Here is a 57671-nt window from a genome sequence, read left to right as displayed (position 1 = left end):
AAAATCTTCTTTCGCCATCTGTAACTCCGAAATACGGTCGGGCCGTTCCCACACTCATGCGCGTCTGGAACGGCCCGATTTTTTTCTTTACAGGGCGTCGTTCAAGACGACCTCTGCGGTCGTCTTACTTGTCTTTTTTGTTGTCATCGACTTCTTCGAAGTCGGCATCAACAACGCCGTCATCAGCCTGTGCTGCGGCATCTGCCTGCTGGGCATCGCCTTCGCCGGCTTCTGCCTGCTGGGCCTGATACATGGCTTCTCCAAGTTTCATCGCCGCCTGCTGCAGCTCGTTGACCTTTGCGGTGATCGCTTCGGCATCTTCACCCTCTTTGGCTTCTTTCAAAGCCGACAGAGCGTTTTCGATTTCCGATTTAGTCGCATCATCAACCTTGTCGCCATGCTCGGTCAGGTTTTTATCGGTCGAGTGAATAACCGCTTCGGCCTGATTACGGGCTTCAACAAGTGCTTTGCGCTGCTTATCAGACTCGGCATTGCTTTCCGCGTCTTTGACCATTTTTTCGATTTCGTCATCGCCAAGACCACCAGATGCCTGAATACGGATCTGCTGTTCCTTGTTGGTCGCCTTGTCTTTGGCCGACACGTTGACGATACCGTTGGCATCAATGTCAAAGGTCACTTCAATCTGCGGAACGCCACGCGGTGCCGGCGGGATACCCACCAGATCAAACTGGCCAAGCATCTTGTTATCCGCTGCCATTTCACGTTCGCCCTGGAAAACGCGGATGGTCACGGCCGTCTGATTGTCTTCAGCGGTCGAGAAAGTCTGCGACTTACGGGTCGGGATCGTGGTGTTGCGGTCGATCAGGCGGGTAAAGACACCACCAAGGGTTTCGATACCAAGCGACAGCGGGGTCACGTCAAGCAGAAGAACGTCTTTGACGTCACCCTGCAAAACACCGCCCTGAATGGCCGCACCAAGTGCAACAACTTCGTCCGGGTTCACACCTTTGTGCGGATCACGGCCAAAGAACTCTTTCACGCGTTCCTGAACTTTTGGCATACGGGTCATGCCGCCAACCAGGATCACGTCATCGATTTCACCTGCGGTAATGCCGGCATCTTTCAATGCTGCTTTACACGGGGTCATGGTGCGTTCGATCAGATCGCCAACAAGACCTTCAAGCTTCGCACGCGAAAGCTTGATGTTCAGGTGTTTCGGGCCGGATGCATCTGCGGTGATGAACGGCAGGTTGACATCGGTCTGCATCGACGAGGAAAGCTCGATCTTGGCTTTCTCGGCGGCTTCTTTCAGACGCTGCAGAGCCAGCCGGTCTTTGCGAAGATCAATCTGCTGTTCTTTTTTGAACTCGTCGGCAAGGTAATCGATGATGTTTTTATCGAAGTCTTCACCACCAAGGAAGGTATCGCCATTGGTCGATTTAACTTCAAATACACCGTCGCCAATTTCAAGAACCGACACGTCAAAAGTACCACCACCAAGGTCATAAACGACCACGGTGCCAGCTTCTTTCTTGTCCAGACCATAGGCCAGAGCAGCCGCAGTCGGTTCGTTGATGATACGTTTGACTTCAAGACCCGCAATCTTGCCGGCATCTTTGGTTGCCTGGCGCTGGGAGTCGTTGAAATATGCCGGAACGGTAATCACGGCTTCGGTTACCGGCTCACCCAGATGGGCTTCGGCGGTTTCTTTCATTTTCTGAAGAACCATGGCTGCGATCTGGCTCGGAGCCATTTTCTCGCCATTGACTTCAACCCATGCATCGCCGTTCTCGCCCGATACGATTTTGTACGGCACCAGATCTTTGTCTTTTTCGACTTCCGGGTCACCGTAGCGACGACCGATCAGACGTTTAATGGCAAACAGGGTGTTTTCCGGGTTGGTAACAGCCTGACGTTTCGCCGGCTGACCAACAAGACGCTCACCGTCATCGGTGAATGCGACCATTGATGGTGTCGTACGGGCACCTTCACTGTTTTCAATCACGCGGCCTTCTTTGCCATCCATGACTGCAACACAGGAGTTCGTGGTGCCAAGATCGATACCAATAATTTTGCCCATAGTAAGTTCCTCTTTTAGCGGCCGGTCCGTCCCGCAGCCTCCAAACTGAAGCGCCGCGCAGGACCTCCTGGGACCAATGGTTGTAATACACGTAAATTTTCTGGGGTCTCTTCGTTACCCCGCGCACCTATATATGAAAGTCCCCACAAAGTCGCAAGCGGTCAAAGTGGGGAATCATGGGTGTTTTTGGGTTTCAAACGGTGATTTTTATCCAATGACGGGCAATTTGACCGCTTCTGACATGCCAATCTGGCGAACCGCGCCTGTTTTCAACGCCCAAAATTCAGCTTTTCAAATCTGTCATATCCGGGTTGCGAATCCCTCAACCCGTCAGGGTTAAATCGGAAAATCCGCCGGATTGCAGCGGGTTTGACGTAAAACGCGCTCAAGCTTTGCCGCCAGATCGGTCTTTTCATCTGCGCCCAAAAACCCCGCGATTTCGAGATTTTTGCCATGTGTTTGCAAAAAAAGACTGCATTGGTCATCCTCGCCGCGCTGCAAAACAACGCGCAGCCAATAAGGCTGAAAATCAAATTGCTGCCGATCCCCACGAACCGAGATTCGCGTTACCCGAAGGTTTTCGGCGCGAAGTTCGATGCGTTCTTCCTGACGGGCGGATCGGAAACTGAAATAAAATGCCAGTGACAGCAAAATAACATCAACACCCAGAAACCCGATCACCGGCCAAGCCCCGACAGACCAGAATATCAAGCCGATTGTCGCGGTGATCCCGGCGACCAACAGCACAATGTTGCGTGCCGCCCGGCGCGACAAAGACCGGGGCGGAAACAAGGCCACCCGAAAAATCGGTTGTGTACTGCGCGGGACTGTTGGCAAAAACCGTCACCTTTTGCTGTGATGGTCTGATTTTGCGCCCGGCTTTGGGGTGACTGCAATCAAAATTCGATTTTCGGGCATCTGCGGTTTATATAATGTCATCTCAGGAGATCGGATCAGGGATGCGGCAGATTTGACACATGCCCGTCCCCAAATTGACCGCAAAAGCGGCACATTGAAAAGAGTTTGCTATCCATGGCCCGCCCGATGAACAAAGCCGCCATCGAAGAATTTTTTCAACGTCTCTCGGATGCTGATCCAGAGCCCAAAGGCGAACTGGATTACACCAATCCCTATACGCTATTGGTCGCTGTTGCCCTGTCGGCACAGGCCACGGATATCGGGGTTAATAAGGCAACCAAAAAGCTGTTTCAGATCGTTGAAACCCCGCAAGACATGCTTGATCTCGGCGAAGAAGCCCTGATTGGCCATATCAAAACGATTGGCCTGTATCGCGGCAAGGCCAAGAACGTTATGGCGGCGGCCAAAATTCTTGTCGAAAAACATGGCGGCGTGGTGCCCAACGATCAGGACGCCCTTGAAGAGCTTCCCGGTGTCGGTCGCAAGACTGCCAATGTCGTGCGCAATATTGCGTGGGGCGAACATACGATGGCGGTTGATACGCATATCTTTCGCATGGGAAATCGCACCGGCATGGCCAATGGTACAACCGTTCTGGCCGTGGAAAAGGGACTCCTCAAAAAGGTGCCTTCGCGCTTTATGACCCATGCGCATCACTGGCTAATCTTGCATGGGCGCTATATTTGCAAGGCCCGTAAACCACGTTGTGGCGACTGCATCGTCAATGATCTGTGCAATTTCAAAGACAAAACGCCCGCCGAAGCATGATCGGCAGGCGTTTTTAAATCATCAGACAATTCGTTTTATCGTCAGAAGACCAGATCAAACGTTGCCGGTGCGGGGGCAACAACCTTTGCCCCGTCCGGTCCAATTTGCATGATCGCATAGCCACGTTCCGACTGGCCATCAACCGTAAGCCGGAAAATGCCATCCACCCCGACAAAACCATTTGGATTGGTCAGTGCATCGCGTGACATCTGGTTTTCATCGCGCGCCATCAGGGCGGCCAAGGCCGTGCTGTCATAGGCCAAGCTTGAAATGCGTGGCGGTTGATTGCCAAAGGTCCGTTCAAACCGGCTGGCAAACAGCTCCCAGTTTTCCGGATTCGGTGCGGCAAAAATCCCGCCTTTAAGGGCCGGTTCGCTAAACAGACCCGGATCGTTCCAGCCAAAGGTGCCAATGAACTGCACAACCGACGGATCAATATCGAAATACGCCAAAAGCGCAGATACCTGACGCAAATCACCGCCAGTCGCAGGCAAGATCAATGCATCAAAATCAAGCTCGCCAAAGGTGTCGACACCTTCAAGCCGACGAAGGGCACGTTTGGACCCTGCACTGCCATTGGCTTCGAGTTGCGCTTTGTGCGCACGCAGATTGGCGCGACGCGCATCATAATTGGCAAAATCGCGAATGGTCTGCTGCAGGCTTTCTGAACCCGGCTGATAAAACGCCACCCGGCCAAGTGACCCACCAACCCGCGAAACCACCGTATTTAATGCCGCCGAGATCTGACGACCATAGTCATTTTGCGGCAACAGGGCAGCAAAGCGGAACCGGCCCTGACTGGTGGCATAGCCAACCGCACGGGCAATCTGATCTTCGGGGATCAGGCCATTGACCCAAACACCACTTTCGGCAACCCGGCGGTTATTGGAAAAGGCGACAACAGGGACATTGGCCGATTTGGCAACTTCGCTTGCACCGCTGACCGATTCGGCAAAGAGCGGACCAAGGATCATCTTTGCCCCTGCATCAACCGCCTGACGGGCAGCATCTTGCCCGCCCTGATAGGTGCCCGACGTATCAATCGGCATCAGGACGAAATCATCACCGGCAATGTCAAACATCGCCAATTCAGCCGCCTGACGCATTGCCTTGCCCAAATCGGCATGCTGTCCTGATAATGGAAGCAACAAGGCAACCCGTTTTTCATAAATGGCGGCATCGTCATTATAAAGGGTCGGGAGCTGCGCCCCTTCGCCTTCTGGCAAGGCAGCATCGCTTGGCCACGGGTTGGCGTCCGGAATCAATCCCTGATCCGGTGCGCTCATCGGGTCAACGGTGTTGGAGTTGGTTGTTTCAACCGGCGCCTCACGTTGCGTACCAAACAGGTCCGTGATACTCGTGGTCGCATTACATGCGGTCAGCCCGATAGAGAGGACAAACACAGATGCCGTCCGGCGTGCGACCCGGCCCAAAGCCGAAAACCCATCCAGATTCTGCAACGCCTGACGCGGCAGCGCCTCTTTTAGCATCCGTTTCTGCAACGGATGACGTTTCGGACAACCCAATCTCACCTCCCGATAAGTCATTTCGCTCGCAGGGTAATGCGGGCGAGGATGCAAGTAAACATGATCAAAGCCAATTACCACTTTCATCTGGTCTTTATCTTGTTGCTACTCCAATCGGAAATTTGGGCGACATTACGTTCAGAGCGCTGGAAATCCTGAAACGTGCCGATATTATTTTATGTGAAGACACCCGGACATCGGGAAAATTGCTCTCACGTTACGGGGTTAAGACCAAACGGGTCGCCTATCACGAACATAACGCCGCCAAGATGCGCCCGGAAATCATGGACCGCCTTGGCAAGGGTCAGGGACTCGCATTGATCTCCGATGCCGGAACACCCTTGATCAATGATCCGGGCTATAAACTGGTGCGCGACTGCAAGGCCGAAGGCTTTAACGTGACCGCAGCCCCGGGGGCCGCGTCACCGATTGTTGCGCTTATCCTTTCGGGCCTGCCCAGCGATCATTTCTTTTATGCCGGATTCTTGCCGCCCAAAACCATGGCACGGAAAAAGGAACTGGCACGCTTTGCCCCGATCCCCGGCAGCCTGATTTTCCTTGAAAGCCCCAAGCGCCTTGCGGCCAGCTTGGTCGATATGGCCGAAATGCTGGGCGGAACACGCGAAGCTGCCGTTACCCGCGAACTGACCAAAATGTTTGAAGAAGTTCGCAATGGCACCCTTGATGAACTCAGCGCACATTATGCCGAGGCTGGTGCGCCCAAGGGCGAAGTTGTTGTCGTTGTCGGACCCGCGAATGAGGCCGACAATGAACCCAGCCCCGAAGATATTGATGCGCGGCTTTCGGACCTGATCAAGACCCATCGGACCAAGGATGCCGCCGATATCCTTGCCAAGGAAACCGGGTTTAAGAAGCGCGACCTTTATAACCGCGCACTTGAACTGGCCAAACCGGATCAGGAATAAACATGCCGCGATCCCGCCCGCCAAGTGATGACAGATCAAATCGCAAACGGGCGGAAAAGGCCGGACGCCGGGCAGAAACAATCTGTGCGATGTGGTTGCATCTTAAAGGGTATCGCATTCTGGCAACCCGCTATCAAAGTCCGGCGGGGGAAATCGACATCATTGCCAAGCGTGGTGCCGTGATTGCCGCGATTGAAGTAAAGAATCGTTCTGATCGCGCCACCGCCTTGCATTCAGTTCGCCCGAAACAACAAAACCGCATTGCCCGCGCACTTGAAATTTATGCCGGACGCATCGGCCATCAGGGCGATTTGCGGCTTGATCTTATGATTGTCGGGAAATGGGGCCGGATCGAGCACCTTATCAATGCTTGGCAAAGTACCTAGCCCTCACCGGTTTACCGTCCCCACGCGCGCTTCGTATCCTTTTGCAGAGCCTTACGGATGCATCTTGGCAGGAAGTTTTGCATAAAAATGCATTTTTGCTGATAAACTGCCTTGGATTTTAAAACTCCTTAACCCCCAGCCGCGATGATGAAGATACGAAACCGGGGGAATTGGGACGAGACATTCGCATATGTCGTCAAGATCAGACATCGAACGGCACCACAGCACCAAAAGCTGCCGTCAAAACAACCGCGCATATAGCATATGTCGCACTCTGGTACTGGCCGGGATTTGTGTCCTGCCACTTTCGGGATGCACATCCTTTGTGATCGGTGCCGGTGCAACAGCAGGTGTTGCGGCGCTTCAGGAGCGCGGGTTTAATGGTGCGGTCAGTGATTCCGCCATAACCGCCGAAATCTGGCAGAAATTTCTCGCCCAAGATGAGAAACTGTTTCTTGATATTGAAATTGAAGTCGTCGAAGGCGAGGTCTTGCTTGCCGGGCAGGTTGAATCTACTGCTGACGAACTTGAAGCTGTAAGACTGAGCTGGCAGGTCGATGGTGTTCGCAGCGTGCATAATGAAATGAGTGTCGGCTCTGGCCTGTCGCTGATGGATAATGCCGGTGATCTTGTCATCACCACCAAGATCAAGGCCGCTTTGATGTTTGATGGCGATATATTTGCGATCAATTTCAGCATCGAGACCGTAAACGGCACTGTGCATTTGATGGGCATCGCCCAGAATGAGCGGGAACGGGACCGCGTAATCGCACATGCCCGCGAGACCAGTTATGTCAAACGGGTGGTTAGTCATATCCGCCTGAAAGACGATGCAAACCGGCAAGGAGCCTGAACCATTAGTACTGTAAGCCACATAACCGCACCGACCGATCCGGATCGTCAATGGCTTGTCGACTATTGCAAGGGTCTCAAGCCTGATGCCAGTGCTGCCGAAGCCGCATTGCATTTTGCCTGGCTTAATCAATCCGATGGCAGTCAAAAACGCGACATCGCGCCTTACTTGGCCCATCTTGATGATCTGGCCGATCAGCTGCGCCGTGAACTTGCGGATGCAACACTCCAGCCAGATTTATCCAGCCTTTCAAATGCCGATAGTCTTCCGGTTGATGACAAAGAGGCCGAACCAACCATCGAACAGGTTGTCAAAGCCCTCCAGACTGTCATTGCCGAGCGGAACGGGTTTCAGGGCGATGCTGAAAACTACGACGATATTTCAAATGCCGATCTGCTACAGGTGATTGAACGCAAACGTGGCCTGCCCGTTGCTTTGGGACTGCTTTATATCCACGCCGCCCAGCGATGCGGGATTATGATCACGGGAATTGATTTTCCCGGCCATTTCCTGTTGCGGGTTCAGGCCAACGGCAAACGCCGCATGATTGATCCGTTCCACGGCGGCATTACACTTGGCCCGGCGGAATTACGCGAACTGTTAAAGTCGTTCAGCGGTCTGGATGCCGAACTTGAACCCCGGCATTATCGTCCCTCGACCGACATTGATATTTTGTTACGACTTCAAAACAACATCAAGGTTCGTGCCCTTCGCGCCGGGGAATTGACCTTGGCGACCCGTGTTATTGAACACAGTTTGCTTATTGCCCCGGAGCATGACGGGCTTTGGCATCAGCTTGGTGCGCTCTATGCCCGCCTTGATCAGGACGACAAGGCCCTTGGGGCGTTTGAGCAGTTCGTTCAACGCTGTGAAGACCCCCTTCATCGCGCCCGGATCGAGGCCGTGATCGAAGAATTACGTGAACGGCTTGATCAGAACGCCACAAATCCGAAGGCCGTTTCTGACGACGCCCAAACCGCCAAACAATCCAAAGATAAAAGCACGGATCACGGTCCCGACGACAACGCACCGATCCCTCTTTATCCCGATTTGATGACCTGATTCGACAAGATCATCTGCCGATATTGCCCGACATTCACCCTGGAAGACCAAACCTTTGCGCAAGGTGGCCCAACAGCGCGCCCTCCCTGGAATTAGCTATTTTCGCTATTTTAGGATAATCAATTGCATCTATATTTCCATTAATAGATTTACTTAATTATCTTTAATATAAAACAAACCAGTCTGTTTGGTTTCTGACAGATGTCGAAAATGGGCAATTTACCCCTTCAAAATCATCTATTAAGTCTTGTTTCGGGTTTTTTGACTGGATTCTGTCGCATCTTCTCGCTCAACCATCAGAGAAAACTAAACAACGCTCAAACCCTTGATCTACGCGGGTTTGACGTCATCCCTGAATCGATAAGCCCTCGTCACCGACATCAAAATGCCGGAGAGGGTGAAAATGAAACCGGAGTCAGATCGAATTTTGCCCGGATGCGATCCAAAAAACATCTTTTGTAGTTTTTTGTGATCTTAACGACAGGTTAAACAACCGGGCACGAAACGGTCGCGACACTTGCACCGTCATCTGCAATGCATATACTCCGCGCCAGTCAGTTTTTAACGCCCGATCATCTACACTTGTCTGATCGGCCCGTCAGAACGGCTTACCGGACTTTAATGGTACCGTTCGAACCGAACAAACCGCAGGAATGAATTTACATGAACGACACCACAGTCGACGTCGTTGGTATCGGCAACGCCATTGTTGATGTCCTTGCTCATTGCAAGGAAGAAGACCTTACGCGTCTGAACCTTGTTAAGAACGCGATGACCCTGATTGATGCAGACGCAGCCGACAGCCTGTATGCGGAAATGGGCCCGGGCCTGGAAATGTCTGGTGGATCTGCGGGCAACACCATGGCCGGCATCGCAGCCTTGGGCGGCAAGGGTGCCTATATTGGTAAAGTGCGTGACGATCAGCTTGGCCAGGTTTTCCGCCACGACATCCGCGCGACGGGCGTCGAATTTAATTCTGCCCCGGCAACCGCAGGGTCCCCGACCGCGCGTTGCCTGATCTTTGTCACCCCGGATGGTGACCGCACCATGAATACATTCCTGGGAGCCTGCACCGAGCTTGGCCCGGAAGATATTGACGAAGACCTGATCAAATCCGCCAAAGTCACCTATATGGAAGGTTATCTTTGGGATCGCCCGGAAGCCAAGAACGCCTTTGTAAAGGCCGCCAAGGTTGCCCACGAGGCCGGTCGCCAGGTTTCCATCAGCCTGTCGGATTCATTCTGTGTTGATCGCCATCGCGATTCCTTCCGCGATCTGGTCCACAATCATATCGACGTTCTGTTTGCCAACGAAGACGAGATCAAGTCGCTTTACGAGGTCGACACTTTCGAGGAAGCCCTTGCTGAAGTCCGCAAACATTGCAAGGTCGCTGCCCTGACCCGTGGGGAAAAAGGTGCTGTGATCGTTGATGAAAACGAACTCCATGAAATCAGTGCCGAACCGGTTGCCAAAGTGGTCGATACCACCGGTGCAGGCGATCTGTTCGCATCAGGCTTCCTGTTTGGCTATACCAAGGGTCACGAACTTACCGTCTGTGGTCAGCTTGGTGCAATCTGCGCATCCGAAGTTATTTCGCATATGGGTGCACGCCCGGATGCGGACCTTAAAGAACTGACCGCGAAAATCATCTGATTGGCTTTGTAAGGCCTGTTAAGTGACGCCATACAGTCACTTCGCATTATTTCACGGGACGGCAACAATTGTGTGCCGTCCCGTTTTTGATTGCCAAAAGCCCGGATTTCGAGGCATTGCAGCGCAACACAAGCATTGACTTTATACAGAGTTTGGCGCAAACAGCCCGCATTGCAGAAAAATCAACCCCGCATGGCGTGTACGAGGCTGGTCATTCGCCTCCACATTGGCTATGACAGGGCAGCTTCGAGCTGGCCTGCAATTATCTTATGGGCCAGTAAACATTCAGCATGTGCCGCGCTCTGCAAAAAATTGCGCGGGTTTGACGTCATTGATCGAACGATACCGGTCAAACGGCTGCTGAATATCTACTGGCCTTGAAACTTTTACTGACCGATGCGCAAGGGACATATTCCGGCGCGCGGCATTTTTTATTCTGGAGTCCGCGCCAATGAATTTGCGCAATATCGCCATCATCGCTCACGTTGACCATGGCAAAACCACCCTCGTCGACGCGATGTTCCGTCAGTCCGGTGTCTATCGTGACAACCAGCGCGTTGATGAACGCGCCATGGACAGCAACGATCTGGAACGCGAACGCGGCATTACCATTATGGCAAAGCCGACCGCAATTCAGTGGGGCGACACCCGCATCAATATCGTTGATACCCCGGGCCACGCCGATTTCGGCGGTGAAGTTGAACGTATTCTGTCCATGGTTGACGGTGTTGTTCTGCTGGTTGACTCGGCCGAAGGTCCGATGCCACAGACCAAATTCGTTCTGGGTAAAGCCCTGAAACTGGGTCTGAAGCCAATCGTCATCATCAACAAAATCGACCGCCCGGATGAGCGCGCTGAAGAAGTTCTTGATGAAATCTTCGATCTCTTCGTCTCGCTTGAAGCATCTGATGAGCAGCTCGACTTCCCGACCCTTTATGCATCGGGTCGTGATGGCTGGGCCGCAGAAGCTCCGGAAGGTCCGAAAGAAAACCTGACCCCGCTGATGGATCTGGTTCTGAACTATGTTCCGGCACCAAAAGCTGACCTTGACGCACCGTTCGCAATGATCGCGACCATGCTGCATGCTGACAACTTCCTTGGTCGTATCCTGACCGGTCGTGTCGCGCAGGGCCGTGCGAAACTCAACATGCCGGTTAAGGTTCTTCGCGGCGATGGTACGGTTGAAACCGGCCGTCTGTCGAAACTGATGGGCTTCCGCGGTCTTGACCGTGTCCCACAGGAAGAAGCAGAAGCAGGCGATATCATCGCGATTGCCGGTCTGACCAACGCAACCGTTGCGGACACCATTTGCTCGACCGAAATCACTACCGCGATTTCAAGCCAGCCGATCGATCCGCCGACCTTGGCGATGACCTTCTCGGTGAACAATTCGCCGCTGGCCGGTCAGGAAGGTGACAAAGTTACCTCCCGTATGATCCGTGCACGTCTTGAACGCGAAGCCGAAGGCAACATCGCGATCAAGATCGGTGAAACCGCTGATAAAGACGCGTTTGAAGTTGCCGGTCGTGGCGAACTTCAGCTTGGCGTTCTGATCGAAACCATGCGCCGCGAAGGCTATGAGCTTTCAATCTCGCGTCCGCGCGTTCTGATCAAAGAAATCGACGGCGTGATGTCTGAGCCGTTCGAAGAAGTTCAGGTCGACGTTGACGAAGAATTTGCCGGTTCCGTTGTCGAGAAAATGAGCCTGCGCAAAGCCGAAATGACCGACATGCGGTCTTCTGGTGGCGGCAAGACCCGTATCATCTTCCACGCACCGTCGCGTGGCCTGATCGGTTATCACGGCGAGTTCCTGACCGATACCCGTGGTACCGGCGTCATGAACCGCGTGTTCCATTCTTATGGTCCGGTTAAAGGTGCGATTGCTGGTCGTCGTAACGGCGTTCTGATTTCCAACGATCAGGGCGACGCAGTTGCCTATGCTCTTTGGGGCCTTGAAGATCGTGGTTCGATGTTCATCGAATCAGGTACCCGCGTTTATGAAGGCATGATCATTGGCGAACACAATCGTAACAATGATCTTGAGGTCAACATCCTCAAGGGTAAGAAACTGACCAACGTTCGTGCATCGGGCAAGGATGACGCCATCACCCTGACCCCGCCGCGCCGTATGTCGCTTGAAGAGGCCCTTGCCTATATTCAGAACGACGAACTGGTCGAAGTTACCCCGACAAGCATTCGTATCCGTAAGCTGCACCTTGATCCAAACGTGCGCAAACGCGAAAGCCGCAAGTCGGAATCTGCAACCGCTTAATCGGTTCGGAACAAAGTGTGCCGTCCTAAAATACGTTGACGGTTTTACTTGAGCCAGCGGATGATCATCCGCTGGCTTTTTGATGCACATTTTCTGGAGTTTGCATTTCCAGAGAGATGTGCGGTCGGATGGTATTGTAAGTATCAACGGCCTCTTTGACCAGTTTACGGAGATCCTCGAAAGTTTTGCACCGGTGTAAGAGGAACTCCTGTTTGAGAATACCGTTCATGCGCTCGGCCAAGGCATTCTGATAACAATCATAGCCATCGGTCATTGACGGTGTAATTTGATGTTTTCTCAACACCTCCTGATAACAGCCTGAACAATATTGGAGCCCCCGATCAGAATGGTGGATCAGCGGCTCTTTGGTGATCCGGTTTTTGATTGCTTGCTTCAAGGCTCCGACAACCTCAGAAGCGGCCATGCTGTGGCTCAGCACATGCCCCATGATCTTGCGCGAGAAGGCGTCTGTCACCAGTGACAGATAATGCACACCTTCATCACTCTCGATATAGGTGATGTCGCTGACAAACACTTGCTCAGGGCGGCTTGGCTTGTGCCCTGCCAACAGGTTCGGATGCTTTCTCATCCAGTGTTTGCTGTGGGTGGTTTTGGTGTAATTCTTTCGTGGCTGTACCAGAAGACGATGCTCTCTGAGCCAGTCAAACAAACGGTCACGCCCCATCTTGATGCCAAGACGACGCAAGTCATCCTGCAGCAAATGATAGAGTTTACGTGCGCCAATCCGGGGCATATGCTGGCGCAAGCGCATGACGCAATCATAAAGTGGTGCGAGCTGTTCCTGTCGTCGGCAACGGCGTTGCAACAACTGGTAAACCGACTGCCTTGAAAGACCAAAACATCGACAGGTCCGGCTCAGACTGACTTGCCCTTGCGCCTGTAATGTTCTCGCAGTTCGGATAAGTACTTTTTTCGCAGACCCGCTCCATATTCCTCATCCATGATGGTGATCATGCCATCCATCACCATGACGCGGATCCGTTCGTCTTCAAGCTCCCTTTCAAGGCGCTTGATCTTCTGTTCAGGCGTTTCTTTCAATGGGGACATGGCTTTGTGCCTCGTTGTCGACCAGTCAAGCTTACCATGTTTGCGCAACCACTTCAGGACAGTACTACGGCCCTGTATGCCATACCGCATCTGTGCCTGCTTGTAGGTCATTTCGCCCTTTTCGACCTGTTCTACAACAGCCAGCTTAAAGCCCATATTGTAATCACGTTGTGTGCGCTTACGGCGCTCTATGCCTGACATCGACATTGTCATCTCCTATAGGTGACAACGTATTTCAGGACGAGACAAAGCATTACAAAAGGCCGGTCCATCAGGATCGGCCTTTTTTGTGCCTTCCCCGCGCAATCATTTCGCCTGACGTTTTGATTGAATGATTTCGGCTTTCCTTAACCTGTTTCCACTAGCTTCTCATCAGTGCTTTAAACGGGGGAAAATCGATGCACAGCGCAGAAAAGAAAAGCTGGGGCGAGGCCTTTGGCGCCTTCATTCACCCACGCGTGATTACGATGCTGTTTCTGGGATTGTCGGCAGGCATTCCCATCCTTTTGATTTTCTCCACCCTGTCGATCTGGCTGCGCGAAGCCGGGGTTGATCGCTCCACCGTGACCTATTTCAGTTGGGCGGCCCTTGGCTATTCCTTCAAATTTGTCTGGGCGCCGCTGATTGATCGCCTGCCCTTCCCTGTATTGCATGGCATTCTGGGGCGTCGGCGCAGTTGGTTGATCATTGCCCAGGCAGCCATCATTGCCGCCATCCTGTGGATGGGTCTGACAGACCCGGCCGAAAACCTGACCATGATGGCCTTTGCCGCGGTTGCCCTTGGCTTTGCGTCTGCCACACAGGACATCGTCATTGATGCCTATCGTATCGAGGCGGCGGATGCCGATCTGCAGGCGATGATGAGTTCGGCCTATATTGGCGGTTATCGTATCGGCATGATTGTCGCGGGTGCCGGTGCGCTGACCATTGCCGGCCTGTTTGAAGCCGAAGGAACGTACGAACCGTTTGCCTGGACCATGGCTTATGGCTGCATGGCGCTTGCCATGTGCATTGGTGTCATCACAACCCTTTTGGTCAGCGAACCGAATGCGCCGCGCGCCGAGAGCAAATATTTCCACGAAACATCTGACTATGTTCGTTTCCTTGCGATGTTCGCAGTCACCGTCATCGCCTTTATCCTTGCCAATCTTTATGCCGGGGACATCACCGATCCGCTCAAAACCGCACTGAGTGATGGCGGCATGATCAAGGAGCTTTCAGGCTTTATTGCCGGCACCCTGAAACTGGCGATTTCGATTGCGGTGGCCATTCTGGTGGCCTGGCTGACCACCCGTGTTGGATTGACGCCGACGGGTATGGTGCAAGAAACCTATATTTCGCCGGTAAAGGACTTCATTGATCGATATGGCAAGGCCGCGATCATTATTCTCGTCCTGATTGGTGTCTATCGCATTGCCGATATCGTCATGGGCGTGATGGCCAATGTGTTTTACACAGATATCGGATTTTCCAAGGAAGAAATCGCCGCCGTTTCAAAGACCTTTGGCCTGTTCATGACCATTGCCGGCAGCTTCCTGGGCGGGCTTCTTTCGGTGCGCTATGGCGTGGTGAAGATCCTGTTTCTTGGCGCACTTTTGTCGGCGGTGACCAATATCCTGTTTGCCTTTATGGCACAGATGGGGCCGGACACCGTGATGTTTGCCGTGGTGATCATGGCCGATAATTTGTCAGGCGGGTTGGCGACAGCCGCCTTCATTGCCTATTTGTCGGGCCTGACCAACATTTCCTTCACCGCCATGCAATATGCGATCTTTAGTTCGATCATGACCCTGTTCCCCAAAATCCTTGCCGGGTTCTCGGGCACAGTTGTCGATGCGGTTGGCTATAGCTGGTTCTTTATCGGTACCGCAATCATCGGCATTCCGGTTCTTTATCTTGTTGTGCTGGCCGGGCGCCTGACCGACGTAAAAGCCCCGTCAGAGCCCGCAGAGACGCAATCGGGCAGTTGATCAAACCGTTTCCTTTCCCGCTTCCATGGCCGATTTTACGGCCCTGAACGGGGAAAACAGACGAATACCACGCCCAAATAGAAAAACCGGACGCCAAATGGGGCGTCCGGTTTTTGATTCTGTGTTTTCTGCTTGTACGATACGGGGACTACCCGCCGGTTACTGACCCTTTCAGGCGGCTTGTTCAGCCTCGTCCTGTGTCAGTAGCGCATAGATCGCATCGGCTGAGCCAGCACCACGCAGTTTATCGCACATGCCCTGATTGCGCAGCAGACGGGAAATCCGTGCGAGCGCTTTCAGATGATCGGCACCGGCTTCTTCTGGTGCAATCAACATGCAAAACAGATCGACCGGGTGTTCATCAACTGCATCGAACTCGATCGGGTTCTGTGCACGGGCAAAGACCATGTACAGACGATCAAGATCATTCAGCTTGCCATGTGGAATCGCGACACCACCGCCTACGCCAGTGCTGCCAAGTTTCTCACGATCAAGCAGGACAGAAAAAATCTCGCTTGCATCGCGTCCGGTAACTTCGGCTGCTTTCTCGGAAAGCTCCTCAAGCACAGCCTTTTTCGCACCGGACCGCAGTGCCGGAATGACCCCGGACGGGGTAAGAATAGATGATATGTCCATTTTTCGCGTTGTCTTGTTTGGCTCAGAACCCGTGCCCGTCAAGCCCCACCGGCATCCTTATCGTTTGGATCAAGCCAACCGATATTTCCGTCGGTGCGACGGTACACAACATTCAATCCGCCATGTTTACCATTCCGGAACATAAGCGCCGGAATATCCCCCAAGTCGAGCCGCATGACAGCTTCTCCAACAGAGAGCGTATCAATACGATCGGGCGTTTCAGCAACAATCACCGGTTCATAGCCGTTTACCTGATTGTCATCCGAATGATCATCTTCTTCCTGTGCGATCACATAGTGAACCGCATCAAGGCGAGCCTGCTCATGCTGGTCCCGGCTTGCGTGATGATCACGCAGGCGCCGTTTATAGCGCCGCAACTGCTTGGCCACTTTGTCGCAGGCGCTGTCAAAGGCTGGATAAACTTCATCCGCCGATGCCTTAGCCTGTACCATCATGCCCTTGCCAACATGGACCGAAATTTGCGTGTGATAGAGATGTGCCTGTTTGGTGATTGTCACCGTGGCTTCGATCGCGTGATCGAAATATTTCTCTACCGCAGGGTCCAAGGTCTCGACGACGTGCTCCCGAAGAGCGTTTCCTACGTCAAGTTGCTTACCGATAACCGTAATTTGCATGGATCGCCTATCCCTCTTTGAGTGACTTACCAGTACATATGGATGTTTGGAGCCCCTCAGTCAGGAGGGCGCACCATATTCCCTCGTAATAGCCAAGTCAAGATATGGGTATTCTACCTTAAATTACAGCACTTTATGGTGCATTTTTTGGGTAAAAAAGTGCTAGGAAGCACGTGATTTTTTTTCGCGTCGACGCTGGACCGACGAAGGAATGCGCATCGCCTCGCGGTATTTTGCCACTGTTCGGCGGGCAATGTCGATGCCTTCCTTACCAAGCAACTCGACGAGTTTGTCATCTGACAAAATCTTTTTCGGTTCTTCTTTATCGATCAATGACTTGATCCGATGGCGCACAGCTTCAGAAGAATAGGCATCCCCACCATCTGAAGATGAGATCGCTGTGGTAAAGAAGTATTTTAGCTCAAACATGCCGCGCGGTGTCGCCATGAACTTGCCATTGGTGACACGTGAAACCGTACTTTCATGCATGCCAATTGCTTCGGCAATGTCGCGCAGGATCAGTGGCCGCAAATGCGACACACCGTGGCTAAAGAATCCATCTTGCTGACGAACAATTTCGCTCGCCACCTTCATAATCGTGGTCGCACGTTGATGCAGTGCCTTAACCAGCCAGTTGGCAGTTTGCAGCTTTTCGCTCATGAAACCGCGTTCTTCGCGATCCCGTAAACCGGACCCGATCTGGGCGACATATTCTTCATTCACCAAAACACGCGGAAGCGCTTCGGTATTCAGCTCCAGATGCCAATTGCCATTGCCGGCTGCGCGCATCAAAACATCTGGAATAACCGGTGTTGCAACTTCACCATCGACTGTTTTGCCCGGGCGTGGATCAAGGTTTTTAATCTCGGCGATCATGTCATGCAGATCGTCGGCATCAACACCGCACACCCGGCGCAACCGATCAAATTCACGCTTTGCCAACAGATCAAGATTGGCCAGAAGGGCCGCCATCGCCGGATCAAAGCGATTCAGATCGCGCAATTGCAGTTCAAGACATTCGGCCAGATCACGGGCGAAAATGCCAACCGGATCAAATCCCTGCATCACGCTCAGAACGCGCTTAACGTCTTCGATGCTGCATTCAAGGGCGTCTGAAACTTCGCTAAGCTCGCCACTGACATACCCATTGTCATCAAGCATATCGATCAGATAGCTGCCAATCATACGCGAGGATGCATCGGCAAAGGCAATGTTCATCTGATCGTCTAGCAACTGGCGTAAGGTTGCTTCATCGGCAAGGGTTTGTTCAAGACCGGGCAGATCATCGCTGCTGCCAGACCCCGAACCACCGGCACCGCCGCCAGCCCCGCCGCTATAGGGGGATGAATAATCATGGTTGCCCGCAACCGGTTCACCATTGCGCGAAATTTCACCTTCACCGCCATACAGCGCATCGCTGGCCACATCAAGCGGTCCATCGTCATTGCCCATGGTTTCACTGGCGGTCAGGCGATCTGTACCAAACTGGTCATCGCGATCCGTGAAATTGTCCGTTGATCGGCTATCTATCCCGTCATCGCCATTGCCGACCGCCCCATCACCACTTTCGGCAAAGGTCTGGCCGGGATCAGCCCGCTCAAGCAACGGATTTTCCAGAAGCTCACTGTCAATGAAATTGGATAGCTCAATATTATTGAATTGCAGCAGTTTAATCGCCTGCTGCAGCTGGGGCGTCATGACAAGTGACTGGGACTGACGTAAATCCAGCCGCGCCTTCAGGGCCATTTATGCACTACCCCGTGTCAATCCGAACTTCCCCCAAGACTGGTATCTTTGTCCGGTGTCTTTATCAAAGGCTGAAACGATCGCCCAGATAAACCCTTCTAACATCGTCATTTCTGACGATCTCATCAGGACCACCTTCCATCAAAACCCGACCATCATGCAAAATATATGCCCGGTCGATAATATCTAGAGTTTCGCGCACATTGTGGTCAGTAATCAAGACCCCAATGCCACGATCTTTCAAATGACGGACAAGATCACGGATATCACCCACTGCAATCGGGTCAATCCCGGCCAGTGGTTCGTCAAGGAGAACGAAGTTTGGATGGGCCGCAAGAGCGCGGGCAATCTCGCAACGACGGCGTTCCCCGCCCGACAGGGCAAGAGCCGGTGTGCGTCTTAGATGCTCGATCGCAAATTCGGCCAGAAGGTCTTCAAGATTCTGTTCGCGCTTAATACGGTCGTCTTCGACCACTTCAAGAACAGCCATGATATTCTGTTCGACCGTCATGCCCCGGAAAATCGATGCTTCCTGAGGCAAATAGCCGATTCCCATGCGTGCGCGCTGATACATCGGCATCGCGGTGATATCGCGCCCATCAAGGGAAATGCTGCCGCGATCTGATGCGATCAGGCCGGTAATGATATAGAAACTGGTGGTTTTACCCGCACCATTCGGGCCCAAAAGACCAACAGCCTCACCGCGCTGAACCGATATGGAAACGTCTTTAAGCACCGGGCGCTTCTTGAAGCTTTTGCCAAGATTATGCGCCACTAGGCCCTTATTGGCACTGATCAGACGCGGGCCACCTGCTGAGGATGTTTGAGCTGCGCCAGCTACAACAGGCGCCTTTGAACCGTCGGATTTTCCGCTTTTGCGCGACCAGAACAAATTACCGACCTTTCCTCAGTTACCGGTCCCGGCATCACCCGGGTTATTATTTTCATCTTTTTCAGGAACCAGAAGGCCACGAACGCGGGCTTTGCCACCGCCGCTACCATCTGCAGTCAGGCGACTGACCCCTGTATTGAGATCAACCACGGCACGATCCCCGTTCAACTGGTTCTCGCCACGTGTGATCTTAACCGATCCCGTCAAGGTCACGATACCTGTTTTAGCATCATAAACCCCCTGATCGCCTACAACAAAGTCGGTAGAGGTGCGAATGTTCACATTCCCCTGTCCGTCAATGCGGCTTAATTCGTTTGCCCCGCCTTCTGCGGCATCGAACCGTGCGGTCAAAGTATCACCGCGCAAGGTGCGGTCTTCCGAAACGGCGACCGCATCCCCACGGGCAACGGCAATCCGTTTGGTTTCCCAATATTCCAGACTATCCCGCGCGGTCAGGGTTTCATTTGGTGTCGTGTATTTCAGGTTCTCACCGGTCAGGACAACCACGGATTCGTCAATGTCATACACCGCCTTGTCACCGGTTGCGACATCGGTATCGGACGACAGTTTGACATTGCCGGTCGCGATAATGCGATAAATCTCGCTATTGCCATCGCGGTCGCGATACAGCGCCTGAAGTTCATCGGCATCAACCCGCGACGTGCCGCGTTTGGCCACCGCATTCCCGCGCGCAATCAGGGTTTGGTCATTACGACGCCATTCGATGCCGTTATCAGATTCAACTTCCAGTCCGCCCGCACCATTCTGTGCCAGGCCCAATGGATCTGCCTGTGCATTCTTTGGCAAGCCATAAAGCCCGACAACGGCACTGCCCAGAAGCAGCACCATCAGAATTTTGCCGGCTTTTTGGCTTAGAAGCGGCATCGCGATCATGACTTCCCTTTCAATGCGCTATCGAAAATCACCAGATGGGATTTCCCGAGAAAGCGGATAACCGCCCCTTTATCTTCAAGCTCGAACCCTGAATCCGATTTGATCGTGCCAAACGGTCCCTGTCCATCGACAGGTACGTCACCACTGGCACTGCCGGAATTCATCGCGACTTCGGCTTCTTCGGTATGAATTTCAAAGCCGTTATCGTGATACATGTTCACCGTACCAACAAGATCCAGCATACCATCGGTTTCGGTATAGAACCCTTCATTCGCCGTCAGCGCGATCCAGGACCCATCTTCCAGCGTGATATCGGCTTGTGGTGCTTCAAGATAAACATGATCGGTGCGCGCCGCTGTTTCGGGGGTTTCAACTGCTTCACGCGCGGTTACGGTAAAGGGTTGTCGGTTGCCATCCACGCCAAAAAAGCGCGGATTGGTCATGGCGACATTTTCCATCAAATCTTCGGGTGAGGACGAAAATCCAAGACGAAAACCGCTATCTTGAACCTGTTCGATCTGCGGCCATAAAACCACCAGCGCCATCAAAGTCAGGGCAATTAGCGGCAAGACGAATTTCAGCATCGTCACAATCACCCGTCGGAACGGATTAATGCGCACATCACGCCGGCCGGAAGGCAACCGGTCCCGCGAAAGGCCCTGGGCCCTTCGGGAATCGACCTTTGGATTGCCCTCGACACTCATCCTTATGCCACTCCTGAACGCAGCAGATCATGGATATGAACAAGCCCGGCAGGCACACCGGCGTCATCAAGAACGAACAATGCGGTGATACTACGATCATTCATGATGGCAAGGGCTTCGACCGCCAATGCCCCTTCGTGGGTGACTTTCGGCCCCGCGGTCATGACATCAGAAACCTTCATCGCCACCAGATTATCGGCCATATGACGACGCAAATCGCCATCGGTTACAATCCCGACCAACTCGCCCCGATCCCCCAGAACCCCGACACAACCAAATGACCGACCGGTCATGGTGACAAGTGCCTCGGACATCAGCGCGTCCTTGGCAATCAAGGGCAGGCTATCGGCCGGATGCATGACATCACGAACATGCAGCAACCGTTGGCCCAGCTTGCCGCCGGGATGGAAGGTTTTAAAATCTTCGGCGCTAAACCCGCGACGCTCCATCAATGTCACCGCCAGTGCATCGGCCAAGGCCAGCATCGCGGTGGTTGAAGTCGTCGGGGCCTGTTTGTTCGGGCAGGCTTCCGGGCTAGCAGGTAGCACCAGCGGACAGTCGCTTTGCTTGGCAAGCGAGCTTCCCGGTTTACGCGTCATGCCGATCAGCGGCACCTTGAAACGCCGGGTAAAGGCAATAATATCGGAAAGCTCCGGGGTTTCACCGGAATTGGACAGCGCCAGAACCGCATCATCCTTGCCAATCATGCCCAGATCGCCGTGGCTTGCTTCGGCCGGATGGACAAAGAAAGATGGCGTTCCGGTCGAGGCAAAGGTCGCGGCGATCTTCTTGGCGATATGACCGCTTTTGCCCATGCCAGTGACCACCAACCGGCCCTTAAGGCCTTCGATCAGGTTGATCGCATCGCAAAACTCACCATTGAGCGAATCTGCAAGTTCGCGAAGGGCGGTTGCTTCGATATCAAGAACCCGACGCGCAATCGCAAGATCGGCATCAGAGGCCGGACTGGGGGACGTATTCGATAAAGCTTTGGAATCTGGGGTCACTGTCATCTGTTTCTTGTTTACGTTTCCCGCCAGGAAGTAAGGCGTTCCGACCTTTATGCAAGATCATTAAGCCAAAACTATGAACCCAGCGAATGTGGGGGTCAATTCCCTAACACATCCAATCTTCACAGGCGGTTAAACGTTCTTAGGAATGGGCAAAAATATCGGTGTCTTCCCAACCGGCCAAATCAAGGCTCGCGCGCATTGGCAGGAAGTCAAAACAGGCCTGCGCCATCTCGGTCCGCCCTTCGCGTGCCAGACGACGATCAAGCTCTTCGCGCGCCTTGTGCAGATACAAAACGTCAGACGCGGCATAATCGATCTGTTCTTGGGAAAGCTCGGGCGCACCCCAGTCAGAACTTTGCTGCTGCTTGGAAATCTCAACACCGACAGTCTCGCGCAAGACGTCTTTCAGACCATGGCGGTCGGTATAGGTACGGATCAGCTTGGAAGCGATTTTGGTGCAATAAACCGGCGCACAGCGCACACCGAGATACTTGTCCATCACGGCGATATCAAACCGGCCAAAATGAAACAGCTTCAGAACACTGTCATCGGCCAGAAGTTTTTTCAAATTCGGTGCACTGTAATCTTCCCCATCGAACTTGACCAGATGGGCATCGCCATCGCCGCTCGACAATTGCACGACACATAAACGGTCGCGGTGCGGGTTCAGGCCCATAGTCTCGCTGTCGATTGCCACAACCTTGCCAAGGTCAAGATCACCCGGCAGATCGCCGAGATGGAGGAAATTGGTCATTACGATGCTCCAGAAGGTCAGGATTTTCCTGTTCTTAACACAGCAAACGGCGTGTCGCGACGCAAAAGTCATGCCATTTGTGGGGTTTTTACATCTTTTGATTCGAGCAGATAGGCGCAACTCAAAATAACTTCCTCAATCTTTTGATGATCAATATGATCACTTAAACAACTATAGGCATTAACTAGATTAGTTGCAGACATATGCCCAAAAGATCGAAAGATGATCTATTAGAACAATTGCAGGAACAGCTTGATTTTCTTCGTAGATCATCAGCCATATTCGACACAGGCTACAAAAGCGAAGCAAAAAGACTCGCCAACCATGTGATGATTCTTGTGCATGATGGCCACAAGATTTCTTCCGTGCTCAGTCAACTCGGAGTTAGAGATCAACTCAAGTTCATTGACACAGGAGCTATGAGGGAAGCGGTTTTAGAATTAATCCGTGCAGATCTCAAAGAGCGCGGTCTCGATCCAAACACCAAAATGTACCATCAAAGTGCAAGGCTACTCTGCCTCGCTAGTAACCATCCAAAACCGAAGCTCTTCGAACCACTTCACAATAGCACACTTAACGATAGTAAATGGTTGAAGTTCGAGGACTGGTGGCACCAAGACGTAATTCTTGACCACGACGACCGAAACCTTTCAAGAAATAAGCTTACGGCATATTTGCGAGACCAAGATGGTGGCGCTCACATTGATCCTAAACTAGGTGGCAATTATCACCGTCTAACACGTGGCAAAGCTCAAAATATGAAGCTTAGCGTAAACGGTAAGCTGTTGTTTGACGAAGGGCCGATACTTCCGACAATGAGACAAATAGCGTTCGAGCTGTTGCACAGCATTATAACGCAATTGGATATTATTAAACGAGCATAGGCCCAAAACGACAATACCCCAGCACATCAAAAATGTGCTGGGGTATGGTGCCCAGGAGAAGACTCGAACTTCCACGACCTTGCGGCCACTGGCACCTGAAGCCAGCGCGTCTACCAATTCCGCCACCTGGGCATAGGGGCATCTGGTTTGTTCGGCGGAACCCGCCGGAACGGGGCGGAATATACGCGGTCAGCTTGAAGTGTCAACCACCTTTTTGATGGTTTGGTGAAACTTCAACGCCGCCAATGATGTTGATCCGAAAACATACGGGTTTTCTTGGGTTTTGGCCGTTTTACGATCACGCCGATTGGTCGAATAAATAGGCCAATACACCGTTCAAACGGTTCCGTCCCTGTTGGGTTGCGCGCAAGCCTGAAGAATCACAGACCAGATCACCCGATACAATCAAGGTTTCCAACCGCTCCGAATCAAGCACATCGCGCGGGGCTTTGCCGATAATCCGATCAAACCGCGATACCGGAATGGCTTCATTCAGGCGCAAGCCCATCATCACCATTTCAAGCAGGCGTTCACGGGATTCAAGAACGGTTTCTTCCTGTGTGCCGTGACCGTGTTTTTCCACCCGATCAAGCCAGATATCGGGTGCGCGATGACGGCGCACCGCCATTGGGACCGTGCTGCCATCAGGTTGAATAACCGCTTCGCGGCCATGTGCCCCCGGCCCGATCCCCAGATAATCACCATAGCGCCAATAAACCAGATTATGGCGGCTTTCCTGCCCCGGTTTGGCGTGGTTGGACACCTCATAGCAGCCATATCCGGCCGCACTGGTTTCTTCTTGGGTGATTTCGTAAAGTTCGGTCGCCAGGTCTTCGTCAGGCACAACAAGATCACCGCGCTGATGCAGGGTATAGAACTGCGTGCCCGGCTCGATCGTAAGCTGATAAAGCGAGATATGACCATTGGCGATATCAAGCCCTTCACGAAGTTCACGTCGCCATGCCTTGGGATCATGTTCCGGGCGGGCATAGATCAGATCGAAGGAAAACCGGTCAAACACGGTGGTCGCAACGTCCAGGGCGCGCAAAGCTTCCTTGGCACTATGCACACGCCCCAAAAACTTTAAATCACGGTCATTAAGCGCCTGAATGCCAATGGAAACCCGGTTGATGCCATTTGCGGCAAAGGCCGAAAAACGATCAATCTCGACCGTACCCGGATTGGCTTCCAGCGTGATTTCAAGATCGTCGGTTACTTTCCAAAACGTCTTGATATCGGCAATCAGCGCACCCGCCGTTTCCGGGTCCATCAGGGACGGCGTCCCACCCCCAAAGAACACCGACCCTACCGTGCGCCCCGGATGGCGCTCGGCCCCTGCAGCCAATTCAGCACGCAGCGCCTTGCGCCAGCGAACATGATCAACACTGTTGGACACATGACTGTTGAAATCGCAATAAGGGCATTTCGACAGGCAAAACGGCCAGTGGATATAAATGCCAAATGGCACAGTTTCGGCCATGGTGGCGGACACAATAGGTGCGGACACGCGGAACTCGATCTCGATTACGGGAAGTTACAGCCTCAAAGTAACACGCACCGCCGATAATCACATCAGCGATGCGTGCATGGGTTCAATGCAGGCAATATGAGCTTGCAGACGGCTTACCCGAAGCAGGCCTTGACCAACTGGGCAAAAGCATCGGCACGGTGGCTCATTTCATGCTTTTTGGTCGGGTCCATTTCGCCAAAGGTTTCGTCATATCCTTTGGGTTGGAAAATCTGATCATAGCCAAACCCGTGACGCCCCCGTTTTGGCCAAACGATTTCGCCATCCACCTTACCTTCGAAATTTTCAACATGACCATCAGGCCACGCCAAAGACAGCGCACAGATAAAGGATGCCCGACGGTCAGGATGGTTGCCAATACCGTTCTGGACCTTTTCCATTGCCATGTCGAAATCCTTGTCCGGCCCGGCCCAACGCGCGGAATAAATTCCCGGTGCACCATCAAGGGCCGATACCGCAAGGCCGCTATCATCGGCCAAAGCCGGCAAGTTCGCGCCCTTGGCTGCTGCCATTGATTTTAGCTGCGCATTGCCGATGAAGGTTTTTTCGGTTTCTTCGGGTTCAGGAAGGTCAAGATCCCCTGCCGAAAAGACTTCGATCCCGAAAGGTGCGAGAAGTTCGCCAATTTCCTTGATCTTGCCTTGGTTGTGGCTGGCGATAACGAGTTTTTTTTCCGTAAAGCGACGGGCCATGTGTCTGCCTGAAAGCGATTTTAATTAAAGGGTTAGATCAGAATAAGGTTCTTGAGATTCGTTTCATGCTGAGCCGAAAATGGGTGGTCGCGAGAACCGAAGCGCAGCTACCCGCCATTTTCAGGCCAGCATGGGACGAAGATCAGCGACCTTAAAGGCCAAGTGCCTCGCGTTGTTTGGCAAACAGCTCTTTGCAGCCTTTTTCGGCCAGCGCGAACATCTTGTCATAGGCTTCGCGATCAAACGGAACGTCTTCGGCAGTTGCCTGTACTTCAACAATCCCGCCATTTCCGGCCAGAACGAAGTTGGCATCGGCACCGGCATTGCTGTCTTCGGCGTAATCAAGATCAAGCACGGCTTCGCCGTTATAAATGCCGCATGAAATGGCTGCGACCGGCTGGGTGAACGGGATTTCCTTGATCAGGCCAAGGCGACGGACACCCTGAAACGCCAGATGGGCTGCTACATACGCACCGGTGATTGAGGCTGTGCGGGTACCGCCATCGGCCTGAATAACATCACAATCCAGACGCATCTGCATTTCGCCCATTGCCTTCATGTCGGCAACGGCGCGAATCGAACGACCGATAAGTCGCTGAATTTCCTGAGTCCGGCCAGACTGACCGCCACGGGCGGCTTCGCGGTTCATGCGCGAATCGGTGGCACGCGGCAACATGCCGTATTCGGCGGTGATCCAGCCTTTGCCAGAATTGCGCATCCAGCCCGGAACTTTATCTTCGACCGTTGCGGTACATATAACGTGCGTGTCCCCAAACTTGATCATGCAGGAACCTTCGGCATATTTGGAAATACCGGTTTCAATTGAAACGTCGCGAAGCTGATCAGCGGAACGGCCGGATGGGCGCATGGGTGGGAACCTCTTGGTTGTCTGTATGGTATTCATGCAAAAGACAAGAATACTAAACTGTCTGGAAATTTGGCCCAAAGTAAGATGACACCCGCCAAAGGTCCAGCAGTTTCCCGGTCTGAATTCAGACGATTCGTGTGATTGAAACCCTGTTTTCAAACCAAACCCTTGAAACAGGTGACGGTTCAATTGGTTGTGCAATGCCGGTGCGATTGACGCAGTGCCATTGCCTGACTAAATTCTCACGGCAACTTCAATCATGATTTGCTTAAACTGGTTGGCACGTACACATGGCGCACTTTGACGATACATTGCTTGGCGACATGAATGCGCGGTCACGTGAAGTGTTCCGTCAGATTGTCGATGCCTATGTCGAAACCGGCGAACCCATCGGGTCCCGGTCAATTGCGCGGCGCATGTCGGAAAGCCTGTCGGCAGCGACCATTCGCAATGTCATGTCCGACCTTGAAGAAATGGGGCTTTTGGTTGCCCCACATATTTCGGCCGGTCGGTTTCCCAGTGAAAAAGGCCTGCGGTTGTTTGTTAATGCATTGATGGAGGTCGGTGATCTTCCCAATGCCGAACGCGACCAACTGACCAAGAATTGCGAACAGGCGGGCTATTCGCTGGATCAGATGCTGGGCGAAGCAACGACCATGCTGTCGGGCCTGTCGCGCTGTGCCGGATTGGTGGTTGCGCCAAAAACCGATGGCATTCGACTAAAACAGATCGAATTCGTTGCCCTTTCGCCGGGCAAGGTGCTTGCGGTTCTGGTGTCGCAAAACGGCAGTGTTGAAAACCGAATCCTTGATGTTCCGGTCGATTTGCCCGCCTCGGCATTGACAGAAGCTGCGAATTATCTAAATACCCGGTTGGCGGGAAAGACACTTGATGATGCCAGATTGCTGATCACGCACGAACGGGATCGGCTTAAGCAGGAGCTTGATGATCTTTCTGCCAATCTGATTGATGCGGGCCTTGCAACATGGGCTGGCGGGGTCAAAGGGTCGTCCCTGATTGTAAAGGGACAATCCCAGCTGTTGGAAAATATCGATACAATTGAACAGCTTGAGACCGTTCGCCGCCTGTTTAATATTCTCGAAGCCCGGGATCAGATGATTGAATTGCTTGATGTGACGACGGACGCTCAAGGCGTTCAGATTTTCATCGGGTCGGAAAATAAGCTGTTCGGGGGATCGGGTCTGTCGATGGTGATTTCGCCCTATCAGAATGCAGAAGGCAGCATTGTGGGCGCAATCGGGGTTGTCGGACCGACCCGGATCAATTATGCCCGGATCATTCCGCTGGTCGATTACACCGCCAAACTGGTCGGTCGACTGATTGGATAAATCGCGGCGCTGCGTGTCAGGCCGCATAACGTGAAAGTAACAGGTTAGCCATGTCGGAAACCGCAAAGAATTCTCCGGAAGATCTGCAGGATGTAAACGCAGAGCAAGCCGCCGCCGAAGATATCGCAGCAGATGCGCTTGAAGCCGAGAGCGAAGACATCGTGATCGAAGATCCGGTCACCGCCCTTCAAGCCGAAGTTGCCGAACTTAAAGACCGTCTGTTGCGTCAGGCCGCCGAGGTGGAAAACACCCGCCGCCGCGCGAAAAAAGACGTCGAAGATGCTGGCAATTATGCGATTACCAAATTTGCCCGTGAACTGCTTGATGTTGGCGATAACCTGCGCCGCGCCCTTGATGCTGCTGGCGACACGTCTGCTGCCGACCCGGTGATGAAAACGCTGGTTGAAGGCGTTGAAATGACCGAACAGACGCTTTTGCGCGCACTTGAAAAGAACGGCGTTGAAAAGCTTGAACCGCTTGGTGAAAAGCTTGACCCGAACAAACATCAGGCCGTGTTTGAAATGCCGAACCCGGAATACCCGGACGGTCATGTCGCACAGGTCATGCAGGCCGGTTACATGCTCAAAGGCCGCCTTTTGCGCCCGGCAATGGTTGGGGTTACCAAAAACCCGGCTGGCGAAGCACCGGCAAAGGACGACACCCCCGGCGGGAATGTCGATACCTCGGCCTAAGACATATCAGAACGCATAAACCGGTTTTAGCGGATCGGGTTTATCAAACACCCCTGCCAGATATTATATTTGGCGGGGGTGTTTTGTTTTGCGTGTGGCGAAGTTTATGTCTCGATGGATTCCCGCCTTTATGCGAATGACGTACACTCTCAAGACATTTACCCTAAAGACGGCCCGATAATCGTCATGCCCGCGTTGGTGCGCATCCATGGAACAGCCGGAACGCCAAAACCCAAATTTCCAACCTGACAGGATTCCCTTGCCATGCCACTTCGCCCCGATCTGATTGACATTTTGCGTAATGAAGCTGCCCCGATTGTCATTCTCACCGGTGCCGGTATTTCCAAGGAAAGCGGCCTGCATACATTTCGCGATCCGGATGGCATCTGGGCAAAATACGACATTTCCGAAGTCGCCACACCGGATGCCTTCATTGCCAATCCCGATCTGGTGCATCACTTTTACAATGATAGACGGGCCGGGTTGCTTGACCCCGCAGTTCAGCCCAACGCCGCCCATCTTGCCTTGGCAAAGCTGGAAGCAGAATGGCCGGGGGATGTTTTACTGGTCACGCAAAACATCGATGATCTGCATGGGCGTGCCGGATCCCAAAACCTGATCCATATGCACGGCGAATTGCAAAAAATCCGCTGCACGCATTGCGATCTTTTGACCGACTGGCGCGATGATCTGACCAAGGAAACCCGCTGCCCGTCCTGTAGCAAATCGGGTGGGCTGCGCCCGCATGTGGTGTGGTTTGGCGAAATGCCGCTTGAGATGGAACGCATTTATGCCGCCTTGGGCAGTTGCGGTCTTTTCATATCAATTGGCACATCGGGCAATGTCTATCCGGCGGCAGGATTTGTTCAGATTGCCCATGAAGAAGGCGCTGCTGAAACGGTTGAGCTCAATCTTGAACCCAGTTCAGGTGCAACCTTGTTTGATCATAGCGCCTACGGTGCGGCCACCGATCTGGTGCCGAAATTTGTTGCCGCCCTTTTGAAAACTAGCGACTGATCAGGTCGCGAAACTGACGTTCGCCTTCGGTGCTAAACCGAACCGTGCGCGAGTCGGAAACTCGCCTGGCCCAACCCAGATCATAAAATCGGTCCAGTAGCGCTGCGCCAAACGATCCCGCCAGATGTGATTGCCGGGCACTCCAGTCAAGACATTCCCGACAGAGCGGTCGGCGTTTGCTGCGCAGCGCATCAAGATCAATGCCAAATGTGGCGGCGAATTCGATGCCATCTTTGGTCAAACTCACGCCGTTGATGTCGGTTTCAATCAAACCGCGCCGGGTAAGCCCGTCAAACAATGCGACCCCCATGTCACCGGCCAAATGGTCGTAACAGACCCGTGCACGTCGAAGCTCCGGGTCCTTTGGTCCGGTGCGCACCCGGTTATGGCCAACCCGGTTGGCTATTCCCATCAGGACTTCAAGTGCTTCGACAATGTCCGGGCCTGACAGCGTGAAGTAACGATGCCGCCCCTGCTTGCGCTGGGTAAGGATCAATCCTGCTTCAAGCTTTGCCAGATGCGAGCTTGCGGTTTGCGGCGTCACGCCAGCTTCTTGCGCCAGTTCAGCTGCGGTCAAGGCCCGACCGCTCATGAGTGCGGTCAGCATATTCGCGCGCGCCGGATCGCCAAGCAATGCAGCCACGCGGGCAATATCGGGTCCTTCTTTCATAGTTCGATGTTAGTCGAAGCATTAAGAGCAAACAATCGGCTATTCCGGTTCTTGCAAAGTCAACTGACACCCAAGAGCCGTAAATGAACCAGACCAGACCCAATCTAGCACTTGAACTTACCCTGCTGGCTGTACTGGCCACGCTTTGGGGCGGGTCCTATGTGCTGATCAAAATTGCCGTTGCCGAGATACCACCGCTGACCCTGATTGGATTTCGTGTCGGAATTGCCGCCCTGTTTCTGTGTGGCTTGGTCATTTGGCAGGCTGGAAGATTTCCCCGAGACGGGAATACCTGGCGGAAATTATTCACCCAGTCCGTTTTCAATAGCCTTGGCGCATGGACCGTACTTGCCTGGGGTCAACAGTTCGTCGATAGCGGCCTTGCCAGCGTATTGAATTCAACCTCCCCGGTTTTTGTCTATCTTTTCACCCTTGTTTTTGTCGGGCGCAGCAATGCCGGACCTTTCAAGCTTTTAGGTGCGCTGCTTGGCATCACCGGTGTTGTCCTGATTGTCGGGCCGGGGGTTTTGGCGGGACTTGGCGATCAGGTTGCCGGACAGTTAGCCATTCTCGCAGGGGCCGTCCTCTATGCGGGTGCTGCATTATACGGACGCCAGTTATCGCATTTATCCCCCGGCGTTTCAGCCGCCGGGACAATGATCTGGGCCAGTGTTTTTCTGATCCCGACCAGCATCATTATTGACCGGCCATGGAACCTTTCACCCTCAATCGACGCTGTTTTGGCCGCCGTAACACTTGGCGTTTTCTGTACCGCATTTGCCCTTCTGATCTATTTCCGGCTGTTGCGGACTTTGGGTTCCATGGGCGTCGCCAGCCAAAGCTATCTTCGGGCGGGCATTGGCGTATTGCTGGGTGTGGGGCTTCTTGGAGAACCCCTGACACTTTCGACGCTTGCGGGAATTTTCTGCGCCATCCTTGGTGTCATTGCGATCAATCTCGCGCCGGTATTTTCAAGTTCATTTCACCCACCCGCAATCGAACCATCCGTCCCGAAGAAGGAGAAATCAATATGATCACCTGTTTTATCCGCTATGAAATCGACCCGTACAAAAAAGACGCCTTCATTGAGTATGCACGAAACTGGGGGCAGGCCATCCCGCGATGTGGTGCGGACCTTGTCGGATATTTCGCCCCGCATGAAGGATCGCTGACAACTGCTTATGGTATCTATCATTTGCCCGATCTGGCATCCTATGAAGCCTATCGCGCACGCCTGAAAGATGATCCGCTGGGACGGGAGAATTACGCATTTTCCCAGCGCGAGAAATTCATCCTGCGCGAAGACCGCCAGTTTTTGAAAATTGCTTCATCCCCACATTCGGAGCTGATCAAGCCATGATTGCCGTGATTTTCGAAGTCACCCCACACCCCGATCATTATGACGAATATCTCGCCACTGCTGCGGACCTGCGCCCGATTCTTGAGGGGATGGATGGTTTTATTTCAATCGAACGGTTCGAGTCCCTGACAACAGAGGGGAAAGTTCTCTCCCTGTCATTCTGGCGCGATGAAGATGCGGTTAAAGCATGGCGGAATGTGCCAGAACATCGGGTGGCACAGAACGAAGGCCGCAATCGTATCTTTGCCGATTATCGCTTACGTGTTGCCGGTGTCATTCGCGATTACGGCATGGAACCCCGCGATCAGGCACCGGCGGATTCGCTATCCCACCATGCTCAAAACACCAAGGATTGATGGTCTGACAACGTGATTCTCAGGCCTTGGCAGGTTTCGGGGAGGGTTCTTCGTCCCCGATTTCTGCGGCTTCTTCGGGATCGATCGATTTGGCCCCGCCTTTGAAATCCAACAGCATGACTGCCAGAACCACGATCCCTGCCCCGATAAAAATAAATGGCATCGGCAGCATATCGAAAAAGATCAAATCCATCGCGACGGAAAAGGGAAGTGCCGTATAGGCAGCAGGCGAGACAACACTGGCATCAGCCACGCGAACGGCACGCAAAACCATGTAATTGGTCATCATGGCAAAAAAGCCCGCACCGGCAGAATACACCCAATCGACAAGCGAGGCCGGTTGCCACATGATCACGGCAATCGGCACCCAAATCGCGATTGCGACGATCTGTGGCCAGAACAGCATGGAAAAATTGGTTTCAGTCCGGGTCAGGACCTTGGCAAACAGGGTTTGGGCAGAAAAGCAAAATGCCCCGATCAGGGCCGCTGCCACACCAAGGGGCAACCCAAACCCATCCATCTGCGGGGCGCACATAACCCACACCCCCACCAACCCCAGCAAGGTGGCAATCATTTTGCGGGCGGTAAGCTTCTCGCCCAAAATCACCACCGCCAGCAGCACGGTCAGCAATGCTTCGATAAACAAATAGGCATTGACCTCGGCGATGCTCATTTGGCGCAGCGCAAAGAACACAAAGAACAGCGATCCATACCACAGCAACCCACGTGCAGCATGCGCCATGGGGCGACGGGTTCGGATGGACCGTGTGCCGATAAACATCAAGATGATCAGAAACACAGCGACCGTTGTGACCGCGCGCATTGCCAAAATCTGTGCTGTTGGCACATCGTGCGACACCAGCTTGGCGCAAACATCGACAAAGACGCCTGATGCCATCGCAGCGGTCATCCACAAAACGCCGCGGAGATTGCCGCTTAGGCGCATCAGCGTCCCGGTCATGGTCGTTCCCAATATTTTGAAAGCTATTAGGGTTTCCGGCAATCGGCAGTGACTGCTGCGTGGTGGCGCAAGGAGGCATCGAAAATCAAGGCCGGAAACCCTGTATGACAATGATATTGCCTGCTTGTTTCGCAAAAAACGAATGAAGAGTTTTCAGCCATTGATGAGATTTTTTTGCCCCACTTTCACATCAGGCCTGATAGACAGTAGAACCCTTGCGAAACTGTCCGTATGGAAAAGTTCAATGCGCCGAAAATTGCCCCCGTTACGCGCGCTTGTCGCCTTTGAAGCCACCGCCCGCCATCAAAGTGTCAAAGGTGCCGCCGAAGAACTGCATGTCACCCAAAGTGCCATCAGCCATCAACTGCGCCAGTTGGAAGAAAGTCTTGGCGTGGTTTTGTTCACCCGTAAGGGCCGCGGCCTGAGCCCGACAAAGTCGGCCGAGCTTTTGCTGCCCCGCCTGACAGAGGCACTTGATGGCATTGCCGATATCACCGGTGAAGTTGGCCCGGACAAGGGCAAGGCCATTCGTATTGGTGCGTTGGCAACTCCAGCGCTGACCGTATTGCTTTATGAGCTTGATAACCTGCGCGACCGCTTGCCGGCCGATATCCCGGTGCAATTTCGCAAGATCGAATTTGATGACGGGCTTGATCCGCTTGAAATCGATCTGGCTTTGCAAATCGCGCCCAAGGATTTACCCGGCCCTGAAAACTGGGTAACCGAACTTCTGACACCAGAAGTCTATACCGCCTTTGCCGCCCCGGAATGGTTGGAAAAGCGTGGCTTCGATGCCGGCAATATTGACGTTGCCCATCTTGGTCCGCGCGACATTTTGCTGATCGACAGTGACAGCGAACAATTTTCCCAGATCGAACAATGGTTCAAGAATGCCAGTTTCTCCTTGGCGGATTGCTGGACCTTCAGCCATCATATCTGGGCCCTTGAAGCAGCCCGTGCTGGTCAGGGTATTGTTGCCAGTACAGATGTGGTTGCACGCAATTATGTTGAGCGCGGCGAACTGGTTGCACTTAATTTCCCGGATTTCATTTCGCACTGGTGGTATCGCCTTTTGATCCGCCCGGCCCGCCAAAAAGATCCAGTGGTGATTGAAGCCGCCAATTGGATCCGCGAGTTGATCAATCCGAAAACAGCATCACTCGCCCGTAAAAAGATCATGTGATCTGATTGTCCATTGCCCTGAATCGTTGAAAATAGTAGGGTTCCCCGACAAAATTTACGGCGAATCTGCCGAAAAAGAATGGGGTTTATGGGGAAGATGACATCCTTGGTATCGGTCGTAGTCACGACCTATAACTGGCCTGAAGCACTCTCCCTGGTGCTAAATTCTCTTGCAGATCAACAGGATCGCAATTTCGAAATCATCATTGCGGATGATGGATCAGGTGGCGCAACCACCCGTGTGATAGAGAGTTTTGCCGCCACATCCCCGGTTCCCGTCAAACATTACTGGCACGAAGATAACGGATTTAAGGTTGCCAAGGCCCGCAATGGTGCCATCGCCATGGCGGAAGGCGAGCTTGTTATCTTCATTGATGGTGATTGCTGTGTGATGCCTGACTTCATCACCCGCCACCGCAAGGCAGCAGAAGCCGGTTGTCTGGTTTCGGGCAAACGCGTTTTCATTAAACAACGCCTGACCAAAACGCTGCTTGCGCGCAAGTGGGCATTTCATAAATGGCCACGTGCGATGTTGTTCCTGATTGCCGTGTTCGGGTTTACAAACCGTCCGTTTCAGTTCATTCGCCTTCCTCATAACGGCCCGTGGCTGTGGGAGCATGAAAAATGCTGGCGCAAAGCACAGACGTGTAATCTTGGGGTTTTCAAAGCAGATATTGACAAGATTCACGGCTTTGACGAGGCATATCAAGGGCATGGTTGGGAAGATTCAGATTTCGTCCTGCGCTTGTTGCGATCCGGCCTGAAACGCAAGAATGTCGAATATTGCTCGCCCGTTCTGCATCTTTTCCATGATCGAAAAATTGCCCAGCGTCACGAAGGCGGTGATGGTGCAAGCAACTGGCACCGGTTTAATGAGCACCTTCTCAATGACCCAAAACGCTATCTGCCATCGGCCGTTAACGACCAGAATGGTTCGGTCAAAAAGGCCCCCTCATCGCAAGCTGAAAAAGAGATTGCCTGACTTTCGACCAAGGACGCATGCGCACCCCCTTGGAAGCTGCGACATTTCACGATAAAAGGGCGGCATCATTCTCTTTGGGATGCGATTTACGCCGTTCCGAAGCCGAAAACAGCCGCCCCGTTTTTTTCGGGGCATGCCTTTATAAAAGCGAAAGGGATTTTCCCAGATGGATCTCAACAAGATTCCTGTCGGCAAAGATGTTCCGTGGGACGTAAATGTCGTCATCGAAATTCCGCAGGGCGGACCGGTAAAGTACGAAGTAGACAAAGACTCCGGTGCTGTCTTTGTTGACCGATTCTTGCATACCTCGATGTATTATCCGGTGAATTACGGCTTCATCCCCAACACACTTGGCGAAGACGGTGACCCGGTTGATGCCATGGTCATGTTCCGCGAGCCGGTTGTTGCCGGTTCGGTCATCCGCGCCCGTCCAATCGGTGTGTTGATGATGGAAGACGAAGCTGGTCAGGACGAAAAACTGATCTGCGTTCCCCATGATAAAATCGACCCGTACTACACCGACATCAAATCCCACGAAGATCTGCCGCAAATCCTACGCGATCAGATCCAGCACTTCTTCGAGCGTTACAAAGACCTCGAAAAAGGCAAATGGGTTAAAGTGACCGGTTGGGAAGGCGCTGAAAAAGCAGCCAGCCTGATAGAAGAAGGTGTGACCCGCCTCGGCAAGTAATTGGCTTAAAGCCGTTTACGACAATATCAAACACCGCTCTAGCTTTTTGGCAGAGCGGTGTTTTTTTGACTTTTCCCCAAAATGACCGACAATAAGGTCGCTCAGGTGCTCGACATCAATATTTGGCTGGTTGGAAAACCAAGCAGCCAGAGTCGCCGTATCAAACATTTGTGACATGACTGGCGATTTTCCCAATCCGCCACAAATTTACCTTTGTTGTTTCACACCTTCGTCACGCGAGACTTTCGAAAATACTGTGAAAGCGGCCCGCACTTAATGTCACAACGGAGCAAATTGAATGCATAGCGACGCAATCGCACATTCGATGCCCCAACCATTCGAGATTACGGTCTCGGCGGATGGCATTTTGCGCGTGGGCGACAATGAGTTCCGCTGTGCATTCGGGATCAACGGGATTACCGATGCCCAAACCAAGACCGAAGGCGATGGTAAAACACCCGCGGGGCGCTGGCAGTTGCGCTATGTCATGTACCGTGCAGACCGTCGGGCGTGTCCACGGACCAAACTTCCGGTCACAACCATTTCATTTTCCGATGGCTGGTGCGATGATCCCAAGCACCCGGCTTATAACTGCCCGGTGCGGCTACCTTTTAAGGGCAGCCACGAAAAACTTTACCGTGATGACCATCTCTATAACATCGTCGTTGTTCTGGGTCACAATGATGCCCCACCGGTCCCCGGAAAGGGCTCTGCAATCTTCATGCATATCGCCAAACCTGACTATAGCGGTACCGAAGGCTGTGTTGCATTGGCCGAAAAAGACCTTGAGACCCTTTTGGGTCTGGTACAGTACGAAACATTCATAACCATCACTCAGTGAAATCATGCACTTGCCGTTTGGGCACTGACACCCTAGGTTCAATTGCCAGATTAATTCACAGGACAGGTCATGATTGAAGACGATTATCTGTATAAAAAAGGTGGTATCGCGGGTTTTGGATCGCGTCTGAAGGCTGTTTTCGGATCGGGCAAATTCTGGTTGCGCAGCCTTGCTGTCATCGTCCTGATTGCTGTGATCTATTATCCAGCTGGCATGGCGCTGGTCCATCGCATTGACGACAATCCCGATTTCGTTGGCAATTATCATGGCGGCAGCCACGCTGTCAGCACTGCTGCTGGCCTTATTGACCGTGAAGTCAACCAGAACCGTTGGACCGCAAACGATCCGTTTTTCCTGCCGGGCTCTGCACTTGATAACATGCCGAATTTCCAGACCGGTATCGTCTACGCCCTGTCGCGCTTTTCCATTGAACTGTCCGATCAGATCGGTCGAACCCGTGGTTCAAGTCAGGTGGATCCAGACCTTGATGATGCGGCTGGCCTGTTGAAATTCCGCGGTGACAAATGGGTGTTTGACCCAAGTGTATCGCTTTTGCCCGGTGTCACGTCCGAACAGCAATACCGTCAGGCCATCAGATCGTTGGAAAATTATAACAAGCGCCTGATTGACGGAAACGCGGTGTTTGAACGCCGTGCCGATAATCTGCAAGAAACCCTGAACCGGTTTGCCAATGACCTTGGATCGGCATCCGCTCTGCTTGATGATAAGGTCGATGCCCCGTCGATCTTTGACCGCACTGCCGATGACGTGTTTTATGCCACCAAGGGGCGCCTTTATGCCTACAGCCTGATCCTGCGTGATCTGGGGACTGACTTCGAACAAATCATCAATGAACGGCAAATTGCCCCTGCCTGGGCGGAAATGGTCGGATCCCTTCAATCTGCAGCCGCCCTTGATCCACTGGTTGTCGTTAATGGATCGGCGGATGGCATTATTTTCCCCAACCATTTGGCAGGACTTGGTTTCTATCTTTTGCGTGCCCGCACCCAGATGCGTGAGATCAGCAGTATCCTGCAGCGTTAAGGGTCATTTTGATCACACTTGCACCGCTGGCGAATACCTGACTTGCGCGCTGCGACTTGATCTTTTCTACTTTTTGCCCCATTTAGGGCCTAACCAAATGAAATGCAGATTGCTGAGCGGGCGCACATTCGCCCCGGCAATCAGAGTGAGAGGACACGCCGACCATGTTCATTCAAACCGAACCGACCCCGAATCCGGCCACACTCAAATTCCTGCCGGGCGAAGAAGTGATGGGCCGCCTTGGCACCGCCAACTTCGTTAAGGGTGACGAAGCCGTCAAATCACCGCTTGCCCGCAAGCTGTTTGAAGTTGATGGCATTGCCGGTGTCTTCCTCGGCGGTGATTTCATCACCATCACCAAGGACGACTCCAAAGACTGGCAAACCCTGAAACCGCAGATTCTTGGCGGGATCATGGAACATTACACCTCAGGTCAGGCGGTTCTTGACCAAAACTCCGATGCCGCAACCGGTGCCAGCACCGCTGCCGAAGGCGATAACGAACTGGTCACGCAGATCAAGGAACTTCTTGATACCCGCGTCCGACCGGCCGTTGCGCAGGATGGTGGCGATATCGTCTTCCACAAATTCGAAGATGGTGTGGTTTTCCTTGAAATGCACGGCGCATGTTCCGGCTGTCCAAGCAGCACCGCGACCCTGAAAATGGGTATCGAAAACATGCTGCGCTATTATGTGCCTGAAGTGCAATCCGTCGAACCCGTCATGGCCGACTGATCTTTCGAGTCGTTAAAAATTTGTAAGCCCGGCGCAAACTTTTCAGTGCGCCGGGCGTTCTTATTTTGCGCCGAACGAGAAGGGTTGCTCGGCGTTTTCAACTTTTAGGGATTTTGTCCGTTGCGATCCATGGCTGCGACGGGCATAGATAACCTCCACTTGGGATGGACAGTGTTACTGATCCTGGAGAGAAAACAATGAGTAGTGCAAAAACAGGAAATTACCGGAAATTTGTGCTTGCTTCGGTCCTCGGAGCAATCAGTTTACTGTATATCGGTATATTTTCCGGAATTGATGTTTCGCCTACACCGGTTGGCTTCGGTCACGAGCCAATCGTTACGGACGTTACAGACGGTGACAGTCCCGCTGTTAAAAAGAAAAAACCGGTTTTCCGGCGCGGACCAGAAGTCGTCGCCCTGAACCAGTATTTCAAAAGCATCGGTTACAGCCTGAACGACGTCACCGAAGTTCCACGTGTTTATATCAAGCGCGTTCCCAAAGGCCTTGACGAGCTGGCATCCGTAGACGAGCGCAAAACGCTGTTCCTACGAATCATGCTGCCGCTGGCCATGCGGGTGAATGAAGAAATTGGTGCGCGCCGTGATCGCCTGATGGCGATTCAGGCCAAAGGTATTTCCGGTATCCCGGTCAGCGCAAGCGATCAGAAATGGGTTGACCAACTCATGAAGCGTTATCGTGTGACCGATGGTGGCGTTACGGCCCTGCTTGAACGCATCGACCTTATTCCAACCTCGCTGATCCTTGCCCAATCTGCTGAAGAAAGCGGCTGGGGAACATCACGCTTTGTCCGCACGGGAAATGCGCTGTTTGGTCAATGGGCCTGGGGGGATGACGAAGGCATCGTTCCAAAAGACCGCGAAGATGGCAAAACCCACGTGATCAAGGCATTTGGCAGCCTGATGGACAGCGTGCGTGCCTATGCACGTAACATCAATTCCCATCCGGCGTATCAAAGCTTGCGTGAACGTCGCGCGACACTTCGTGCAAACGGTGATCTGATCAGCGGTTGGGATCTGGCTGAAACCCTGACCAAATATTCAGAGCGCGGCGAAGAATATGTCGACAGCCTGCATGCGATCATGCGCGTTAACGGCCTAAACGAGCTTGATGGGCTTGTTTTCGCGGCAGGAGATGTCCCGCCCCCGCCAAAGGTTCTGGCATCGCTGGAAGACTGATTTAGCGCCTTTAAGGCCCATACACAAAAAGGGATCGATCTGGATCCCTTTTTTATTGGCCATAGTCACACTGGATAAAGACAGATCGCTCTATTGAGCGCCTTTGCGATAGATCCAGCCCTTTTCGGATTTCAGCAGCCGAATTTCATTTTCGACGATGCGCCGGTCACCGGCTTTAAATTCGCCTTCCTTCATCGCCAACATTTTTGTTTTCACCAGATCAATTGCGTCGCTGACGGTATCACCAACATCATCCATCGAACCGGCTGCCTTGCCCCGTTCGGTCACGTCATCGGCAAAGTCCGATACGGTCCGATCAAAAACAAGTTCATAGCTGACCATAACGATGACCTCGTCATCATTCTCGGAGATACTGTTGGTCTTACTCACATTTTCAACATGCCCGACCTTGGCATAAGGATCATCGCGAAAACGTTCGATGACCGCAGTGGTAATTTCATCCAGGCTTGGCCCGCTGGCCTGTTCGCCTTCGCAAGCCGCAAGAAACGGGAAAAACATAAAAACAGCGAGAAAGCGGGTCATCTGGCCCATAAGATATTTCCTAATCTCTTGGTAAAATGGCGGACATGCCAGCCTTATGGTCAAATCATGTGGCAAAAATCAGGTCAAATGCAACACACATCACCAAATGACCATACGAACCCCAAACAAAGTCAAATCAAAGCCCATTGTCATCGGGATTTCTTAAAATTGATCAAACAGGATCAAACAAAAATGGCGGAGACTGCCTAAGCATCCCCGCCATTTTCAAAGTTTCGAAAAGCTGACCTTAGCCGTGCTCTGCCTCATGCGCAGCAAGGGCTGCAAGGTTGACCAGATCATTCACTGTTGCGCCCATCTGTGCGATTTGGGCTGGTTTCTCCAGACCAATCATCACCGGCCCAACCACCGTACCCCCACCAAGCTTGTCCAAAAGCTTGGATGCCGTGGTTGCCGCGTGCAAAGCCGGCATAACCAGAACGTTGGCCGGACCAGACAAACGACAGAACGGATAGAGCTTCAGAAGCTCGGTATCGAGTGCAACATCAACAGCCATATCGCCATCAAACTCGAAATCAACGTCGCTGCGCTCCAAGATACCAACAGCTTCACGAATACGGTCGGTGTCTTCGCTATACGGGTTACCAAAGGTCGAATGCGAGACAAGGGCAACGCGCGGCTCATGACCAAGCTGGCGGGCTTTTTCGGCCGCCTGAATGGCGATCTCGGCAAGCTGTTCCGCATTTGGAAGATTATGCACCCGGGTATCGGCAATAAACACCGTCCGCCCCTTGGCAATCGCAATCGACAGCCCCATCGGGATTTCGCCCGCCTTGGCATCAATCACGCTGGCAATATCGGTAAAGCTGCGGTTGAAGTTTCGGGTCAGGCCCGTGATCATGCCGTCCGCATGCCCCTTTGCCACCATGACGGAGGCAAAAACGTTACGCTTCTGGTTCACCATGCGCTGACAATCGCGCCACAGATAGCCTTTACGCTGCAGGCGTTCATACATGAATTCGGCATATTCCGTGTTGTTCTTGGACAATGCCGCATTGCTGATTTCGACACCTTCAAGGCTTTCAATACCAAGATTTTTGGCACTTTCATGAATGCGATCTTCACGGCCAATCAGGATCGGCGTGCCATAGCCCGAATTGCGATAGGCAACAGCAGCACGAATAACGGTTTCTTCTTCGCCCTCGGCAAAGGCAATCCGTTTCGGATGTGCGCGCACGTAATCAGAAATCAGCTGCAGATGCGCCGCGGTTGGGTCAAGTCGACCGCGCAGCTGGTTTTCATATTCCGCCATATCAATGATCGGACGACGGGCAACACCGCTGTCCATTGCTGCCTGTGCAACTGCCTTGGGAATGGCAATGATCAAACGCGGATCAAACGGGGCCGGAATGATATATTCCGGGCCATATTGCAAACGACGCCCGGAATAGGCCGCAGCCACTTCATCAGGCACGTCTTCACGCGCCAGCGACGCCACCGCATGGGCAGCGGCAATTTTCATTTCTTCGTTGATCGTTGATGCCTGAACATCAAGTGCCCCGCGGAAGATGTACGGGAAGCCAAGCACGTTATTGATCTGGTTCGGATAATCCGAACGCCCGGTGGCACAGATCGCGTCATCACGAATCGATGCAACTTCTTCCGGGCTGATTTCCGGATCCGGGTTGGCCATGGCAAAAATGATCGGCCGCTTGGCCATGCTTTTGACCATTTTGGTCGTCACCGCCCCCTTGGCCGACAGACCAAAGAACGCATCCGCCCCATCCATCGCATCTTCAAGTGTGCGGGCATCCGTGTCAGCAGCGTGGGCTGATTTCCACTGGTTCATGCCGTCTTCGCGGCCCTTATAGATCACGCCGCGCGTGTCACACATAATGACGTTGTCGTGCGACACACCCATGCTTTTGACCAGCTCGCAGCAGGCGATCGCCGCCGCACCAGCACCATTGATCACAAGTTTGATGTCTTTAAGCTTACGCCCGGTCAAATCACATGCATTGATCAGGCCCGATGCGGCAATGATCGCGGTTCCGTGCTGATCATCATGGAAAACCGGAATATCCATGATTTCGCGCAGGCGCTGTTCAATGATGAAACATTCCGGGGCCTTGATGTCTTCAAGATTGATGCCGCCAAAGGTCGCACCAAGGAAGCGCACGCAATTGACGAACTCATCGACATCTTCGGTGGAAACTTCAAGGTCAATCCCGTCAACATCGGCAAAGCGTTTGAACAAAACAGCCTTGCCTTCCATCACCGGCTTGGACGCCAGTGCGCCAAGGTTACCAAGACCAAGAACAGCCGTACCGTTGGAAATAACCGCAACGATGTTGCCCTTTGACGTGTAGTCATAGGCAGTTGCCGGGTTCTTGGCGATTTCAAGACAAGGCACCGCAACACCCGGCGAATAAGCCAGGGAAAGATCGCGCTGTGTGGTCAGCGGCTTGGATGCGGTGATTTCGATTTTGCCTGGGCGGCCGCTGGAATGAAACAGCAGTGCTTCGCGGTCACGAACCTTGATTTCTTTATCTGACATGATGTTTTCACTGACGCTTGCGTGGTGGGTGGAAAGCAGTGGGTGTTCTTTAAGTGTAGTTTGTTAAATTCGACATGATATCGGTGTGGGACCGGCATGTCGGACCGCCCAATAAATCAGGCTTCGTGCTTCGGGTCAAAGGCGACGTTAACGGCAACCGCAAAATTACGTAGCGTTTTCCGTATGTTGCGATGCAGCAACACTCAATCCAGCCCCCCTTACTTTTTGACCGGGATTTGCCATGGTGGATGGCTTTATTCGTCAACCCTGACAAATAATTTGGCAAATAGGCGTGATTTTTCAGTGACGTAATTGCCCCATCGCGCAGGTTAAGAGCCGTTAGCAATCAGGTTGCATCGCGAAAAAGGGGCCACAGGCTTTTCGCACCATTCCGACCTCTTTCCACGATCCGAAAAAACCGGCAACCTTCTCTGGTCGTCTTTGTTGTTTTATGAATCATTATACTGTTGAAAGCCAAAACCATCAGATCGCTACAAATTCTGTACTGCAGAACACAACACTGCGTTACAGTGCAAACTAGCACAGAGAAAAACATAAATTTTTGTAATATTGATATATTGAAGTAATTCAGAAACTGATCTTTAGGTGTCATTTGTCAGAAAAACATGATGAAAAGGTTCTAATCCATTATCAGAAATCTTGGGAGAATGCGCTTCACTCTGACCAACTAACTGCCCAGATAGGGTTGTTTGCCCTGAAAATGGTTCTGTCGGTTAATGGCGCTGCTTTAATTGCGATCATGGCAGCTTACCCATCGTTAGCAAAAGATAGCCCTACTTTGGCCAAAGCCTTGCCAGAAGTAGGGCTTTTTATGGTGTATGGTCTAGTGGCTGCACTTTTTAGCGTAATGTCTGCATATTTTTACCAAGGCTCACTGACAGATAAGCGATGGTCAGAACATAATGCCGACCATGGGGACGGAGGAGACTCAGACCTCATTAAAAAGAGGCGAAACATAGCTATTAAAACGTTGAATATATTCTATGTTGTCGCGTGGTTTCTGTCTGCCATCCTCTTCATCTTTGGATGCAGCCAATTAGTTTCTGCTCTTTAGCGAATACAGCTGGGTCTAACTGCATCGCAATTCAAAACAGTTTATTTTGGCGTATGCAGGTGAATGTTGGTCGCGCCATTCTGTTCGAAAATGGCCCGGGCCTTGGTTTCTGCCCCGCCATCCTTTGGATCGATCCGCACCCAAAGGATCACGGAACCTGCATCCACCGCACGAGCAAAGTCATCCGTGTGCGGTGTTGATGTCACTTCATCGATGAATTCACGCAGGGCAACCGCACCGACCCCTGCCCCAACCGCAATTGCCGCAGGTGCTGTTGCCGCCCCGCCAAACAGGGCAATTGCGCCCGATGCGACAAGGGGAACTTCATATTTCACTTCCCCGACCAACGCAGTCAGGACATCGGACCATGACCGGCCATCTGATCCGGCGACATCGATTGATTCATGAGAACTCAATACCGAAAGATCGGTTCGGGCAAAGCCGCTATCGCGCAATGCACGGATAGCCGCGTCAAATTTGTCTTTGGTATCAAACAGTCCGACCAGTTCGGGGGCCTGCGAGGTGGTCTGCTCTGCTGCCATTTTTCGCTCTCCTTGGTGGCTGTTATTCGGTTCAAAAATCAGCGATGATCACCACTGACCAAGTCCGGTTGTCTTTCTATATATTTTACAGAAAATCAGGCGTTGCAATGGCATAGATCAAGTTTTATCACCGGCCATCTTTCCAACTCTCGTCTTTGCCTTCAGGGTTTGCTATCAAAGTCATCATGAACAACATCGCTGATACATCCGACACAACACCAATCGCACCGTCCTTTTCTTTGGAAGGTGCCACCCCGATGATGGTCCAGTTCCTTGAAATCAAGGAACAGTATCAGGACTGCCTGCTGTTTTATCGGATGGGCGATTTTTACGAGTTGTTCTTTGACGATGCCGTCAAAGCCGCCGAAGCCCTTGATATTGCCCTGACAAAACGCGGCAAGCATCAAGGTAACGAAATTCCCATGGCCGGTGTTCCCGTCCATAGCCACGAAACTTATCTTCAGCGTCTGATCCGCAAGGGTTTTCGTGTTGCCGTCTGTGAACAGATGGAAGACCCGGCAGAAGCAAAAAAACGTGGTGCCAAATCGGTCGTAAAACGCGGTGTCGTCCGCCTGATCACGCCCGGCACGCTTACCGAAGACAGTCTTCTGGATGCCAGACGCCATAACTATCTGGCGGCCGTATCCGACGTCCGTGGCAAGGTTGGTCTGGCGTGGCTTGATATGTCTACGGGCGACTTTTACGTCCAGCCAAGCGATATGGCAGGTTTGCCTGCTGCTTTGGCGCGACTTGATCCGGGCGAAATCCTGTTTTCTGAAAAGATGTTGAACCGGTCAGACATGTTCGACATCTATTCCGAATATAAAAGCGTCATCACCCCGCAACCCAGTGCGCGCTTTGACGCAGATAATGCTCAGCTGCGCCTGAAAAAGTTTTATCAGGTTGAGGCACTTGATGCCTTTGGCGGGTTTGAAATTGCCGAACTGTCGGCTGCTGGTGCGCTGATTGATTATGTCGATCTGACTCAAAAAGGTCAGATGCCCCGCCTTGCCCCGCCAACCCGCGTTGCTGAAGGCGCATCAATGGAAATTGATGCCGCCACCCGCCGGTCGCTTGAATTGCTGCAAACCCAGTCAGGGGAACGTAAAGGGTCACTGCTGTCGGTTATTGATCGCACCAAAACCGGTGCGGGTGCCCGTTTGCTGGCGGCCCGCCTGTCAGCCCCGCTGACCAGTGCCGATGAAGTCAATAAGCGCCTTGATCTGGTGGAATATTTCCATGACCGCGATGGCTTACGCGCTGATTTGCGATCAAGCCTTGGCGAATGCCCCGATATTGAACGCGCCCTGTCGCGCCTGTCTGTTGGTCGTGGCGGTCCGCGTGATTTGGCCGCAATGCGCGATGGTCTTGCCTGTTCGTTTGCGATCAGCACCCTGCTTGGCAAACCCGATGGCGGCAATGACGGCCTCACAGCGCAGCCCGCGGCCCTTGGTGACCATTTGACCATGATGGGACATCATGGTGATCTGATTGATCTTTTGCGTCGCGCCATTGCCGAAAACCTGCCGCTTCTGGCACGTGATGGTGGCTTTATTGCTGGTGGATATCACCCACCGCTTGACGAATTGCGCATGCTTTCAAGCGAAAGCAAAAAGCTGATCGCCAACCTTCAAGCCCGCTATACCGAGCAAACCGGCATCGCCAACCTTAAAGTCAAACACAACAATGTGCTTGGCTACTTCATCGAAGTATCGGCGAAAAATGCCGACAAGATGATGGAAGTGGACGAGTTCATTCATCGTCAGACCATGGCCAATGCGGTCCGCTTTACCACGGTCGAGCTGTCCGAACTTGAAAGCAAGGTTTCCAAGGCCGGCGATCAGGCGCTTGCCCTTGAACTTGAGCTGTTTGAAGACCTGGTTCAGTCGGTTCTGACCAAGGCCGATGCCATTGCCCGCTGCGCACAGGCCTTGGCCGGGCTTGATGTATCCGCTGCACTTTCAGAACTGGCCCGTGATCAGGGCTGTATCCGCCCGCAAATCGACGACAGTCTTGCCTTTGACATCCATGCTGGGCGCCACCCGGTGGTTGAAGCCGCCCTTCGCGAAAATGCAGACTCACCCTTTGTTGCCAATGATTGCCGCCTTGAGGATGAACAAAGCCTATGGCTGATTACCGGTCCGAATATGGCCGGTAAATCGACCTTCCTGCGCCAAAACGCGCTTATTGCGGTTCTGGCCCAAATCGGCGCATTCGTTCCCGCCGGAAAAGCCCATATTGGCGTGATTGACCGGCTGTTTTCACGCGTTGGTGCTGCTGATGATTTGGCGCGCGGGCGATCGACCTTCATGGTCGAAATGGTTGAAACCGCTTCGATCCTTAATCAGGCAACTGACCGATCACTTGTGATTCTTGATGAAATCGGACGGGGTACAGCCACCTTTGACGGTCTGTCAATTGCCTGGGCCGTGGTTGAAAACCTTCATGAAATCAATAAGTGTCGTGGTCTTTTTGCCACCCACTATCATGAATTGACCGCACTTGCGGCCAAGCTTGAACATCTGTCCTGCCACACCATGCTGATCAAGGAATGGCAGGGTGAAGTTGTCTTCCTTCATGAAGTCGGCTTGGGCAGTGCGGATCGGTCATACGGCATCCATGTCGCCCAATTGGCCGGCTTGCCAAAACCCGTGATCAAACGCGCCGAACAGGTTCTAAAAACCCTTGAAAAAGGCCAGCAAGGCGGTGCTGTTTCGAAGCTTGCCGATGACTTGCCACTGTTTGCCGCCGCGATTGAGCAGGCCGCACAGGAAGAAAAGGCATCAGGCCCGGCCCTTTCAGACAGTCAAAAAGCATTGTTAGACGCGGTTAATGATCTTGATCCCGATAACATGACCCCACGCGAAGCCCTTGATGCGCTGTATCGTCTGCACACCTTAAAAGACTAGCGCCTTGGCATAATTGGTACGGGTTAAACGCATGAAAAACAGGCACCTTGCCCCTATATGAGGCAGGTGCCTGTTTTCGTTTTGGCACCAGCACCGCAAGCTTGTAGTGTTTGAGCATATTCTTCATCCGGCACAGCACATGCATAGGGTGCGGTCGCGACAAATTGCCGTTATCATAAGATAACGGCTTTAAAAAACGGCACGCAGGCCGAAAAGCAGGCGCAAGGAAACAGACCAACGTGACCTATAAGATCAAGAAACAGCGCGAAATCATTGACCGGAAAAACGTCTTTGCTGAACTAAAAGCAATTGCCAACGACCCGGATCTGAAAAACTTCAAACAGCGTACTGCTGTTTTGAACAAGCTGAAATCGGTCATGGAAGCCGGTCGTACGGTTATTCGTGCGCGCTTTGAAGAAAGTAATTCAGGTCAGGAAACGGTGTTTTCCAATAGCTTCCTGATGGATCAAATCGTCCGTCTGATCCATGATTTTGCCGTCAATTTTGTCTATCCGGTACACAACCCGACCAATGAACAACGCATGTCTGTGGTTGCGGTTGGTGGCTATGGCCGGGGGGATATGGCGCCGCATTCCGATGTCGATATCCTGTTTCTGTTTCCCTACAAACAAACCGCACATGGCGAACAGGTGGTCGAGTTCATCCTGTATATGCTGTGGGATCTTGGTCTGAAAGTCGGTCACGCTACCCGATCCGTTGATGATTGCCTGCGCATGGGTAAACAGGACATCACCATCCGTACCAACCTGCTTGAAAGCCGGTTTGTCTGGGGCGATGAAGAAACTTATGACATCTTCCGGGCCCGCTTCATGGATGAGCTGGTCAAGGGCAGCGGCCTTGAGTTTATTGAAAAGAAACTTGGCGAACGCGATGATCGTCATGTTCGTATGGGCGATTCGCGCTATGTCGTGGAACCCAACGTCAAGGACGGCAAAGGTGGCTTACGCGACCTGCACACTCTGTTTTGGATCGGCAAATACCTTTATCGGGTTAATTCGCCGATGGAACTGGTCGACCTTAAAGTTCTGACCCGCAAAGAAGCCCAAGGTTTCTTGAAAGCCCAGAATTTCCTGTGGGCGGTACGCTGCTGGTTACATTATCTCTCAGACCGCGAAGAAGACCGCCTGACGTTTGATATGCAGCGCGATATCGCTTCCCATCTTGGCTATACCGATCATGCTGGCGCATCGGGTGTCGAACGCTTCATGAAGCACTATTATCTGATGGTGAAGCATGTCGGTAACCTGACACGGATTTTCTGTGCAGCACTTGAAGAACGCCATCAACGCCGCCCCTTGATCCGTTTTCCCGGCAAATTGTTTGGCACCAAGGAAATTGACGGGTTTGAGCTGCGCAATGATCGCCTAACGGTCGAAAACCTTGATGTTTTCAAAAAAGACCCGATCAAGATTTTGCGTCTGTTTCTGGTCGCCAACCAGAACGGTGTTGGCATTCATCCCGAAACATTGCGCTGGGTGACCCAAAGCCTGAAATTTGTCGATCACAAGCTTCAAAACGACCCGGATGCAAACGAAGTCTTTCTGGAGATTTTAACCCAGCGGACCAACCCCGATATCGTCCTTCGTAAAATGAACGAAGCCGGGGTTTTGGGTCGCTTTATCCCGGATTTCGGACGTGTCGTCGCCCAGATGCAATATGACATGTACCATACCTATACCGTGGACGAGCATACCATCCGGGCAATCGGCATCCTCAATCAGATTGAAAACGGTGAACTGGCCGAAGACGCCCCTGTAGCCACCCGGATCATGGGCAAGGTCATTTCGCGGCGTGTTTTGTATGTTGCGGTTCTTCTCCATGATATTGCCAAGGGACGCGGCGGCGATCATTCGGAATTGGGCGCAGAAGTCGCTGAAAAGCTGTGTCCGCGTTTGGGGCTGTCACCGGCCGATACCGAAACAGTCGCGTGGCTGGTCAAAGCCCATCTTTGGATGAGCCTGACAGCCTTTAAACGTGATTTAAATGACCCGATGACGATCAAGGCATTCGGCGACTTGGTGCAATCCCAAGAACGCCTGCGTTTATTGCTGTGTCTGACGGTTGCCGACATCCGCGCAGTTGGGCCGAATGTCTGGAATGGCTGGAAAGCAACCTTGCTGCGTGAACTTTACTATGCCGCAGATGATCGTTTGTCAGGTGGCTTGAACGCCGATAGCCGCGATTCGCGGGTCGCAAATGCCCAGATGGCCTTGCGCGAAGCCCTGATTGACTGGCCAACAGATGATATCGAAGATTTCATTGATCGTGGCTATCCATCCTATTGGCTGAGTTTCGATACCGACGTTCATGTGCATCACGCACATCTCACCCGTGACGCCAAGAAAAGCGGGGCGGACATTACAGTCGATGTGCGTATTGATACCGAAATTGATGCCACCGAAATCACGGTTCACACCACGGACCATCCGGGCCTGTTTTCCCAGATTGCCGGGTCGATGGCACTGTGCGGTGCCAACGTTGTCGATGCGAAAATCCTGACCCTTGCCGATGGCATGGCGCTTGATACCTTCTTTGTGCAGGACACCAATGGCGAGGCCTTTAACGACACCGCCAAACTTGAAAAACTGCGCGAAACTCTTGAACAGGTCATTTCCGGGCGCCTGCGCCCCAGCCAGGAAATTGAACGTCGCCAGACCAAGGATAACAAGCACCGCACCGCAGTGTTTAAGGTCGAACCCAACGTCATCATCGATAACAAGGCCAGCCGCACCCATACCGTGATCGAAATTACCGCACGTGACCGGCTTGGGTTGCTCTATGACATCACGCGCGCCTTGCGCGATCTGTCATTGCAAATCGCATCGGCCCGCGTTTCGACATTCGGCGAACGCGCCGTTGACGTTTTTTATGTGAAGGATGTGTTTGGATTAAAGATTGATAGCCGGACCAAATTTGTTCAGGTCAAGGAAACCCTGACACAAGCAATCCAGAACAATTGATCATGTTCTCGCGTTCCCGAATTTCCGAAAAGACATACCCGAATTTGACCCTTGCCCATATGATGCGCAAAGCACCACCACAGCAGGGGGTCAAATCCGCCTTTTCCGATCAAAACGACCGGAAAAGTATATGTATATCTTTGGGAAATTGTGACGGACGAGGAAGGGATAAACCAAACCCGACATCATGACATGTTAGACTTGATGTCGTTATCCTCGGAGTGCAGCAGGTTGAGGTTGGTCCCCTTTATTCCCCGCCCGTCCAATAATTGAGGCTCGCGTCCCAACGAATCCTCAGCGAGACCGAATTTAGGCCTCTTGCATGTCTTTTTCTGTGACGGCTGTCACAGGTTTGGAAAATTACATTCAATTTCCATGATTTTCATAAATCCGTGACATTCAAATGCCCTACCCTTCACTTGATTACGACTTCTTCACTTTCCCCTGTCAGATTTTTGCCATTCATCGCGTGATACTGATGTGAACGGCCCCTTGAACGGATGTGATTGACCCAAATGTCGCTCGTACGCTCCATCGCCACGGTTAGTGGCTTTACCCTACTGTCCCGCCTTTTGGGGTTTTGCCGCGATATTTTAATTGCCGGTATGCTGGGTGCAGGCGGCATTGCCGATGCGTTCTTTGTTGCGTTCAAATTTCCCAACCTGTTTCGCCGGTTATTTGGTGAAGGCGCGTTTTCCGCGGCCTTCATCCCGCTTCTGGCTGGCGACATTGAAAAGCGTGGCACGGATGCGGCGCATGAATTTGCTGCGCGTGCCATGTCGATGCTGGTTCTGATCACGGGCTTTCTCGTTGCGATCATTGAAATCATCATGCCCTGGGCGATGTATGTTTTCGCACCCGGCTTTGCCCAAGACCCGGAAAAATTTGCGCTTGCTGTTGAACTGTCGCGCATCACTTTTCCCTATCTGGCATTTATTTCCGCCGTTGCCCTGATGTCAGGGGTTTTAAACACCCTGCATCGTTATGCCGCAGCGGCCGGTGCACCGATTATCCTCAATATCTGTTTGATCGGCGCCCTTTTGGGTCTGGCCCCCATGACCGAAACTCCTGCACATGCCTTGGCGTGGGGGGTTGCGCTGGCCGGAGTCGCGCAATTCATATGTCTGGTCATTGCCTGCAAACAGGCTGGGTTTGCGATTAAATGGCAAATGCCCCGGGTTGACGACCGGATCAAGCTTCTGGGCAAACGCATGATCCCGGGCATGATTGGTGCCGGGGTTTATCAGATCAACCTTCTGATCGACACCATGCTGGCGTCCCTTGTTTCCGATGGTGCGGTTTCCTGGCTTTACTATGCCGATCGCGTGCAACAGCTCCCGCTTGGGGTCATTGGTATTGCCATTGGCACCGCCCTTTTGCCGACTTTGTCACGCCAGCTACAGGGTGATGATCCCAAAACCGCGATGTATAGCCAAAACCGCGGCATTGAAATTGCCCTTTTGCTGACCCTTCCGGCCGCTGTCGCACTTGGGGTCATGGGCTTGCCGGTGATCAATGTGTTGTTTGAACGCGGTGCATTTGGCCCGGAAGAAACCCGCATGACCGGTTTGGCCCTGATCGTCTTTGCCTTTGGGTTGCCGGCATCGGTTCTGGTCAAGGTTCTTGCCCCGGGATTTTTTGCCCGTGAAGATACCAAAACGCCGATCCGCATTGGCATTTCCGCAATGGTGCTTAACATCGTTTTGATCGTGATCCTGATGCCGCAATTCGGGCATTTGGGAATTGCGGCAGCAACCTCGGTCTCGGTCTGGGTTAATGCGTTTTGCCTCGGTTTCCTGCTGCATCGGCAGGGCGATCTTATGTTTGATCCACGGCTTCTTAAACGCGTCCCGCGGATTTTGTTGTGCTCTGCCCTAATGGGGGCCGCTCTTTGGTTTGCCATTGATATCTTTTGGCAAAATGACGCGCTTTCCATCACCCGGATTATTACCATGATGTTGTGCGTGATCGGTGGTGTGATGGTTTATGGCATTGCCGCGCAATTGCTTGGCGCAACCAGATTTTCCGAACTGAAATCGATGTTTAAACGCCGAAAGCCTGCCTGATCTGATTATTTCCCGGAATTTCCTGACAAGCCGCTTGACCTTACGAGATCAGGCGGCTTAACTCCGCGCGTTGATTTGCAAGCTCGTCCGCCGGCGGGTGTCCACAACCTGGCGGAGCTAGCAAACGCGTTTTTGTTTTTATTGAAATGGACGACACCATTATGGAACGTGTTTTTTCGGGCGCTCAGCCCACCGGTAACCTTCACCTTGGCAACTATCTTGGCGCGATCCGCAACTGGGTCGAGCTGCAGAAGCAATATGAATGCATCTTCTGTGTTGTCGATATGCATGCCATCACGATCTGGCAAGACCCCGCTGAGCTACGTTCCAACATTCGCGAACTTGCCGCCAGCATGATTGCGGCCGGGATCGATCCGGAAAATCAGGTCCTGTTCAATCAAAGTCAGGTTTCCGCCCATGCCGAACTGGCATGGATTTTCAACTGTGTTGCGCGCATCGGCTGGATGAACCGCATGACCCAGTTCAAGGAAAAAGCCGGCAAGCACCGCGAAAACGCATCCTTGGGTCTTTATGCCTATCCAAGCCTGATGGCCGCCGACATTCTGGTCTATAAAGCCACCCATGTGCCGGTCGGTGAAGACCAGAAGCAGCATCTTGAACTGGCCCGTGATATTGCACTGAAATTCAATAATGATTACGGCGCCGAAGATTTCTTCCCGCAGCCAGAGCCATTGATTTTGGGTCCGGCAACGCGGGTGATGTCGCTGCGAGATGGCTCGAAAAAGATGTCGAAATCCGATCCGTCGGATATGTCACGTATTAACATGACCGACGATTCCGACACGCTGGCCAAAAAAATCCGCAAGGCAAAAACCGATCCGGAACCGCTGCCATCTGAAGCAGCCGGTCTTGAAGGCCGCCCGGAAGCCAAGAACCTGATCACGATCTTTGCTGCCCTGACCGACAGCACAGTTGATGCGGTTTTGGCCGAACATGGTGGAACACAGTTCTCGGGCTTCAAACAGTCTTTGACAGACGTGGTTGTGGATAAATTGGCCCCGATTACCGAGAAAATGGCACGTCTGAATGACGATCCGGCCTATATCGACAGCGCCTTGGCCAAAGGTGCCGAACGTGCAAACGTCATTGCCCAGCCGATCCTCAAAGAGGTCAAAGAACTTGTTGGCTTCTTGAACAGCTAATCTGTTCGCAAACCAGATGAATAAAAGCCCGCTTATTGCTGATAAGCGGGCTTTTTCATTTCAAGGCTTCCGTGTTTAGTTCGGAAACCAATCAGATTGATCCGCCAGAAGGCTGGGATTGTTTTTGCATCGCCTGATACTTTTTCAGCCCATCCATCATGGTCTGGCTAAACCACGCGCCAACAGGTTCATCCGCTTCAAGATGCGATGACGCACGCTGCATCAGTGGATGAACTGATTGGTCAGTACCAGTTTCATTTTGAGTCGCGATGTTAGCGCTAACATCGTTGGTATGGCTGGTGTTTTGATTTGCACCTTGGCTGGTCTGGCGGGCCGTCATACGCCCTTGATCGGCAACAGCATTGCTACTCGCAACGGATTCGGCGACCATGGTCTGGGCTTTTTCCCGACCAAGGGCAGCATTAAACCGGGCAGCCATTTCTGCCGCCGAAAGCGGTGCAGCGCCAGAACGCAGATCAGGCAGATTTGGCGCAGCAGGACGGCTTGCCACGTTATCTGCTGTCGCCGTGCCTGCCCTTTCCGCCAAAGCACTCTCGGAGGATTGCTTATCTGTTTTTCCCGCAGAAAGTTTTGCCTGTCGGGCTTCGTACTCCGCCATTTCAGCAGAAATAACCATCGTATTTGACTGACGGCTAAACCGTCCCTCACTTTGCGCCCGCCCCCAAACAGTATTCCCACCTTCCCTGCTTAGGCTTGCCCGCGGAAGTGCGTCGCCCGTGGCCGAGTTTGCAGCAACTGTCTGTGCGAAAGTTGATGCCGGGTTTGTTGTGCCAGCCGATGCCATGGCAACGGCCAGTTCTGCAGGATCAGAATCCTGGTTTTGTTCAGAGGCAGAAGCAGGTGTGGCTTCGGTCTGTGCTTGTAATTGCGCCTGCAACAGGGGATTTGGGGCCGGTGTTGGCGCAGAAGCCATTGCAGCGGCATTTTGTGCCCACGGCAAGTTTAACTCAGACGCATTGATCACGTTTGTAACCGGTACATCGGGTGATCCAGCAGAGGCCAAAACAACCTGATCGACCGGCGCCATTGGTGCGACCTGTACGATGGTTGCCTGCTCTGCCGGGGTTGCTGCAAAACTTGATGGCGCATTGTTCGCAACCATCCAAGGCAGAACCAGTTCTTCTTGATAAGCACCAAGGGCGGATGCTGTCGTCGTTGCTTTTGCCGGATCTTCAGATGCATCGGCAATGGCAGTACCATCGTCACGCGGGTTGCCATTAAAACTATCTTCGACAAATGCCATAACATGGGCACCAGTATCTTCACCGGTCACGGCATCAACTACTGCATCAATCGCAGCACCGGCAAGACCAAATACCCCGCCGAACAAGCCGCCACCGACAACGCGCGCGCCATTGCCCAATTCATCGCCGGTCAAAGAACGATAGACCATCCCAACGCCGGGAATATGCTGCAGTGGATTAATCACATCGAGGAAATCGGTGAATTCAAACCCGTCTTCTCCGAACATATAGTCAGAAAAGCTCCGGCCTTCCGCACTATCGGAAAGCTGATCAGCCACGTTCGACTGCGCAAACTTGTCGCTTGCAACGTCTCCCGCCACACCCGGAACACTACCGGGCGATATTTGCCGCCAATTTGCACCAATCGACATGATCGTCCTCCTCTTGCCAGTTAATTTGCAAAAGGGGTGCCAGTTTGGACCAAAGTTAAGCTATTGGAAAATATGATTATTTTGAAAATCCGATCCCCGGCATTCCTACCTGTCGGAATCTTCTGCCGGGTAGCAGCGGCACATTAAAACGAAGCGCAACTTAAACGGTGTGGAATGTGGCAAAGATGACGGATTCGCGAGCACTGGCGCGCAACGTACATAGGTCCGTGAGCACCATGCGCAGTCGAAACCATTATTTGCAGCCCATTCCGCGCTGTTTAGAACAAATGCCCGGCCCGGTCCTTTTTCGTCTGAAGATAGAATTCATTATGACCATTGGACGGAAACTTGTGCGGAACACGTTCTGAAACTTTCACGCCCCAGCTTTCCAACCCTTTGAGCTTTTCCGGGTTGTTGGTCAGAAGACGGACAGTTTCAAAGCCCAGCTGACGCAACATTTCGGCGGCCGGACGATAAACACGCTCATCGGCATCAAAGCCCAGTTCTTCATTGGCATCAAGCGTATCAAATCCGCGATCCTGTAATGCATAGGCACGCAGCTTATTGACCAGGCCAATACCACGGCCTTCCTGACGCAAATACAGGACAATACCGCCCTGCCCGCTACTTGCGATTTCGGAAATCGCCCCGCGCAATTGAGGCCCGCAATCACAGCGAAGCGATCCGATCAAATCACCGGTAAAGCATTCCGAATGCAGGCGGATCATGACCGGTTTGTCTTTGGCCGGTTCATCTATAACAATGGCCAAATGTTCCTGACCACCATCTTCGGGGCGAAATGCAATTACGGTCGCGTTTTCCGCATCTTCAAGTGGCACACGTGCCTGACTGACCTGACGCAGGCTTGCCGCCGATGCATTTTCATAACCATTGATGCTATCAGACTGCAAAACCAGAAGGTTCTGCCCACGCGCCAGGTTTTCCAACTGACCGGCATCGACCGATACCGTCACCACAGCGGGCAGCAACCGGGCAAGTTTGGCCAAACGGATGGCTGCAGATTCTGCCATTGAAACAGCACGCCAGTCGCCAGCCGGCAGTTTTTCAAGATCAAGCAACGGATTGGCTATTTCACCAAGTCGGTCGGCATCAATGTCTGCACGATCATTGCTGACAAAAGCAATGAAAGGATCATCCTTGCAGGCTTGACCCAATGATTTTGCCCGAACACGCGGAATGACAATTGCCGGTGCAACATTTAGGTTTGCGATGTCACACAAACGATCAAAGCCAAGTTGCGACAACGGTTCAGCGGCGATAACAGCAACACTATGGGCTTCACCATCGTGATGGCCCTGAACAAGAACGATTTCGCCGCGCCGCAAATCAGCCACGGCACGCGATACTGTCACCAGATCCGTGGCCGGGATCAGATTGCTGTCATTTTGGGCGGTTGTGGCAAAGCTTTGAGTCATTGTTATCTTGTCTTTGTGATCACAACATCGCGATCCGGTGGCTATGGGGCTGGATAATGACCCGGATTAATTCATATAACCGCTTTGGTCAGTCCGGTGTGTTGGCAAGCGAGGAGCAAAATCGCAGGAAGATTAACATCTTTCAAGATTTTACGACAAATTTGCCCTGTCATACCGGTTTCCAATTCGATTGCATTAATTAATCCGGCTCCTACATAGGTCAATGGGTTAAAGTGAAACAGTTTGTTCTTGAAAATAGCTACTAAGACGCTGATCCTAGAATACGCATTTTATATATGGCGGGCCTGACGCCGAAGTTCCACAAAAACAATGGTGCAAAACAGCATCAGTTCAGGCCCAATATATAGACGGGATCTGGCAAGCAGCAAGGGATGGTGAATGTCGACAGGTAAACAGGTTCTCGTGGTTGAGGACGATGCAGCTCTCAGCCAGTCTTTGACGGAACAGCTCCGACTGCATGAAGAATTTGAATGTGTCGTCGCCCATAGTGGCAAGGATGCACTTGATGCCGCCAAGGAAACCTATTTCGATATGATCCTGCTTGATGTCGGGCTTCCTGATATGGATGGCCGTGATGTCTGCAAACTGATGCGTCGCGCAGGTGTGAAATCCCCGATCATCATGTTGACCGGGGCCAATAGTGATTCTGATACCATTCTTGGTCTGGAATCGGGTGCCAATGACTATGTCACGAAGCCATTCCGCCTAAATGTTCTTCTGGCGCGCATTCGGGCCCATATCCGCCAGCATGAGCAAAGCGAAGATGCCGTTTTCATCATTGGCCCCTACAGCTTCCAGCCCAGCGCGAAAATCCTGATCGAAACCACGACCGAAAAGAAAGTCCGTTTGACGGAAAAGGAAACTTCAATCCTGAAATTCCTGTTCCGGGCAGGCGACAAACCGGTCACCCGTGAAACGCTGCTTGATGAGGTTTGGGGATACAATGCCGGTGTAACAACCCACACGCTTGAAACCCACGTCTATCGTTTGCGCCAAAAGATCGAGAAAGATCCATCGAAT

52 protein-coding genes and 1 tRNA gene (2 of these 53 running past the window's edge) are annotated in these 57671 nt (G+C 52.6%); 28 read left to right on the top strand and 25 right to left on the bottom strand.

Going from position 1 to position 57671, the window contains the following annotated elements; genetic code table 11:
- From dnaJ to ACQ0MK_RS18115, 3 genes are all read right to left on the bottom strand, one after another.
- A protein-coding gene (gene dnaJ, locus ACQ0MK_RS18125; RefSeq protein ID WP_430473788.1) for a molecular chaperone DnaJ crosses the window boundary here: on the bottom strand, window positions 1-18 show its beginning. The gene continues 1125 nt to the left of window position 1, outside the view; 18 of the gene's 1143 nt are visible here — the first part of the coding sequence; its start codon is at window positions 16-18; its stop codon lies beyond the left edge, outside the window.
- A gap of 106 nt (window positions 19-124) precedes the next feature.
- Window positions 125-2041: a molecular chaperone DnaK gene (dnaK, locus tag ACQ0MK_RS18120; RefSeq protein ID WP_350041153.1), complete on the bottom strand. Its 1917-nt coding sequence runs from the start codon at window positions 2039-2041 to the stop codon at window positions 125-127.
- 336 nt (window positions 2042-2377) lie between these two features.
- Window positions 2378-2839 (bottom strand): DUF2244 domain-containing protein, encoded by a 462-nt coding sequence (locus ACQ0MK_RS18115; protein WP_430473787.1) that lies wholly within the window; start codon window positions 2837-2839, stop codon window positions 2378-2380.
- Window positions 2840-3085: 246 nt separating this feature from the next.
- On the opposite strand from ACQ0MK_RS18115, the gene nth reads away from it, so the two are divergent.
- Entirely contained in the window at window positions 3086-3727 is a 642-nt protein-coding gene (gene nth, locus ACQ0MK_RS18110; RefSeq protein ID WP_350041201.1) for an endonuclease III, read from the top strand.
- A 41-nt stretch (window positions 3728-3768) separates the two neighbouring features.
- Here nth and ACQ0MK_RS18105 read toward each other — a convergent pair whose 3' ends face one another.
- Window positions 3769-5217: a penicillin-binding protein activator gene (locus ACQ0MK_RS18105; protein ID WP_430473786.1), complete on the bottom strand. Its 1449-nt coding sequence runs from the start codon at window positions 5215-5217 to the stop codon at window positions 3769-3771.
- A gap of 35 nt (window positions 5218-5252) precedes the next feature.
- Here ACQ0MK_RS18105 and rsmI point away from each other — a divergent pair, with 35 nt between their 5' ends.
- The 6 genes from rsmI to typA all read left to right on the top strand — a co-directional run bounded on the left by rsmI (window position 5253) and on the right by typA (window position 12405).
- Window positions 5253-6179: a 16S rRNA (cytidine(1402)-2'-O)-methyltransferase gene (gene rsmI, locus ACQ0MK_RS18100; RefSeq protein ID WP_430476046.1), complete on the top strand. Its 927-nt coding sequence runs from the start codon at window positions 5253-5255 to the stop codon at window positions 6177-6179.
- A 2-nt stretch (window positions 6180-6181) separates the two neighbouring features.
- A complete protein-coding gene (locus tag ACQ0MK_RS18095) occupies window positions 6182-6565 on the top strand; it encodes a YraN family protein (RefSeq protein WP_430473785.1) in 384 nt (127 codons plus the stop codon).
- Between the two features lie 190 nt (window positions 6566-6755).
- On the top strand, window positions 6756-7418 hold the full coding sequence (locus ACQ0MK_RS18090; RefSeq protein ID WP_430473784.1) for a BON domain-containing protein: 663 nt from the start codon (window positions 6756-6758) through the stop codon (window positions 7416-7418).
- 108 nt (window positions 7419-7526) lie between these two features.
- Complete coding sequence (locus tag ACQ0MK_RS18085) at window positions 7527-8480, top strand: SirB1 family protein (RefSeq protein WP_430473783.1); 954 nt, start codon at window positions 7527-7529, stop codon at window positions 8478-8480.
- Window positions 8481-9143: 663 nt separating this feature from the next.
- A complete protein-coding gene (locus ACQ0MK_RS18080; RefSeq protein WP_430473782.1) occupies window positions 9144-10133 on the top strand; it encodes an adenosine kinase in 990 nt (329 codons plus the stop codon).
- A gap of 451 nt (window positions 10134-10584) precedes the next feature.
- The gene (gene typA, locus ACQ0MK_RS18075; protein ID WP_350041145.1) at window positions 10585-12405 is read left to right on the top strand and encodes a translational GTPase TypA; all 1821 of its coding nucleotides are present in this window, start codon (window positions 10585-10587) and stop codon (window positions 12403-12405) included.
- A gap of 64 nt (window positions 12406-12469) precedes the next feature.
- Here typA and ACQ0MK_RS18070 read toward each other — a convergent pair.
- Window positions 12470-13680 (bottom strand): IS3 family transposase gene (locus ACQ0MK_RS18070; protein ID WP_430472884.1). Its coding sequence is split into 2 segments (ribosomal slippage): window positions 12470-13341 and window positions 13341-13680, totalling 1212 coding nucleotides; the frame shifts between segments, so codons are not numbered across the junction.
- A 191-nt stretch (window positions 13681-13871) separates the two neighbouring features.
- Between ACQ0MK_RS18070 and ACQ0MK_RS18065 the strand changes: the two genes are divergently transcribed.
- Window positions 13872-15443, top strand: a complete 1572-nt coding sequence (locus tag ACQ0MK_RS18065; protein WP_430473781.1) for an AmpG family muropeptide MFS transporter — start codon at window positions 13872-13874, stop codon at window positions 15441-15443.
- Window positions 15444-15614: 171 nt separating this feature from the next.
- Here the strand turns inward: ACQ0MK_RS18065 and ptsN are convergent, their stop codons facing one another.
- The 8 genes from ptsN to ACQ0MK_RS18025 all read right to left on the bottom strand — a co-directional run bounded on the left by ptsN (window position 15615) and on the right by ACQ0MK_RS18025 (window position 22717).
- On the bottom strand, window positions 15615-16079 hold the full coding sequence (ptsN, locus tag ACQ0MK_RS18060; protein WP_350041143.1) for a PTS IIA-like nitrogen regulatory protein PtsN: 465 nt from the start codon (window positions 16077-16079) through the stop codon (window positions 15615-15617).
- A gap of 38 nt (window positions 16080-16117) precedes the next feature.
- Window positions 16118-16714: a ribosome hibernation-promoting factor, HPF/YfiA family gene (hpf, locus tag ACQ0MK_RS18055; RefSeq protein WP_430473780.1), complete on the bottom strand. Its 597-nt coding sequence runs from the start codon at window positions 16712-16714 to the stop codon at window positions 16118-16120.
- A 162-nt stretch (window positions 16715-16876) separates the two neighbouring features.
- Complete coding sequence (rpoN, locus tag ACQ0MK_RS18050) at window positions 16877-18460, bottom strand: RNA polymerase factor sigma-54 (protein ID WP_430473779.1); 1584 nt, start codon at window positions 18458-18460, stop codon at window positions 16877-16879.
- 64 nt (window positions 18461-18524) lie between these two features.
- A complete protein-coding gene (gene lptB / locus ACQ0MK_RS18045; protein ID WP_350041140.1) occupies window positions 18525-19352 on the bottom strand; it encodes an LPS export ABC transporter ATP-binding protein in 828 nt (275 codons plus the stop codon).
- A 15-nt stretch (window positions 19353-19367) separates the two neighbouring features.
- Complete coding sequence (locus ACQ0MK_RS18040) at window positions 19368-20246, bottom strand: LptA/OstA family protein (protein WP_350041139.1); 879 nt, start codon at window positions 20244-20246, stop codon at window positions 19368-19370.
- Window positions 20243-20950, bottom strand: coding sequence for an LPS export ABC transporter periplasmic protein LptC (gene lptC / locus ACQ0MK_RS18035; RefSeq protein ID WP_430473778.1), 708 nt, complete (start codon window positions 20948-20950; stop codon window positions 20243-20245). The genes ACQ0MK_RS18040 and lptC overlap by 4 nt, the downstream gene beginning before the upstream one ends.
- Before the next feature lie 2 nt (window positions 20951-20952).
- Complete coding sequence (locus ACQ0MK_RS18030; RefSeq protein WP_430473777.1) at window positions 20953-21963, bottom strand: KpsF/GutQ family sugar-phosphate isomerase; 1011 nt, start codon at window positions 21961-21963, stop codon at window positions 20953-20955.
- Between the two features lie 139 nt (window positions 21964-22102).
- Window positions 22103-22717, bottom strand: coding sequence for a ribonuclease D (locus ACQ0MK_RS18025; RefSeq protein ID WP_430473776.1), 615 nt, complete (start codon window positions 22715-22717; stop codon window positions 22103-22105).
- Between the two features lie 203 nt (window positions 22718-22920).
- Between ACQ0MK_RS18025 and ACQ0MK_RS18020 the strand changes: the two genes are divergently transcribed.
- Complete coding sequence (locus tag ACQ0MK_RS18020; protein WP_430473775.1) at window positions 22921-23601, top strand: hypothetical protein; 681 nt, start codon at window positions 22921-22923, stop codon at window positions 23599-23601.
- A gap of 45 nt (window positions 23602-23646) precedes the next feature.
- Here ACQ0MK_RS18020 and ACQ0MK_RS18015 read toward each other — a convergent pair.
- The 4 genes from ACQ0MK_RS18015 to rph form a co-directional block, all read right to left on the bottom strand.
- Window positions 23647-23733 (bottom strand) — tRNA-Leu (locus ACQ0MK_RS18015).
- A 166-nt stretch (window positions 23734-23899) separates the two neighbouring features.
- Window positions 23900-25081 (bottom strand): radical SAM family heme chaperone HemW, encoded by a 1182-nt coding sequence (gene hemW / locus ACQ0MK_RS18010; protein WP_430476045.1) that lies wholly within the window; start codon window positions 25079-25081, stop codon window positions 23900-23902.
- 143 nt (window positions 25082-25224) lie between these two features.
- Window positions 25225-25821, bottom strand: coding sequence for an RdgB/HAM1 family non-canonical purine NTP pyrophosphatase (rdgB, locus tag ACQ0MK_RS18005; protein ID WP_430473774.1), 597 nt, complete (start codon window positions 25819-25821; stop codon window positions 25225-25227).
- A gap of 151 nt (window positions 25822-25972) precedes the next feature.
- On the bottom strand, window positions 25973-26689 hold the full coding sequence (gene rph / locus ACQ0MK_RS18000) for a ribonuclease PH (RefSeq protein WP_430473773.1): 717 nt from the start codon (window positions 26687-26689) through the stop codon (window positions 25973-25975).
- Window positions 26690-26979: 290 nt separating this feature from the next.
- On the opposite strand from rph, the gene hrcA reads away from it, so the two are divergent.
- From hrcA to cobB, 3 genes are all read left to right on the top strand, one after another.
- Window positions 26980-28038, top strand: a complete 1059-nt coding sequence (gene hrcA, locus ACQ0MK_RS17995) for a heat-inducible transcriptional repressor HrcA (protein WP_430473772.1) — start codon at window positions 26980-26982, stop codon at window positions 28036-28038.
- A gap of 50 nt (window positions 28039-28088) precedes the next feature.
- Window positions 28089-28730, top strand: coding sequence for a nucleotide exchange factor GrpE (gene grpE / locus ACQ0MK_RS17990; protein ID WP_350041124.1), 642 nt, complete (start codon window positions 28089-28091; stop codon window positions 28728-28730).
- Window positions 28731-28994: 264 nt separating this feature from the next.
- Window positions 28995-29747 carry a Sir2 family NAD+-dependent deacetylase gene (gene cobB, locus ACQ0MK_RS17985; RefSeq protein WP_430473771.1) on the top strand — a complete coding sequence of 251 codons (753 nt, stop codon included), beginning with the start codon at window positions 28995-28997 and terminating at the stop codon, window positions 29745-29747.
- Here cobB and ACQ0MK_RS17980 read toward each other — a convergent pair.
- Window positions 29737-30417 (bottom strand): ArsR/SmtB family transcription factor, encoded by a 681-nt coding sequence (locus ACQ0MK_RS17980; protein ID WP_430473770.1) that lies wholly within the window; start codon window positions 30415-30417, stop codon window positions 29737-29739. The two genes, cobB and ACQ0MK_RS17980, sit on opposite strands and share 11 nt — an antisense overlap.
- Window positions 30418-30500: 83 nt before the next feature.
- Between ACQ0MK_RS17980 and ACQ0MK_RS17975 the strand changes: the two genes are divergently transcribed.
- From ACQ0MK_RS17975 to ACQ0MK_RS17965, 3 genes are read left to right on the top strand one after another with little or no spacing between them, the layout of a single operon-like run.
- Window positions 30501-31451 carry a DMT family transporter gene (locus tag ACQ0MK_RS17975; RefSeq protein ID WP_430473769.1) on the top strand — a complete coding sequence of 317 codons (951 nt, stop codon included), beginning with the start codon at window positions 30501-30503 and terminating at the stop codon, window positions 31449-31451.
- Window positions 31448-31777, top strand: coding sequence for an NIPSNAP family protein (locus ACQ0MK_RS17970; protein WP_430473768.1), 330 nt, complete (start codon window positions 31448-31450; stop codon window positions 31775-31777). Before ACQ0MK_RS17975 ends, ACQ0MK_RS17970 begins: the two co-directional genes overlap by 4 nt.
- Complete coding sequence (locus ACQ0MK_RS17965; RefSeq protein WP_430473767.1) at window positions 31774-32133, top strand: antibiotic biosynthesis monooxygenase family protein; 360 nt, start codon at window positions 31774-31776, stop codon at window positions 32131-32133. Before ACQ0MK_RS17970 ends, ACQ0MK_RS17965 begins: the two co-directional genes overlap by 4 nt.
- A 19-nt stretch (window positions 32134-32152) precedes the next feature.
- Here the strand turns inward: ACQ0MK_RS17965 and ACQ0MK_RS17960 are convergent, their stop codons facing one another.
- Window positions 32153-33094, bottom strand: coding sequence for a DMT family transporter (locus tag ACQ0MK_RS17960; RefSeq protein WP_430473766.1), 942 nt, complete (start codon window positions 33092-33094; stop codon window positions 32153-32155).
- A 244-nt stretch (window positions 33095-33338) separates the two neighbouring features.
- Between ACQ0MK_RS17960 and ACQ0MK_RS17955 the strand changes: the two genes are divergently transcribed.
- The 3 genes from ACQ0MK_RS17955 (at window position 33339) to ppa (ending at window position 35949) form a co-directional block, all read left to right on the top strand.
- Window positions 33339-34277, top strand: coding sequence for a LysR family transcriptional regulator (locus ACQ0MK_RS17955; protein WP_430473765.1), 939 nt, complete (start codon window positions 33339-33341; stop codon window positions 34275-34277).
- Window positions 34278-34364: 87 nt separating this feature from the next.
- Window positions 34365-35258: a glycosyltransferase family 2 protein gene (locus ACQ0MK_RS17950; RefSeq protein WP_350159621.1), complete on the top strand. Its 894-nt coding sequence runs from the start codon at window positions 34365-34367 to the stop codon at window positions 35256-35258.
- Between the two features lie 166 nt (window positions 35259-35424).
- On the top strand, window positions 35425-35949 hold the full coding sequence (gene ppa, locus ACQ0MK_RS17945; RefSeq protein ID WP_350045025.1) for an inorganic diphosphatase: 525 nt from the start codon (window positions 35425-35427) through the stop codon (window positions 35947-35949).
- 15 nt (window positions 35950-35964) lie between these two features.
- Here ppa and ACQ0MK_RS17940 read toward each other — a convergent pair whose 3' ends face one another.
- Window positions 35965-36126, bottom strand: coding sequence for a hypothetical protein (locus ACQ0MK_RS17940; RefSeq protein ID WP_430473764.1), 162 nt, complete (start codon window positions 36124-36126; stop codon window positions 35965-35967).
- A 121-nt stretch (window positions 36127-36247) separates the two neighbouring features.
- Here ACQ0MK_RS17940 and ACQ0MK_RS17935 point away from each other — a divergent pair, with 121 nt between their 5' ends.
- The 4 genes from ACQ0MK_RS17935 to ACQ0MK_RS17920 all read left to right on the top strand — a co-directional run bounded on the left by ACQ0MK_RS17935 (window position 36248) and on the right by ACQ0MK_RS17920 (window position 39764).
- On the top strand, window positions 36248-36790 hold the full coding sequence (locus tag ACQ0MK_RS17935; protein ID WP_350159620.1) for a L,D-transpeptidase family protein: 543 nt from the start codon (window positions 36248-36250) through the stop codon (window positions 36788-36790).
- A 69-nt stretch (window positions 36791-36859) separates the two neighbouring features.
- Window positions 36860-37834 carry a DUF2333 family protein gene (locus ACQ0MK_RS17930; RefSeq protein ID WP_430473763.1) on the top strand — a complete coding sequence of 325 codons (975 nt, stop codon included), beginning with the start codon at window positions 36860-36862 and terminating at the stop codon, window positions 37832-37834.
- 164 nt (window positions 37835-37998) lie between these two features.
- A complete protein-coding gene (locus ACQ0MK_RS17925; protein WP_350041112.1) occupies window positions 37999-38568 on the top strand; it encodes a NifU family protein in 570 nt (189 codons plus the stop codon).
- 197 nt (window positions 38569-38765) lie between these two features.
- Window positions 38766-39764 carry a glucosaminidase domain-containing protein gene (locus ACQ0MK_RS17920; protein WP_430473762.1) on the top strand — a complete coding sequence of 333 codons (999 nt, stop codon included), beginning with the start codon at window positions 38766-38768 and terminating at the stop codon, window positions 39762-39764.
- Window positions 39765-39854: 90 nt separating this feature from the next.
- Here ACQ0MK_RS17920 and ACQ0MK_RS17915 read toward each other — a convergent pair whose 3' ends face one another.
- Both ACQ0MK_RS17915 and ACQ0MK_RS17910 read right to left on the bottom strand, forming a co-directional pair.
- A complete protein-coding gene (locus ACQ0MK_RS17915) occupies window positions 39855-40316 on the bottom strand; it encodes a hypothetical protein (protein WP_430473761.1) in 462 nt (153 codons plus the stop codon).
- A 238-nt stretch (window positions 40317-40554) separates the two neighbouring features.
- The gene (locus ACQ0MK_RS17910) at window positions 40555-42822 is read right to left on the bottom strand and encodes an NADP-dependent malic enzyme (protein ID WP_430473760.1); all 2268 of its coding nucleotides are present in this window, start codon (window positions 42820-42822) and stop codon (window positions 40555-40557) included.
- Between the two features lie 613 nt (window positions 42823-43435).
- Between ACQ0MK_RS17910 and ACQ0MK_RS17905 the strand changes: the two genes are divergently transcribed.
- Window positions 43436-43897 (top strand): hypothetical protein, encoded by a 462-nt coding sequence (locus tag ACQ0MK_RS17905; protein ID WP_430473759.1) that lies wholly within the window; start codon window positions 43436-43438, stop codon window positions 43895-43897.
- A 41-nt stretch (window positions 43898-43938) separates the two neighbouring features.
- Here the strand turns inward: ACQ0MK_RS17905 and ACQ0MK_RS17900 are convergent, their stop codons facing one another.
- A complete protein-coding gene (locus ACQ0MK_RS17900) occupies window positions 43939-44439 on the bottom strand; it encodes a hypothetical protein (RefSeq protein WP_430473758.1) in 501 nt (166 codons plus the stop codon).
- Window positions 44440-44624: 185 nt separating this feature from the next.
- Here ACQ0MK_RS17900 and mutS point away from each other — a divergent pair, with 185 nt between their 5' ends.
- The 4 genes from mutS (at window position 44625) to trpS (ending at window position 53558) form a co-directional block, all read left to right on the top strand.
- A complete protein-coding gene (gene mutS, locus ACQ0MK_RS17895; protein ID WP_430473757.1) occupies window positions 44625-47348 on the top strand; it encodes a DNA mismatch repair protein MutS in 2724 nt (907 codons plus the stop codon).
- A gap of 239 nt (window positions 47349-47587) precedes the next feature.
- Window positions 47588-50329, top strand: coding sequence for a [protein-PII] uridylyltransferase (locus ACQ0MK_RS17890; RefSeq protein WP_430473756.1), 2742 nt, complete (start codon window positions 47588-47590; stop codon window positions 50327-50329).
- 515 nt (window positions 50330-50844) lie between these two features.
- Window positions 50845-52395: a murein biosynthesis integral membrane protein MurJ gene (gene murJ / locus ACQ0MK_RS17885; protein ID WP_430473755.1), complete on the top strand. Its 1551-nt coding sequence runs from the start codon at window positions 50845-50847 to the stop codon at window positions 52393-52395.
- 161 nt (window positions 52396-52556) lie between these two features.
- Window positions 52557-53558, top strand: a complete 1002-nt coding sequence (gene trpS, locus ACQ0MK_RS17880; RefSeq protein WP_430473754.1) for a tryptophan--tRNA ligase — start codon at window positions 52557-52559, stop codon at window positions 53556-53558.
- 91 nt (window positions 53559-53649) lie between these two features.
- Here trpS and ACQ0MK_RS17875 read toward each other — a convergent pair whose 3' ends face one another.
- On the bottom strand, window positions 53650-55194 hold the full coding sequence (locus tag ACQ0MK_RS17875; protein WP_430473753.1) for a hypothetical protein: 1545 nt from the start codon (window positions 55192-55194) through the stop codon (window positions 53650-53652).
- Window positions 55195-55472: 278 nt separating this feature from the next.
- Complete coding sequence (gene ribA / locus ACQ0MK_RS17870; RefSeq protein WP_430473752.1) at window positions 55473-56630, bottom strand: GTP cyclohydrolase II; 1158 nt, start codon at window positions 56628-56630, stop codon at window positions 55473-55475.
- 399 nt (window positions 56631-57029) lie between these two features.
- Between ribA and ACQ0MK_RS17865 the strand changes: the two genes are divergently transcribed.
- On the top strand, window positions 57030-57671 hold the 5' portion of the coding sequence (locus ACQ0MK_RS17865) for a response regulator transcription factor (RefSeq protein ID WP_430473751.1). It continues 48 nt past the right edge of the window; 642 of the gene's 690 nt are visible here — the first part of the coding sequence; its start codon is at window positions 57030-57032; its stop codon lies off the right edge, out of view.

Origin of the sequence: Thalassospira lucentensis, from assembly GCF_050516545.1 — a bacterium.
GTDB lineage: Bacteria > Pseudomonadota > Alphaproteobacteria > Rhodospirillales > Thalassospiraceae > Thalassospira > Thalassospira lucentensis_C.
Note: the sequence above shows the minus strand (reverse complement) of the source record. Positions and strands in the feature narration are given on the sequence as shown.

Excerpts from the sequence above, each read along its gene's own strand:
- ACQ0MK_RS17875 (WP_430473753.1), bottom strand. The coding sequence starts at position 55,194 with ATGTCGATTGGTGCAAATTGGCGGCAAATATCGCCCGGTAGTGTTCCG.
- ACQ0MK_RS17975 (WP_430473769.1), top strand. The coding sequence starts at position 30,501 with ATGAACCAGACCAGACCCAATCTAGCACTTGAACTTACCCTGCTGGCT.
- ACQ0MK_RS17940 (WP_430473764.1), bottom strand. The coding sequence starts at position 36,126 with ATGTCACAAATGTTTGATACGGCGACTCTGGCTGCTTGGTTTTCCAAC.
- ACQ0MK_RS18105 (WP_430473786.1), bottom strand. The coding sequence starts at position 5,217 with ATGCTAAAAGAGGCGCTGCCGCGTCAGGCGTTGCAGAATCTGGATGGG.
- ptsN (WP_350041143.1), bottom strand. The coding sequence starts at position 16,079 with ATGGACATATCATCTATTCTTACCCCGTCCGGGGTCATTCCGGCACTG.
- ACQ0MK_RS18080 (WP_430473782.1), top strand. The coding sequence starts at position 9,144 with ATGAACGACACCACAGTCGACGTCGTTGGTATCGGCAACGCCATTGTT.
- ACQ0MK_RS17935 (WP_350159620.1), top strand. The coding sequence starts at position 36,248 with ATGCATAGCGACGCAATCGCACATTCGATGCCCCAACCATTCGAGATT.
- ACQ0MK_RS17955 (WP_430473765.1), top strand. The coding sequence starts at position 33,339 with ATGCGCCGAAAATTGCCCCCGTTACGCGCGCTTGTCGCCTTTGAAGCC.
- mutS (WP_430473757.1), top strand. The coding sequence starts at position 44,625 with ATGAACAACATCGCTGATACATCCGACACAACACCAATCGCACCGTCC.
- ACQ0MK_RS18020 (WP_430473775.1), top strand. The coding sequence starts at position 22,921 with ATGCCCAAAAGATCGAAAGATGATCTATTAGAACAATTGCAGGAACAG.
- dnaK (WP_350041153.1), bottom strand. The coding sequence starts at position 2,041 with ATGGGCAAAATTATTGGTATCGATCTTGGCACCACGAACTCCTGTGTT.
- ACQ0MK_RS17900 (WP_430473758.1), bottom strand. The coding sequence starts at position 44,439 with ATGGCAGCAGAGCAGACCACCTCGCAGGCCCCCGAACTGGTCGGACTG.
- rph (WP_430473773.1), bottom strand. The coding sequence starts at position 26,689 with ATGCGCCCATCCGGCCGTTCCGCTGATCAGCTTCGCGACGTTTCAATT.
- ppa (WP_350045025.1), top strand. The coding sequence starts at position 35,425 with ATGGATCTCAACAAGATTCCTGTCGGCAAAGATGTTCCGTGGGACGTA.
- nth (WP_350041201.1), top strand. The coding sequence starts at position 3,086 with ATGAACAAAGCCGCCATCGAAGAATTTTTTCAACGTCTCTCGGATGCT.
- ACQ0MK_RS18065 (WP_430473781.1), top strand. The coding sequence starts at position 13,872 with ATGCACAGCGCAGAAAAGAAAAGCTGGGGCGAGGCCTTTGGCGCCTTC.
- ACQ0MK_RS17965 (WP_430473767.1), top strand. The coding sequence starts at position 31,774 with ATGATTGCCGTGATTTTCGAAGTCACCCCACACCCCGATCATTATGAC.
- rpoN (WP_430473779.1), bottom strand. The coding sequence starts at position 18,460 with ATGGCCCTGAAGGCGCGGCTGGATTTACGTCAGTCCCAGTCACTTGTC.
- ACQ0MK_RS18040 (WP_350041139.1), bottom strand. The coding sequence starts at position 20,246 with ATGATCGCGATGCCGCTTCTAAGCCAAAAAGCCGGCAAAATTCTGATG.
- murJ (WP_430473755.1), top strand. The coding sequence starts at position 50,845 with ATGTCGCTCGTACGCTCCATCGCCACGGTTAGTGGCTTTACCCTACTG.
- ACQ0MK_RS17930 (WP_430473763.1), top strand. The coding sequence starts at position 36,860 with ATGATTGAAGACGATTATCTGTATAAAAAAGGTGGTATCGCGGGTTTT.
- ribA (WP_430473752.1), bottom strand. The coding sequence starts at position 56,630 with ATGACTCAAAGCTTTGCCACAACCGCCCAAAATGACAGCAATCTGATC.
- grpE (WP_350041124.1), top strand. The coding sequence starts at position 28,089 with ATGTCGGAAACCGCAAAGAATTCTCCGGAAGATCTGCAGGATGTAAAC.
- ACQ0MK_RS17980 (WP_430473770.1), bottom strand. The coding sequence starts at position 30,417 with ATGAAAGAAGGACCCGATATTGCCCGCGTGGCTGCATTGCTTGGCGAT.
- ACQ0MK_RS17925 (WP_350041112.1), top strand. The coding sequence starts at position 37,999 with ATGTTCATTCAAACCGAACCGACCCCGAATCCGGCCACACTCAAATTC.
- ACQ0MK_RS18030 (WP_430473777.1), bottom strand. The coding sequence starts at position 21,963 with ATGACAGTGACCCCAGATTCCAAAGCTTTATCGAATACGTCCCCCAGT.
- ACQ0MK_RS18025 (WP_430473776.1), bottom strand. The coding sequence starts at position 22,717 with ATGACCAATTTCCTCCATCTCGGCGATCTGCCGGGTGATCTTGACCTT.
- hrcA (WP_430473772.1), top strand. The coding sequence starts at position 26,980 with ATGGCGCACTTTGACGATACATTGCTTGGCGACATGAATGCGCGGTCA.
- ACQ0MK_RS18095 (WP_430473785.1), top strand. The coding sequence starts at position 6,182 with ATGCCGCGATCCCGCCCGCCAAGTGATGACAGATCAAATCGCAAACGG.
- lptC (WP_430473778.1), bottom strand. The coding sequence starts at position 20,950 with ATGAGTGTCGAGGGCAATCCAAAGGTCGATTCCCGAAGGGCCCAGGGC.
- ACQ0MK_RS17910 (WP_430473760.1), bottom strand. The coding sequence starts at position 42,822 with ATGTCAGATAAAGAAATCAAGGTTCGTGACCGCGAAGCACTGCTGTTT.
- trpS (WP_430473754.1), top strand. The coding sequence starts at position 52,557 with ATGGAACGTGTTTTTTCGGGCGCTCAGCCCACCGGTAACCTTCACCTT.
- hemW (WP_430476045.1), bottom strand. The coding sequence starts at position 25,081 with ATGGCCGAAACTGTGCCATTTGGCATTTATATCCACTGGCCGTTTTGC.
- typA (WP_350041145.1), top strand. The coding sequence starts at position 10,585 with ATGAATTTGCGCAATATCGCCATCATCGCTCACGTTGACCATGGCAAA.
- ACQ0MK_RS17920 (WP_430473762.1), top strand. The coding sequence starts at position 38,766 with ATGAGTAGTGCAAAAACAGGAAATTACCGGAAATTTGTGCTTGCTTCG.
- ACQ0MK_RS17960 (WP_430473766.1), bottom strand. The coding sequence starts at position 33,094 with ATGACCGGGACGCTGATGCGCCTAAGCGGCAATCTCCGCGGCGTTTTG.
- hpf (WP_430473780.1), bottom strand. The coding sequence starts at position 16,714 with ATGCAAATTACGGTTATCGGTAAGCAACTTGACGTAGGAAACGCTCTT.
- rdgB (WP_430473774.1), bottom strand. The coding sequence starts at position 25,821 with ATGGCCCGTCGCTTTACGGAAAAAAAACTCGTTATCGCCAGCCACAAC.
- cobB (WP_430473771.1), top strand. The coding sequence starts at position 28,995 with ATGCCACTTCGCCCCGATCTGATTGACATTTTGCGTAATGAAGCTGCC.
- ACQ0MK_RS18090 (WP_430473784.1), top strand. The coding sequence starts at position 6,756 with ATGTCGTCAAGATCAGACATCGAACGGCACCACAGCACCAAAAGCTGC.
- ACQ0MK_RS17950 (WP_350159621.1), top strand. The coding sequence starts at position 34,365 with ATGGGGAAGATGACATCCTTGGTATCGGTCGTAGTCACGACCTATAAC.
- ACQ0MK_RS17915 (WP_430473761.1), bottom strand. The coding sequence starts at position 40,316 with ATGGGCCAGATGACCCGCTTTCTCGCTGTTTTTATGTTTTTCCCGTTT.
- ACQ0MK_RS17970 (WP_430473768.1), top strand. The coding sequence starts at position 31,448 with ATGATCACCTGTTTTATCCGCTATGAAATCGACCCGTACAAAAAAGAC.